At 69.4% G+C, this 57081-nt stretch carries 50 protein-coding genes and 2 pseudogenes (1 of these 52 only partly in view); 19 read left to right on the forward strand and 33 right to left on the reverse strand.

Annotated elements, in window-relative coordinates; all coding sequences use genetic code 11:
• From C4U44_RS39980 to C4U44_RS39990, 3 genes and pseudogenes are all read right to left on the reverse strand, one after another.
• Positions 1 to 248: pseudogene (locus C4U44_RS39980) on the reverse strand (SRPBCC family protein); the annotation flags it as partial.
• A gap of 6 nt (positions 249 to 254) precedes the next feature.
• Positions 255 to 875, reverse strand: a complete 621-nt coding sequence (locus C4U44_RS39985; RefSeq protein ID WP_103891051.1) for a hypothetical protein — start codon at positions 873 to 875, stop codon at positions 255 to 257.
• Positions 876 to 1386: 511 nt separating this feature from the next.
• Positions 1387 to 2049 (reverse strand): GAF and ANTAR domain-containing protein, encoded by a 663-nt coding sequence (locus tag C4U44_RS39990; protein ID WP_103891101.1) that lies wholly within the window; start codon positions 2047 to 2049, stop codon positions 1387 to 1389.
• A gap of 212 nt (positions 2050 to 2261) precedes the next feature.
• On the opposite strand from C4U44_RS39990, the gene C4U44_RS39995 reads away from it, so the two are divergent.
• On the forward strand, positions 2262 to 2573 hold the full coding sequence (locus C4U44_RS39995) for an NIPSNAP family protein (protein WP_103891102.1): 312 nt from the start codon (positions 2262 to 2264) through the stop codon (positions 2571 to 2573).
• 407 nt (positions 2574 to 2980) lie between these two features.
• Here C4U44_RS39995 and C4U44_RS40005 read toward each other — a convergent pair.
• Positions 2981 to 3455 (reverse strand): annotated as a pseudogene (locus C4U44_RS40005) (transposase); the annotation flags it as partial.
• 225 nt (positions 3456 to 3680) lie between these two features.
• Here C4U44_RS40005 and C4U44_RS40010 point away from each other — a divergent pair.
• Both C4U44_RS40010 and C4U44_RS40015 read left to right on the forward strand, forming a co-directional pair.
• Complete coding sequence (locus tag C4U44_RS40010; protein ID WP_200823575.1) at positions 3681 to 3854, forward strand: hypothetical protein; 174 nt, start codon at positions 3681 to 3683, stop codon at positions 3852 to 3854.
• Between the two features lie 85 nt (positions 3855 to 3939).
• Positions 3940 to 4449: a hypothetical protein gene (locus C4U44_RS40015; protein ID WP_103891052.1), complete on the forward strand. Its 510-nt coding sequence runs from the start codon at positions 3940 to 3942 to the stop codon at positions 4447 to 4449.
• 125 nt (positions 4450 to 4574) lie between these two features.
• Here the strand turns inward: C4U44_RS40015 and C4U44_RS40020 are convergent, their stop codons facing one another.
• The 3 genes from C4U44_RS40020 to C4U44_RS42200 form a co-directional block, all read right to left on the reverse strand.
• Positions 4575 to 5675: a carboxylate-amine ligase gene (locus C4U44_RS40020; protein ID WP_103891053.1), complete on the reverse strand. Its 1101-nt coding sequence runs from the start codon at positions 5673 to 5675 to the stop codon at positions 4575 to 4577.
• Between the two features lie 212 nt (positions 5676 to 5887).
• Positions 5888 to 6865, reverse strand: coding sequence for a YihY/virulence factor BrkB family protein (locus tag C4U44_RS40025; RefSeq protein WP_103891054.1), 978 nt, complete (start codon positions 6863 to 6865; stop codon positions 5888 to 5890).
• 280 nt (positions 6866 to 7145) lie between these two features.
• The gene (locus C4U44_RS42200) at positions 7146 to 7298 is read right to left on the reverse strand and encodes a hypothetical protein (RefSeq protein WP_200823576.1); all 153 of its coding nucleotides are present in this window, start codon (positions 7296 to 7298) and stop codon (positions 7146 to 7148) included.
• 290 nt (positions 7299 to 7588) lie between these two features.
• Between C4U44_RS42200 and C4U44_RS40030 the strand changes: the two genes are divergently transcribed.
• The gene (locus C4U44_RS40030; protein WP_103891055.1) at positions 7589 to 8464 is read left to right on the forward strand and encodes an alpha/beta fold hydrolase; all 876 of its coding nucleotides are present in this window, start codon (positions 7589 to 7591) and stop codon (positions 8462 to 8464) included.
• 236 nt (positions 8465 to 8700) lie between these two features.
• Here the strand turns inward: C4U44_RS40030 and C4U44_RS40035 are convergent, their stop codons facing one another.
• Positions 8701 to 10167 (reverse strand): aminotransferase class I/II-fold pyridoxal phosphate-dependent enzyme, encoded by a 1467-nt coding sequence (locus tag C4U44_RS40035; protein ID WP_103891103.1) that lies wholly within the window; start codon positions 10165 to 10167, stop codon positions 8701 to 8703.
• 161 nt (positions 10168 to 10328) lie between these two features.
• On the opposite strand from C4U44_RS40035, the gene C4U44_RS40040 reads away from it, so the two are divergent.
• A complete protein-coding gene (locus C4U44_RS40040; protein ID WP_103891056.1) occupies positions 10329 to 10898 on the forward strand; it encodes a hemerythrin domain-containing protein in 570 nt (189 codons plus the stop codon).
• Between the two features lie 133 nt (positions 10899 to 11031).
• On the opposite strand, the gene C4U44_RS40045 is transcribed toward C4U44_RS40040, so the two are convergent.
• Complete coding sequence (locus tag C4U44_RS40045) at positions 11032 to 11481, reverse strand: SRPBCC family protein (RefSeq protein WP_103891057.1); 450 nt, start codon at positions 11479 to 11481, stop codon at positions 11032 to 11034.
• A 464-nt stretch (positions 11482 to 11945) separates the two neighbouring features.
• On the opposite strand from C4U44_RS40045, the gene C4U44_RS40050 reads away from it, so the two are divergent.
• Entirely contained in the window at positions 11946 to 12911 is a 966-nt protein-coding gene (locus tag C4U44_RS40050; protein ID WP_103891104.1) for an LLM class F420-dependent oxidoreductase, read from the forward strand.
• Positions 12912 to 12988: 77 nt separating this feature from the next.
• Here the strand turns inward: C4U44_RS40050 and C4U44_RS40055 are convergent, their stop codons facing one another.
• The 5 genes from C4U44_RS40055 to C4U44_RS40075 all read right to left on the reverse strand — a co-directional run bounded on the left by C4U44_RS40055 (position 12989) and on the right by C4U44_RS40075 (position 20813).
• Positions 12989 to 13999, reverse strand: coding sequence for an SDR family oxidoreductase (locus C4U44_RS40055; protein ID WP_103891058.1), 1011 nt, complete (start codon positions 13997 to 13999; stop codon positions 12989 to 12991).
• Between the two features lie 244 nt (positions 14000 to 14243).
• Positions 14244 to 15335 (reverse strand): enolase C-terminal domain-like protein, encoded by a 1092-nt coding sequence (locus C4U44_RS40060; protein ID WP_103891105.1) that lies wholly within the window; start codon positions 15333 to 15335, stop codon positions 14244 to 14246.
• A gap of 119 nt (positions 15336 to 15454) precedes the next feature.
• Positions 15455 to 17266, reverse strand: coding sequence for a thiamine pyrophosphate-requiring protein (locus C4U44_RS40065; protein ID WP_103891059.1), 1812 nt, complete (start codon positions 17264 to 17266; stop codon positions 15455 to 15457).
• A 65-nt stretch (positions 17267 to 17331) separates the two neighbouring features.
• A complete protein-coding gene (locus C4U44_RS40070; RefSeq protein WP_103891060.1) occupies positions 17332 to 20424 on the reverse strand; it encodes an FAD-binding and (Fe-S)-binding domain-containing protein in 3093 nt (1030 codons plus the stop codon).
• A 65-nt stretch (positions 20425 to 20489) separates the two neighbouring features.
• Positions 20490 to 20813 (reverse strand): plasmid stabilization protein, encoded by a 324-nt coding sequence (locus C4U44_RS40075; RefSeq protein ID WP_103891061.1) that lies wholly within the window; start codon positions 20811 to 20813, stop codon positions 20490 to 20492.
• Between the two features lie 451 nt (positions 20814 to 21264).
• Between C4U44_RS40075 and C4U44_RS40080 the strand changes: the two genes are divergently transcribed.
• The gene (locus tag C4U44_RS40080; protein WP_235032709.1) at positions 21265 to 22665 is read left to right on the forward strand and encodes a serine/threonine-protein kinase; all 1401 of its coding nucleotides are present in this window, start codon (positions 21265 to 21267) and stop codon (positions 22663 to 22665) included.
• Positions 22666 to 22800: 135 nt separating this feature from the next.
• On the opposite strand, the gene C4U44_RS40085 is transcribed toward C4U44_RS40080, so the two are convergent.
• The 16 genes from C4U44_RS40085 to glsA all read right to left on the reverse strand — a co-directional run bounded on the left by C4U44_RS40085 (position 22801) and on the right by glsA (position 36686).
• Complete coding sequence (locus tag C4U44_RS40085; RefSeq protein ID WP_103891062.1) at positions 22801 to 23085, reverse strand: gas vesicle protein K; 285 nt, start codon at positions 23083 to 23085, stop codon at positions 22801 to 22803.
• Positions 23082 to 23312 (reverse strand): gas vesicle protein, encoded by a 231-nt coding sequence (locus C4U44_RS40090; protein WP_103891063.1) that lies wholly within the window; start codon positions 23310 to 23312, stop codon positions 23082 to 23084. The genes C4U44_RS40085 and C4U44_RS40090 overlap by 4 nt, the downstream gene beginning before the upstream one ends.
• The gene (locus tag C4U44_RS40095) at positions 23309 to 24160 is read right to left on the reverse strand and encodes a GvpL/GvpF family gas vesicle protein (protein WP_322973741.1); all 852 of its coding nucleotides are present in this window, start codon (positions 24158 to 24160) and stop codon (positions 23309 to 23311) included. The genes C4U44_RS40090 and C4U44_RS40095 overlap by 4 nt, the downstream gene beginning before the upstream one ends.
• Positions 24157 to 24516 (reverse strand): gas vesicle protein, encoded by a 360-nt coding sequence (locus C4U44_RS40100; RefSeq protein WP_103891064.1) that lies wholly within the window; start codon positions 24514 to 24516, stop codon positions 24157 to 24159. Before C4U44_RS40100 ends, C4U44_RS40095 begins: the two co-directional genes overlap by 4 nt.
• A complete protein-coding gene (locus tag C4U44_RS40105) occupies positions 24513 to 25511 on the reverse strand; it encodes an SRPBCC family protein (protein WP_103891065.1) in 999 nt (332 codons plus the stop codon). The genes C4U44_RS40100 and C4U44_RS40105 overlap by 4 nt, the downstream gene beginning before the upstream one ends.
• A gap of 5 nt (positions 25512 to 25516) precedes the next feature.
• Positions 25517 to 26107 carry a hypothetical protein gene (locus C4U44_RS40110; RefSeq protein ID WP_103891066.1) on the reverse strand — a complete coding sequence of 197 codons (591 nt, stop codon included), beginning with the start codon at positions 26105 to 26107 and terminating at the stop codon, positions 25517 to 25519.
• Positions 26107 to 26373 (reverse strand): gas vesicle protein GvpG, encoded by a 267-nt coding sequence (locus tag C4U44_RS40115; protein WP_103891067.1) that lies wholly within the window; start codon positions 26371 to 26373, stop codon positions 26107 to 26109. Before C4U44_RS40115 ends, C4U44_RS40110 begins: the two co-directional genes overlap by 1 nt.
• Position 26374: 1 nt before the next feature.
• The gene (locus tag C4U44_RS40120; protein WP_103891068.1) at positions 26375 to 27103 is read right to left on the reverse strand and encodes a GvpL/GvpF family gas vesicle protein; all 729 of its coding nucleotides are present in this window, start codon (positions 27101 to 27103) and stop codon (positions 26375 to 26377) included.
• A gap of 15 nt (positions 27104 to 27118) precedes the next feature.
• The gene (gene gvpJ / locus C4U44_RS40125) at positions 27119 to 27577 is read right to left on the reverse strand and encodes a gas vesicle protein GvpJ (RefSeq protein WP_103891069.1); all 459 of its coding nucleotides are present in this window, start codon (positions 27575 to 27577) and stop codon (positions 27119 to 27121) included.
• Between the two features lie 99 nt (positions 27578 to 27676).
• Positions 27677 to 28003, reverse strand: a complete 327-nt coding sequence (gvpO, locus tag C4U44_RS40130) for a gas vesicle protein GvpO (RefSeq protein ID WP_103891070.1) — start codon at positions 28001 to 28003, stop codon at positions 27677 to 27679.
• Positions 28004 to 28284: 281 nt separating this feature from the next.
• Positions 28285 to 28992, reverse strand: a complete 708-nt coding sequence (locus tag C4U44_RS40135; RefSeq protein WP_103891071.1) for an HAD family hydrolase — start codon at positions 28990 to 28992, stop codon at positions 28285 to 28287.
• Positions 28993 to 29577: 585 nt separating this feature from the next.
• Positions 29578 to 29808 (reverse strand): DUF6479 family protein, encoded by a 231-nt coding sequence (locus C4U44_RS40145; protein ID WP_103891073.1) that lies wholly within the window; start codon positions 29806 to 29808, stop codon positions 29578 to 29580.
• 139 nt (positions 29809 to 29947) lie between these two features.
• The gene (locus tag C4U44_RS40150; protein ID WP_103891074.1) at positions 29948 to 30916 is read right to left on the reverse strand and encodes a TIGR03557 family F420-dependent LLM class oxidoreductase; all 969 of its coding nucleotides are present in this window, start codon (positions 30914 to 30916) and stop codon (positions 29948 to 29950) included.
• 52 nt (positions 30917 to 30968) lie between these two features.
• On the reverse strand, positions 30969 to 32111 hold the full coding sequence (locus C4U44_RS40155; RefSeq protein ID WP_103891107.1) for a glutathione-independent formaldehyde dehydrogenase: 1143 nt from the start codon (positions 32109 to 32111) through the stop codon (positions 30969 to 30971).
• Positions 32112 to 33070: 959 nt separating this feature from the next.
• The gene (uvrA, locus tag C4U44_RS40160; protein WP_103891075.1) at positions 33071 to 35539 is read right to left on the reverse strand and encodes an excinuclease ABC subunit UvrA; all 2469 of its coding nucleotides are present in this window, start codon (positions 35537 to 35539) and stop codon (positions 33071 to 33073) included.
• Positions 35540 to 35645: 106 nt separating this feature from the next.
• Positions 35646 to 36686, reverse strand: a complete 1041-nt coding sequence (gene glsA / locus C4U44_RS40165) for a glutaminase A (RefSeq protein ID WP_103891076.1) — start codon at positions 36684 to 36686, stop codon at positions 35646 to 35648.
• Positions 36687 to 36847: 161 nt separating this feature from the next.
• Between glsA and C4U44_RS40170 the strand changes: the two genes are divergently transcribed.
• Both C4U44_RS40170 and C4U44_RS40180 read left to right on the forward strand, forming a co-directional pair.
• A complete protein-coding gene (locus C4U44_RS40170; protein ID WP_407642958.1) occupies positions 36848 to 38005 on the forward strand; it encodes a PP2C family protein-serine/threonine phosphatase in 1158 nt (385 codons plus the stop codon).
• Positions 38006 to 38569: 564 nt separating this feature from the next.
• Entirely contained in the window at positions 38570 to 40429 is a 1860-nt protein-coding gene (locus C4U44_RS40180) for an MFS transporter (RefSeq protein WP_103891079.1), read from the forward strand.
• A gap of 121 nt (positions 40430 to 40550) precedes the next feature.
• Here C4U44_RS40180 and C4U44_RS40185 read toward each other — a convergent pair whose 3' ends face one another.
• Entirely contained in the window at positions 40551 to 42725 is a 2175-nt protein-coding gene (locus tag C4U44_RS40185) for an FUSC family protein (RefSeq protein WP_103891080.1), read from the reverse strand.
• 518 nt (positions 42726 to 43243) lie between these two features.
• Between C4U44_RS40185 and C4U44_RS40190 the strand changes: the two genes are divergently transcribed.
• Entirely contained in the window at positions 43244 to 43885 is a 642-nt protein-coding gene (locus C4U44_RS40190; RefSeq protein WP_200823577.1) for a hypothetical protein, read from the forward strand.
• Positions 43886 to 44285: 400 nt separating this feature from the next.
• A complete protein-coding gene (locus C4U44_RS40195) occupies positions 44286 to 44720 on the forward strand; it encodes a DUF2267 domain-containing protein (RefSeq protein WP_103891082.1) in 435 nt (144 codons plus the stop codon).
• On the opposite strand, the gene C4U44_RS40200 is transcribed toward C4U44_RS40195, so the two are convergent.
• Positions 44717 to 45853 carry an acetate/propionate family kinase gene (locus C4U44_RS40200; protein ID WP_103891083.1) on the reverse strand — a complete coding sequence of 379 codons (1137 nt, stop codon included), beginning with the start codon at positions 45851 to 45853 and terminating at the stop codon, positions 44717 to 44719. The two genes, C4U44_RS40195 and C4U44_RS40200, sit on opposite strands and share 4 nt — an antisense overlap.
• Positions 45854 to 45921: 68 nt before the next feature.
• Positions 45922 to 47682, reverse strand: coding sequence for a PucR family transcriptional regulator (locus C4U44_RS40205; RefSeq protein ID WP_160145212.1), 1761 nt, complete (start codon positions 47680 to 47682; stop codon positions 45922 to 45924).
• A 337-nt stretch (positions 47683 to 48019) separates the two neighbouring features.
• Here C4U44_RS40205 and dnaK point away from each other — a divergent pair, with 337 nt between their 5' ends.
• From dnaK to C4U44_RS40245, 8 genes are all read left to right on the forward strand, one after another.
• Positions 48020 to 49930, forward strand: a complete 1911-nt coding sequence (gene dnaK / locus C4U44_RS40210; RefSeq protein ID WP_103891085.1) for a molecular chaperone DnaK — start codon at positions 48020 to 48022, stop codon at positions 49928 to 49930.
• Between the two features lie 9 nt (positions 49931 to 49939).
• A complete protein-coding gene (locus tag C4U44_RS40215; RefSeq protein WP_103891086.1) occupies positions 49940 to 50518 on the forward strand; it encodes a nucleotide exchange factor GrpE in 579 nt (192 codons plus the stop codon).
• 7 nt (positions 50519 to 50525) lie between these two features.
• Positions 50526 to 51503 (forward strand): DnaJ C-terminal domain-containing protein, encoded by a 978-nt coding sequence (locus tag C4U44_RS40220; RefSeq protein ID WP_103891087.1) that lies wholly within the window; start codon positions 50526 to 50528, stop codon positions 51501 to 51503.
• Positions 51500 to 51889, forward strand: coding sequence for a chaperone modulator CbpM (locus C4U44_RS40225; protein WP_103891088.1), 390 nt, complete (start codon positions 51500 to 51502; stop codon positions 51887 to 51889). The genes C4U44_RS40220 and C4U44_RS40225 overlap by 4 nt, the downstream gene beginning before the upstream one ends.
• Positions 51880 to 54504: an ATP-dependent chaperone ClpB gene (clpB, locus tag C4U44_RS40230; RefSeq protein ID WP_103891089.1), complete on the forward strand. Its 2625-nt coding sequence runs from the start codon at positions 51880 to 51882 to the stop codon at positions 54502 to 54504. Before C4U44_RS40225 ends, clpB begins: the two co-directional genes overlap by 10 nt.
• Positions 54504 to 55034: a thioredoxin gene (gene trxA, locus C4U44_RS40235; RefSeq protein WP_103891090.1), complete on the forward strand. Its 531-nt coding sequence runs from the start codon at positions 54504 to 54506 to the stop codon at positions 55032 to 55034. Before clpB ends, trxA begins: the two co-directional genes overlap by 1 nt.
• Positions 55034 to 55297 carry a UBP-type zinc finger domain-containing protein gene (locus tag C4U44_RS40240; protein WP_103891091.1) on the forward strand — a complete coding sequence of 88 codons (264 nt, stop codon included), beginning with the start codon at positions 55034 to 55036 and terminating at the stop codon, positions 55295 to 55297. The genes trxA and C4U44_RS40240 overlap by 1 nt, the downstream gene beginning before the upstream one ends.
• A 116-nt stretch (positions 55298 to 55413) precedes the next feature.
• Positions 55414 to 57081, forward strand: the 5' portion of a protein-coding gene (locus C4U44_RS40245; RefSeq protein ID WP_103891108.1) for an FAD-dependent oxidoreductase. It continues 3 nt past the right edge of the window; the window shows 1668 of its 1671 coding nt (coding positions 1–1668); its start codon is at positions 55414 to 55416; the stop codon falls past the right edge of the window.

Here is a 57081-nt window from a genome sequence, read left to right on the forward strand (position 1 = left end):
ATGTCCTCGCCCTTCTCGGCGGCGATCGCCTTGGCCGGCGACTCACCGTGCAGGACCCGCTTGCCGACCTTCGGGACGGTCCCGCTGTCCTCATCCACGTCCACGAGCTTGTCGGCCGCCTCGGTCAGCCGGCTCCCGGCCTTGCGGGCCGCGTGTTTGGCACGAGCACTGAGGTACTGGCCCACCTCGTGCTTGAGCAGGGCCATCGGGCTGGGCTCGGTTTCCTTCGTCTTCTGGTCGGTCGCCATCGACGATCACCTCTCCCGCCGGGTGCGCGGGGCTGCTTTCTGGGTGGACTGGTTCTTCCTCGCCGTCGTCTTACGGGCCGGAGCGGCCTTCTTCCCCGCTGGCGCCTTGGTCGCGGTCGGCTTCTTGGCCGCGGCCTTGACCGCTTTCTTCGCAGGGCGTTTACCGGAGGCGGCCTTCTTCGCCGTCCTCTTCGGTGCGGCCGGCGCGGAACTGCCCCGAGCTGTGTCCTCGGAGCCTGCTCCCTCGCCAATGTCGCTGCCCTTGGCCGGCTCAGGCGCCGGTTCCCCCTCGGGCTCCGCAACCTCGTCGCCTGCGTCCGCGTCGTTCAGGCCGAGCGTGCGCTCATGCAGCGCGTCCGTGAGCGCGGTGATACCGCGGTTCGCCACCGAAGCGGCAGCGCCGCGGGCCGCCGTGCCGACGCGACCCCGGGTTCCGCCATGCCCGGTCCGCGAGGAGTCGGGACTCGCCCCGCCCTCACCGTCGCCGTCTCCGGACGCGCCCGGCCGCAACCCCCTGCCGGCCAGCAGGGCGGCGGCGACGAGCGCCATCTGCCCCTTCTTGCCGCGGCCGAGCAGATAGCCACCGGCCACGGCCGCAGCAAGGCCGAGGTTCCTGGGTTCATCCATCACCCTTCACCTCTCGCGGTCGGTGAGCGGTTCGAACGAGGCCGGAGACTGCGAAATCCCGAGGGCCTCGCTCAATCCAGTCGGCCCCGCGGTCGGGGCAGCCTTCTTGCGGCCCTCGGTAGTTCCAGTCTCATCTGTCCCAGCGGTTTCGCATCCGGGGGACGCTTCCAGCGCCGGGCGAACTACCCGCCGCCATGGATAACAAGGCAGGAAGTTCGATTTGCCATGGATTCGCCAAGAATCGTGTCGGCATAGCGGAGGATGCGCCCGCCCCTTCCGATAGGTGCGGCTGCGACCGGCATGTGCGCACGGCAGACACGAACCGTTCGGTCTCGGTGACCGTGCTGTCCTCGGCCACAATCTGCACGGGGCCCTCGATCAGCCAGCTCATGAGTTGTGGGTCGGGGCGGGTTGGGGACTTGATGGGCAGGCTGGGGGTGTTCCGATGGGGGCTGACCTGGCCTGAGACTTCCCCGGTTCAGACCATAAGCCGAGGAGCCGCAGGGTCTGGTCAGGGAAGGCTGCCGTTTTCGCAGATCCGGCGGGCTACGTCCCGGAGTTTGCTATTGGTCTCCTGCGAGTAGCGGCGCAGAACGTCGAAGGCCTGGTCTTCGGTGAGTTGGTTGCGGCCCATGAGGATGCCCATTGCTTCGCCGATGACGTGGCGGGTGGCGAGGGCGGATTCCATCTGCGCTTGGGTACGGGCGGCGGAAAAGGCGACCGCGGCGTGGGAGGCGAGCAGCAGGCCGGCTGTCTCGCTGTCCTGGGTGAAGGCGCGGGGGGTGTGGGAGTAGAGGTTGAGCGCGCCAAGGTCCTCGTCGTCGGTGAACAGCAGGAAGCCCATCATGCTGCCGACCCCCAGCTGGTGGACCTGGGGGGCGTAGGCGGGCCAGCGGTGCTGTTCGGCGGTGAGGTCGTGGATGCGGAAGACCCGCTCGCCGTGCTTGCTGCGGGCGGCGTCGAAACACGGCCCTTCGGCCAGCTTCTCCTGGAGCCGGTCGCTGGCGATGGCGACCTGGTCGGTGGGGGCGAGGGTTTCGACCTTCTTGCCGTGCAGCACGAGGATGGCGGCAGCGTCGCAGCCATCCACCAGTTCGGTGGCCGATGCGGTGATCCGCTCCAACGTGGTGTCGACGGAGTCCTGTGCCAACAGGTCCCGAGCCATCGACGCCATCTGCTCTCCGAACCGTTCCCAGCCCACGTCGATCTCCCATTTTCATCCCGTCCTGGCCCACGCCTACCCAGACTTTCCCGAGACCTTCTCGTAAGGACCATGCAGAGGGACGCGGGCGAGGGCGAACTCCACGCTCGCCTCAGGGGGGCGGCTTGGCGGCCTGAGAGGTAGGCGGCATTCGAGCCCGAACCCGTATGCAGCATCATGTCGGCATGATCACCATTCATCTGAAGTACGAGATCGACGCCGACAAGCTTGAGGATTTCGAGGAATACGGCCGCCGCTGGGTCGGGCTCGTCAACCGGTTCGGCGGGACGCACCACGGTTACTTCCTGCCGAGTGAAGGCGACAGCGATATCGCCTACGCCCTCTTCTCCTTTCCCAGTCTCGCCGCGTACGAGCAGTACCGCACGGACATCGTGACCGACCCGGAGTGCCAGGATGCCTTCGAACTGGCTCGTCACACCCGCTGCATCAAGCGGTACGAGCGCCGCTTCCTGCGGCCGCTCGACGTCAGGTCCTGACCTGGAGGACGTCTTGGCCGATGCCGAGGGCGAGGGCGTCGAACCAGGCGCCGCCAGTCCTCTGCCGGATCTGCGTCGAGCACACCAATGAGTTGACCGCACGGCGAGACCCCTACGCCGAAACCCACCTCGCGATCGCCCGTCTTGTCTCCGACCGATTCGCCCAGCGCGCCACCCGCCGACACACGAGCACCGAACTCGTTCCTTGTCCGCGACACCGCCCGCAGATCACCCGCCCGCCGAACCGCCAGATCAGCCCACCCGGATCTCCAGTTCCCCCAAGGCCGTCAGCGGCCGGCTCGGACGAGTCGCCCAACGCCGTCCGCCCTGCCAACCAACGTAAGGGCTGTCCCGTAAATGATCTCTGAGTCGCCTTGAGCAGGGGACGACGCCGTCTGAGCGGTGGATCATCCGGCAAGGGCGAGGTTGTGCATCGGCACGATGTCGAGCACGGCGTCATGGACGCCGTCGTCTTTGAGGTGGCAGTCGCGGAGGATCTTCAGTTCTTCATGCGGGCGAAGAGTGCTCGACACGGGCGCGGACCTGTTGTGGGACTTGTTGTGGGCTTGCTTCCAGTCGGGTAGTTCCTCGCCGGGACGGCGGCGGTGAGGCATCACGCGACTGGTGCCCGGATAGCCGCCATCGGCGATCGTCGTGGTCGTGCCGACGGCGGCCTTCGCGCCGGACTCCTCCCAGGCCATGCAGTCGTTGCGCTTGCCGGGCAGAGGTCTGCCGACTACCACGACGAGTCGGTTGTCGGCATCGATTGACGACCTGGTGGTTGGTGGACTAGCGGTAGTTCTTGGACTGCTCGGCGACCTGGTGGTCACAGGTGGGCACCAGGGTGCCGTCCACTATCAGCACGGTGTCCTTCGCGAACCGCAGGCCGCCGCCTGGTCTTCGTTCCGCGAGACCCGATGGCCACGGAGACCGTCCCACTCGGCGCCTCCCGTCCACCGGTGGCTTTATCCGGCCGTATCCTCGATCGGCGGGACTTCGCGGCTAGAGTGCACGCCATGGCAGCTCCCGCTCGACAGCGACTGCGGCGAAGGCACCTTGCTGCCGGTCTGTTGCTGGCCTCTGCCGTCACCCTGCGAAGTACGCGCCATGGACCAGCGGTTCGAGGGCGACCACTACGTCACCCCCGCAGGTGCCCAGGTCGGCCTGAGCGTGCACGGTGACGCCTGCGTCACCGCCTTCGTGCAGAAGGCCGACTACGACGTCCAGGTCAACGGCCCGTATCCGGAGTCGGGCTGCTTCGCGCCGCCCTTCGCCCACTGAGAGGTCTTACACCCCCATGACCGATGTAACGGCCACCGGCCGGCGACCTGGCCGCATCAGGCCCACTTTCCGCAGACGCACAGCCGTGGCCGCGGGGCTGGCGGTCGCCCTCGCGCTGCTCGCGGGCTGCTCGTCCGGCACCGGCAAGGACCGCAACGACGCGGCACCGGTGCGCACGACCTCCCCCGCGGTCGTGACCCCTGACAGCACCACGTCCACGTCCTCCCCCGGCCCGACCGGGACGACATCGGTCTTCCCGACCACCGAATCCGCGCCGGGGGCTGCCGTCCCGCAGGTCCGGGACGCCTTCGCGGTCCTCCAGGCCACCTACAACGACGGTTGCACGGCGCCGGGGAACTGCACGTACTTCCTCAACCGCCTCCTCACGAACCTCGACGACCTCGACCGCTCCATGGCGGCCAGCCCGAAGGGCAGCGGGCACTTCGCGCAGCCCCGGGCGTGGATCCGGCAGATGCAGCACGCGCTCGGCTCGGACGTGTCCGACGTCAACCTCAAGCGCCACCAGGCCCAACTGGTCCGCACCCGCGACGAGATCAACACCTGGATGCAGTCCCACCCCAGCGACTACCGCTGACCTCGCGGGACGGCCGTGCGGGGCGGAATGGGGTCCGCCCTGCCTCCGGCTCCCAAACCGCCCTCCAGCCGCGACGAGCAGAACGTGGAAGCAGTCAACTGCGGCCTGGAGTTACGGGACAACCCTTAGCAAGGCTCCGGTGCGATGAGGCCCAGGAGCTCCTCGGTGCCGCCCTTGACGAGGGCGGCACGCTGTCTCTCGGCGCCTGTTCCCTCGTTGACCAGCCGTTGTACGCCGGCGGTCACCCGGTCGAGGTCACCGAGTTCCTTCAGCGCGGGGGTGATCCGTTCCACCAGCGCCCAGACCACGTCCGCCGCCGGTGCCGGTGTGGCGGTACGGGGCTCGACGAGGTCGGCGGTCAGCCCCCTGCGCGCGGCGTGCCATCCGGCGGCTTCCAGAACGCTGGCCGGCGGGTCCAGGGCACGGGCGCCGCGGCGGCCCTCGCGCAGTGCGGTCACCACGAGTCCCCGGGCGATTCCGGCGATCGTGACGGCGCTGCCGACGTCCACCTGCACGTCGGGCGCGCGAACTTCCAAGGTGGGGTAGTCGTCGGACAGCCGGGCGTGCCAGTAGAGCTGGTGGCGGTCGGCGACCACCCCGGTGGCCAGCAGCGCGGCGACCCGCTCTTCGTAGTGCGAAGCGCCGGAGAAGAACGGCGGCGGGCCGCTGACCGGCCACCGGCCGAAGACGACGGTGCGCCAGCTCGCGAATCCGGTGTCACGGCCCTCCCAGAAGGGGGAGTTGGCACCCAACGCGACCAGGACGGGCAACCACGGCCGCAACCGGCCCAGCGCCGCGGCACCGGCCTCGCGATCCGGTACGGCCACGTGGATGTGCATGCCGCAGATGAGCTGCTCGTCGACCAGCCTGGCCACGTCGGCATGGATCTCGTGGTACCGGCGCTCGCCGGTCACCGGCACCGACACCTGACCGGACACCGGGGCACCACCGGTCGACGCGAGCCGGCAGTCCGCCGCGCGTGCCGCGCCCGCCACGGTCTGCCGGTATCGGGTGAGGTGCGAGCTCACCTCGTCGAGGTCGGAGCAGATCGGAGTGGCGATCTCGATCTGAGCCTGGAGCAGCTCGCTGTCAACCTCTTCTCGCTCCAGGCCGGGCTGCTGGTCAGCCGCTTCCCGCACCTGGCCGACGCGCGGCACCGGTATTCCTGTCTGCCGGTCGAGCAGCAGGAACTCCTCCTCGACGCCGAGCGTCACATCTGCCGTCATGGAAAGCGGGTACCCCACATCACCTCCCCCACGACGGGGGAAGTGCCATGCGCCTCACTCTGTTCGCGCGCTGCTCCGAAGGTTCCCGCCCGCTTACGGGCGCCGCGACTTCCCCGTCCAGGCCGCTCCGACCGCAGGAGCTGCCTTCCTCCTCAGCTGTCATGCAACCCGGCAACCAGGCCCCGAGGAGAGCGTGTTGCCGCCGTGCGTGCTCAGAGCGCGCGGCGGTCGCGGGGTTCGACGTAGGGCTCCTGCCCGGGGGGATGGCCGCCTTCGACGGCCCGCGCGCGTTCGGTCTCCGCGTTGAATTCCAGGCCCACGAGGAGGGCGATGTTCGAGACCCACAGCCAGACGAGGAAGATGATGATCCCGGCGAAGGTGCCGTACGTCTTGTTGTAGCTGCTGAAGTGGGCCACATAGACCGCGAAGGCCGCCGAGGCGACGAGCCAGATCGCGACGCTCAGCAAACTGCCCCGCGTGACCCACCTGAAGCCGTGCCGGACGTTGGGCGCCGCCCAGTGCAGTACGGCGACCACGAGCGCGAACAGCACGAGCATCACCGGCCACTTCGCGAAGTTCCAGACGGTGACCGCGGTGTCGCCGAGACCCAGCACGTTCCCGGTCCTGCGGGCCAGCTTTCCGGTGAACACGATGCCCACCGAGATGGCCGCCAGCATGACGACGATGAACACCGTGATGGCGAAGCGCGTCGGGAGCGCCTTCCAGGCCGGGCGGCCCTCACCGACGGAGTAGACGGCATTGCCCGCCCGCATGAAGGCCGCCACGTAACCCGACGCGGACCACAGGGCGACGACGATGCCGACGATCAGGGCGAGAACGGCTGAGCCCTGGTTGCCCTGTACCTGGTTCACGATGCTCGTCAGGACAGTGCGCACCGGCCCGGGAGCGAGGGTGGCAATGTTGTGCTTCAGCGACCTGACAGCGGAAGGGCCCAGAAAGCCCACGATGGACACCAGCGCCAGCAGTGCGGGGAAGACCGCGAGGACCGCGTAGTACGTGAGGGCCGCGGCCAGGTCGGCCAGATTGTCGGCCTTGTACTCCTTGAGGGTGCGCTTGAGAATGCCGCGCACGGAGCCCTTGGGGAGATCCGACGGCTTCTCGGGTGCCACACCCGCCTCGTGTGCGCCTCCAGGAGCGTCGCCACCCCGCTCCGGGCCGTTGTCCGCCATCGTGCACACCCTCCTGTCAGAGCCGTTCACCGAGGCGCCGCGGATCTCCCCCTCGTCCGCGGGCCACCTGTACGCGTGACCGGTCACACCGGCAGGAAACGGTTCGGATCGAGCTTTCACCCGGATACCCGCGTTCGCCGGATGAGGCAGGGGGACGATCTGCTGCGCTGTTCGACCAGCCTCACCGTCCCCGCGATCGGTATGTCGCACTCGCACGTATGGGCCCCCTGACGAGGTCCTGCCGGGGCCGGGCACCCCGTAGTGCTGGACCCACAGGCGGTCAGCGGCCCACAGCGTTGCGCAACTGCTCCTTGTTCATGGACGAGCGTCCCTCGACGTCCTTCTTCTTCGCCTCTTCGTAGACTCGCTGCTGCGCGCTTTCTTTGATGTGTTCGTACTGGCGTTCCCGCTTGCGGTTCGATCCTGCGGGCATGACGGCGCTCCTTCGTTCGGTGCGTGCGGACGGCTGCTGCGCGTTCCGCAGAGACCGCCGCCTGCCCTTCCTCACCCATCCCACACCCGACATCAGGTCCACGCGACCGTTGCAGTCGAGGGTGCAGATCTCTCCTCCGCTGACTGCTCGACGACCGGCGATGGTCTTCTGACCGCTTCCGTCGCCGGTCGACCGAGGGGAGTGCATGGTCACTGCCGGGGCGGGCAAAGGTGAGGTCGACGCTGCATCGGCCGCAAGGCGCGTGCGCCCGCAGGGGGACGGAGGCCAGGATGTTCGAGGGTTTCGAAGAAACGCACCTTGAAGTGGGTGAGGCATCCGTCTTCGTGCGTTTCGGCGGCAAGGGGCCAGCGGTGGTCCTGCTGCACGGCCACCCCCGCACGTCGGCCACATGGCACCGGGTCGCTCCACAGCTCGTGGAAGCTGGTCACACCGTCGTCTGCCCGGATCTGCGCGGTTACGGCCGCTCCCGAGGGCCGACGTTCACGGCGGACCATGCGGGCTACTCCAAGCGCGCGGTCGCAGGCGACGTAGTAGCCGTGATGCGCCATCTCGGGCATCGTCGATTTGCGCTCGCTGGGCACGATCGTGGGGGCAGCGTGGCGCTGCGCCTCGTGCTCGACCACCCTGAGGCCGTCTCTCGTGTGGCATTCCTTGACTGTCTGCCGCTGACGGAGCATCTGTCCCGGATCACGGTCGACTTCGCCACGCGGTGGTGGCACTGGTTCTTCTTCGCGCAGCCGGAGGTTCCCGAGCGGGTCATTACCGCGGACCCCGACAAGTGGTACCAGGGTGATCGTGACGCGATGGGAGCCGAGAACTACATCGAGTGGCGACGGGCAATCCGAAATCCTGACGTCGTACGGGCGATGCTCGAGGACTACAGAGCCGGCCTGACTGTCGACCGGCAGCACGAAGAGGCCGACCGGGCCGTCGGCGCGCGCGTCACCTGCCCAGCACTGATCCTCTGGTCGCTCCGCGACGACCTGGAGGCGCTCTATGGAGATCCCCTTGCCATCTGGCGTCAATGGGCCACTGACGTGCGTGGATTTGGCATCGACTCCGGACATCATGTTGCTGAACAGGCACCCGACGCCTTGGCATCTGCGCTCATTGACTTCTTCCGTCGGCCATCGGTCGGGCAATGACAGCTGTACACAAGGCGGTTGTGCAGCGGATGCACCGGTCGGCACAGTCAAGCGCGTGGCGGTTGGAGCGGGCGGAACAGTGAGATGGGCTGACCTACCGACCGAACGCGTCGGCGGTAGCGGGGTGATGCCCTGGCGACGGCTGCGGGACCGGATCGAGGCCGGGCGGACCTGCCGGTCGCTGTAGACCGCAGGCGCACACCTTGCGGTGCCGCACACCAACCCCCGTCCTCGGCTCAGTCCTCGATCGCGACGCGGATGGTCTTCACCTCGGGATCGGCCGCGTCGGGGACGACCATCCCGGCCGCCACCCCGGTACGCAGGTAGTCGACCACGTCGCCGTTCAGCCGCTCACCGGGAAGGGCCGCGGGGATCCCGGGCGGGTAGGGAGTCAGCATCTCGGCGGCGATCCGCCCGACGGCGCGTTCGCAGGACACGCTCTCGATGGGTCCGAAGAAAGCGTCCCGGGGAAGCATCGCCTGCTCCAACTGCAGTTCCCCAGGCGAGGGAACGTGTACCTCTCGTGTGGCCTGAAGGCCGCCGGCCTGGCGGCTCAGGTCGCGCAGGCCCTTCAGCAACCGGTCGGCCGTCCCGTCGTCGTCGGCGTAGGTGAACTGCGCGCTGACGCGGCGGTGGTCGCACAGGTGGAGGTTGATCCGGTGGTGCTCACGCATCCAGTCCGCGGCCTGGTAGCCGGTCACGCCCAGCTCGGACACGTCCACGAAGACCTGCAAGGGGTCCATGTCGTAGGCGCGCCCCGGACCGCAGAAGTCGGCTCGGCCGTGAACGTGGAGGCCGGCGACCTCCGCGAGACTCGCACGGACCCGGTCGACCAACGCCAGTGCACGGGTGAGGAGTTCCTCGCCCTGCTCGACCATCTGGCGGCGCCAGGCATCCAGTCCTGCGTAGAGCAGCACCGAGGGGCTGGTGGTTCCGAGCAGGTCCGCCCGCGCCGCCAGCGCATCGGCACTGACGCGGCTGCCTTGGAGGTGGAAGACGGAGCCCTGTTCCAGGCCGGAGCCCATCTTGTGCACGGAGGTGACGCAGACGTCGGCGCCGGCGTCCATGGCCCAGGTCGGCAGCTTCGGATGGAAGGGCAGGTGCGCGCCCCATGCCTCATCGACAACGAGGGGCCGGTCCCGACGGTGGCAGAGCTCCGCGATCGCCGCCAGGTCAACGGTCGTCCCGTAGGGTGTCGGGCTCGTCACCAGGGCGCCACGGGCGCCGGGATGCTCCTCGAAGGCGGCCTCGAAGGACTCCGGTGCCGGCGGGTGCGCGAGGTGCAGCTGGGGGTCCCACTGCGGTTGCACCCACACCGGACGGATACCGGCCAGAATCAGACCGGAGACGACTGATTTGTGCGCGTCCCGGCTGAGCAGCAGTTCCTCGTGGGGCCCGGCTGCGGCCAGCATCGCGGCCTTCACCGACAGGGAACTTCCACAGGTGGAGAAGAAGGTGTGGTCGGCGTGGACGGCGTCGGCCATCAGGGCCTCGGCCCGCTTCAGGACCCCCTTCGAGGAGGTCCGGTCGTCCAGCCCGGCCACAGCGAGCACGTCGGAACGGAAGATCCCCTCACCCACGGCCTCGACCACCCGCGGATCGGCTCCCCGCCCCTGCTTGTGCCCCGGCGGCGTGAAGGGCAACTGATCTTCTTCGTGGTAGGCCGCCAACGCCGCCAGCACCGGTGCTTCCGAATGGTCCATGCCGACTCTGTTGCCCCGCACCGCACAGTCACATGCTGTTCCTCGTCCGGTTGGCCCCACATGCGCCCGGGCGCAGGAGGACTGACGCGGCGTTTGAGGCCCCCGGGTCCGGACAGCCGACCGGGCAACGAATCCGCTACCAGTCCTCGAAGGAGCCGGTCATGAATTCGCCAACCGACATGGGTACGTCGACACCGCTGCCCGAAGGAGACGTGGTGGCGCTACTGCTCGAACAGCACACCCGTATCCGCGAACTGTTCAGCCGCGTGTCCGCCGCACAGGGCGACAACAAGAAAGAGGCCTTCGACGCACTGCGCGCGCTGCTGGCGGTCCACGAGGCGGGTGAGGAACTGGTCGTCCGTCCCGCGGCCAAGAAGGCCGCCGGAGCTCGGGAGGCCGACGCCCGGAACGCGGAGGAGAAGGAAGCCAGCGAGGTCCTCAGGAAACTTGAGGGCATGGATGTCTCCAGCCCCGAGTTCGACGCGACCCTCGCGGAGTTCGAGCAGGCTGTGGACGATCACGCCACCCACGAGGAGCGGGAGGAGTTCCCTGCGCTGATCTCGGAGTGCAGCACCGACGAGCGTCAGAAGATGGGCGCACGCCTGCGCCGGGCCGAACACCTCGCTCCGACCCACCCGCATCCCTCAGCAGCAGGCAACCCGACCATGCTGGCACTCGCCGGGCCCTTCGCCGCCATGATGGACAAGGCCAAGGACGCCATCGGCCGCTGACCGAACTGAGGAAGTCGCGCGGTGGGCTGTCCGGAACTCCCCTTCCGGACAGCCCACACGTCGCTCCGCACGACATGCCGGGCGGGCTCACGCCGTCGGGTTCGGAAGTCTGCGGCCGACGACGGGAGGAGGATCAGACCTGCCCGCGCCAGGCACCGCTCTCGCTGCCACGGGATTCGATGAAGGTCTTGAACCGGCGGAGGTCGCCGCTGGCCTGCCGACGTATGAAGCCGAGCTTGTCACCGACGGAATCCGCGATGCCGACCGGGTCGTGGTCGAGTTGCAGCATGACCTTCGTCCGGTGGTCGCCCAGCCGGTGGAAGGTGACCACTCCGGCCTGCCGCACCTGACCGTCGATGGTGGTCCAGGCCACTCGCTCGTCGGGTATCTGCTCGGTGACCTCGGCCTCGAACTCGCGGGTCACCCCGTGCACCGACGTGGTCCAGTGGGTCAGCGTCTCCGTACGTTGCTCGATGCGCTCCACACCGTCCATGAACTGCGGGAACTCCTCGAACTGCGTCCACTGGTTGTAGGCGGTGTTCACGGGCACGTCGACCTCGACGGACTCTTCGATCTTCGACATTCCTGTGTCCTCACTCAGTTGGGAGTCGTTCAGGTAACGTCGGCTGCCCGTCGGAACGTCACATATGCGCTGCGGACCGTGCTGTCTCCGCCTGGCCCCCATACGACGTCCATGACCGGCGTCTACCCGCTGCGCCACCTCGAACCTCGGCCACGCCATGCCGCACGGCCGCCGGCATCAACGGCCCCCTCCCGCAGAGGTCCCCCGCCGGTGTGGCGACGCTCCGCCGCGCCAGCCCCGAACGGACCCTTCAGCGGCCGGCCCCACCCGCGGTCGAGCCGCATGACCCGGCACGTGGCGGGCACCCGTGATACTGCCGACGAGGGATCTTCCCGGCCACCCGGTCGAGCGACCCGCGAGTCCACCGGTCCCGGGCCGCCGCGCCGTGGACGATGCGCGTACCGGGTCGGCCGAGGCTCGAGGCACTCCGCGCAGGGCGAGACCGAACCGGGAAGATGATCACCATGGTACGCATCGGGTACACGATGATGACCGAGCAGGCAGGACCGCGTGACCTGGTCGAACACCTGGTGGGTGCGGAGCGCGCCGGCTTCGATTTCTCCGTGACGTCCGACCATTTCTCCCCCTGGCTCGACGCGCAGGGGCACGCGCCGTACGCATGGAGCGTCCTCGGCGCGGCGGCAAACGCCACGCGAAGCATTCCGCTGATGTCGTACGTGACGTGCCCGACTTTCCGTTACCACCCGGCGGTCATCGCGCAGAAGGCGGCGACCCTGCAACTGCTGTCCGAGGGCAGGTTCCGGCTGGGTCTCGGTTCCGGAGAGAATCTCAACGAGCACGTCGTGGGCCCCTGGCCGACCGCTGCGGTCCGCCTGGAGAAACTGGAAGAAGCCGTGGGCATCATCAAGGCGCTGCTGGCGGGAGAAGAACTCGACCACGCAGGGCGCCACTTCGATGTACGCGGTGCCAAGTTGTGGGACCGGCCGGACACCCCGCCGCCCCTCGGCGTCGCGGTCTCCGGCGAACGATCCTGCGCGATCGCAGGCCGGCTCGCCGACCTCGTCATCGCCACCGAACCCGACCGTCAGCTGCTCGATACGTTCGACCAGCACGGCGGAGCCGGCAAGCCGCGGGTCGGCCAGATCCCCGTCTGCTACGACACCGACCGCGAGGCAGCGGTGGACAGGGCCCACGACCAGTTCCGCTGGTTCGGCAGTGGCTGGAAGGTCAACGCGGAAATTCCCACTACGGACGGCTTCGCGGGGGCCACCCAGTTCGTCCGGCCCGAGGACGTCGCCCGCTCGATCCCCTGCGGCAGCGACCCCGAACCGTTCGTGGAAGCCGTGCGCTCCTACGCCGACGCGGGCTTCGACGAGATCGCTCTGATCCAGATCGGTGGGGAGCACCAGGAGCCGTTCCTCCGGTGGTCCGAGAAGTCGCTGCTGCCGGCGCTGCGCGACGCTCTGTAGGAGGAGGAACCCTGGCTCCCCGTCGGCCGAGCGGCCCGCTCGCGGAGGGGGTTCAGGTCCCCTTTGGCGGCGTGCCCTCAGCGGCGAGCGATCCGGGTCGCTCCCGCCACGGCGACAGCGGCAAGCGCGGCCGACGTCCCGGCCACGAGGGCGTGCCGCGAGAGCCACGCCTGGGCGGATCGCGGGTGTGACCGAGTGTCGAAGGCACCGTTCGCGCCGAAGTCCCGGGCGGCGGGCCCGTCGCCGTCGAGTGGCTGGTACAGGTTGTCGGGGCGATCCGCGGCGACGCTCTGCCCGGTCAGCTGCGAGTCGTAGCCGGTCCGGGCCAGGTAGCGGTCGAGCAGGCCTGCCGCGACCTTGTTGCCGAGGATCGTGCCGACGGTCGAGGCTCCGACGTAGTACTGCTTGCGCCGGGGATGGTCGGCGGCGTAGACCACGGCCCTGGCCGCGACCTCGGGCTGGTAGATCGGCGGGACGGGTTGAGGATGCCTCGGCAGCCGGGAGAGCACCCACGAGAACTGGGGCGTGTTGACCGCCGGCATCTGGACCACGGTGACGCGTACCCCGCTCTTCTGGTGCATCAGCTCGGTGCGGACCGACGAGGTGAACCCGTTCACCGCGTGCTTGGCGCCGCAGTAGGCGCTCTGCAAGGGGATCGACCGCTCCCCCAGCGCGGAGCCGACCTGCACGATCACGCCGCTGTCGCGAGGCAGCATCAGCGCCAGTGCCTGCCGGGTCCCGTTGACGTATCCGAGGTAACTCACCTCGGTGACGCGCTGGAACTCCTCGGGCCGAATCTCGGTGAAGGGCGCGAACACGGAGGTGAACGCGACGTTGACCCAGACATCGATCGGGCCGAAGTGCTCCTCGGCCTCCGTCGCGGCATCGCTTACGGCATGGTGGTCCGCCACGTCCACGGGTATCGCCACCGCTTGGCCGCCGAGTTCCCGGACTTCCTGCGCCGCCGCTTCCAAGCCGGTGCGGCCGCGCGCGAGCAGGCAGACCCGGTCCCCTCTGCGGGCGAACCCCCGCGCCACGGCCCGCCCTATCCCGCCGCTCGCTCCGGTGATCACCACTGTCCGCGCCATGGGTCCGCTGCCTTTCGTCTCCGGCGGTGCCGGCCGGTCCGGTGGGGCCGACGACTCGGGCATCGCTGATCCGGTCCGATCGCGCTCCCCGGGAATCCGGGTCGGCGAGCGCTCTCTCCTCCTCCGGCTACCCGGAACACGGTGCCGCGATCTCCCGTTGTGCGATCTCGGGCTCCCCGGATGCGCTCCGTCGGCTGGTCAATTGGGCTGGGCCGGGGCGTCCTGACGCGGCAGCATGTCGGGCTCAGCTTTCCCGGTAGGGTTCGGCGGTCTTCTCGCGGAGGGCGAGGCCGTGGCCGGGGGCGCCGTCGGCGCCGGGACGGATGCTTCCGCCGGCCGGGTCGAGGGTTCCGGTGAACAGTTGGTTCTCGATGCGGACGTGGTCGTGGAACCACTCCAGGTGGCGCAGGTTCGGGACGGCTGCGGCGGCGTGGGCGTGCAGGTGCGGGGCGCAGTGGCCGGAGATCTGGAGGCCGTGTGCTTCGGCGAGGGCGGCGACGCGCAGCCAGACGGTGATGCCTCCGCAGCGGGTGACGTCGGCCTGCGGGCAGTCGACGGCGTCCGCCGCCAGCAGGTGGTGGAAGGACAGCAGCGTGTAGCCGTACTCCCCGGCGGTGACGTCGGGTTGTACCGCGGCTCTGACCTGGGCCAGGCCGGTCAGATCGTCGGAGGAGACGGGCTCCTCGAACCAGGTGACGTGCTCGGCGTCGAGGTGGCGTGACATCCGGACCGCCTGCTTGCGCGTGTAGCCGCCGTTGGCGTCGACGTAGAGTTCCGCGGCGTCGCCGATGCTCCGCCGGGCGCGACTGATCCGTTCACGGTCGCGTTCCTCGGCGGCGCCCCATGACTCCCCCACCTTGATCTTGACCCGGGGGATCCCCTGGTCCTCGGTCCAGGAACGCAGTTGGCGGTCCTGGCGCCGCTCGTCGTACGTGGTGAAGCCGCCGCTGCCGTAGACCGGGACGTCCGTGCGGGCGGCGCCCAGCAGCCGGACGAGCGGCAGGCCGAGCAGGCGGGCTTTGAGGTCCCACAGGGCGATGTCCATGGCGGAGATGGCATGTCCGGCGATGCCCGGTCGGGCGGCGTTGCGTACCGCCCGGTTCATCGCCTCGTTGGCCGCCGGTATGTCCCAGACCGGGCGTCCGGTGACGACCTCGGCCAGGTGGTCGCGGACCACCGCGGCGGCGGCCGGCGAGCCGTACGTCCAGCCGAGACCGGCCTGGTCGCCGGCGTACACGCGGACGACGACCAGGGTGGTGGCGTCCCAGGCGAGGGTTCCGTCCGCCTCAGGGGACTTCGTGGGCACGGTGTACACGGTGGTCTCCACCGCCTCCACCTCCGGCCCGTCGGCGGTGCCCGGCTCGGCGACGTCGGACCGACCGCTCGGTACCGACCGGCTGCTCGATCCGGGCCGGCTCGGCGCGGAGCGGCTCTCCCTCGTCCGGCGGCTCACGGTCAGTCCTCGGCGCCGGGCCGGTCGTCGCGGTGCCGATGGCCGGGCAGCATCTCCTGCACCTTCGCCTTGAAGCCCTGCCGGACCATGCCGGCCCGGTCACTGTCGCCGTGCAGCACCGAGGAGGCGGCCGCCTCGATCTGGTCGAGCGAGGCGTGCGGCGGGATCGGCGGCACGGCCGGATCGGTGCGGAAGTCGATGACGAACGGCCGGTCCGCGGCGAGCGCCCGCTGCCAGGCGTCCAGGACCTCGCCGGGCTTCTCGACCCGTACGCCGTCCAGCCCGACGGAGCGGGCGAAGTCCGCGTACGGGACGTCGGGCAGGCTCTGCGAGGGCACGAACTGCGGCGCGCCCTCCATCGCGCGCATCTCCCAGGTGACCTGGTTGAGGTCCTGGTTGTTGAGCACCGCCACGACCAGCCGCGGGTCCTGCCAGTCGCGGAAGTACTTGGCGGCCGTGATCAGCTCCGCCATACCGTTCATCTGCATGGCGCCGTCCCCGACGAGCGCGATGGCCGGCCGGTCGGGGTGGGCGAACTTCGCGCCGATCGCGTAGGGGACGCCCGGGCCCATCGTGGCGAGGGTGCCGGACAGTGAGCCGCGCATCTCCCCGCGCATCCGCAGGTGGCGGGCGTACCAGTTCGCGGAGGAGCCGGAGTCGGCGGAGAGCATCACGTCCTGCGGCAGCAGGTCGTCCAGGGCGTGGACGACGTACTCGGGGTTGATCGGGTCGGCGTCGACCGCGGCCCGCCGCTGCATGACCTCCCACCAACGGGCGGTGTCCTTCTCGACCTTCTTCCGCCATGCGCCGTGCTCCTTCTGCCGCACGCGCGGGAGCAGCGCCCGCAGGGTCGCCTCCGCGTCTCCGACGAGGTTGACCTCGAAGGGGTAGCGCAGCCCGACCATGAACGGGTCGATGTCGATCTGTACCGCGCGTGCCTGCCCGAAGTCCGGGAGGAACTGCGTGTACGGGAAGCTGGAACCGACCACCAGCAGCGTGTCGCAGCCCTGCATCAGCTCGTAGGACGGCCGGGTGCCGAGCAGCCCGATCGAACCGGTGACGTAGGGGAGTTCGTCGGACAGCACGTCCTTGCCGAGCAGGGCCTTGGCGACCCCGGCACCGAGCTGGTCGGCCAGCTGCTCGACCTCCGCCCGCGCGTGCCGGGCTCCCTGGCCGACCAGGATCGCCACCTTCTCGCCCGCGTTGAGGACATCGGCGGCCCGCCCGAGCTCTTCCTCGTCGGGGACCGGGACGTACTTGCCCACGCCGAGGCTGGAAGGAACCATCTTGAAGGCGTGCTCGGGCGGCGAGTAGTCCAGTTCCTGCACGTCCGCCGGGATGATCACGGCGGTGACGGTGCGCTTGGCGTACGCGGTGCGCATCGCCCGGTCGAGGACGTTCGGCAGCTGCTCGGGGACGGTGACCATCTCGCAGAAGTCGGCAGCCACGTCCTTGTAGAGGCTGAGCAGGTCGACCTCCTGCTGGTAACTACCGCCCATGGCACTGCGGTTGGTCTGCCCGACGATGGCCACCACCGGCACGTGGTCGAGTTTCGCGTCGTACAGGCCGTTCAGGAGGTGGATGGCGCCAGGGCCGGAGGTCGCCGCGCAGACGCCGACCTTGCCGGAGAACTTGGCGTAGCCGACGGCCTCGAAGGCTGCCATCTCCTCGTGCCGGGCCTGGATGAAGCGCGGTTGGTCGTCGGCGCGCCCCCACGCGGCGAGCAGGCCGTTGATGCCGTCCCCGGCGTAGGCGAAGACGCGTTCGACGTCCCACTCACGCAGGCGCTGCAGTACGTAGTCGGACACCTTCATCGACACGGTGCTTCCTTTCGTTGCGACAATGGTTCGATCGGGGCCCGCCGGCGCGGGACGAGAGGTCAGCCCCGGTTTCTGCGGGCCAACGCGTACACGACGGCGCCGGTCGTGCCCACCGCGGCGGCCGCTGCGGCAGCGGTGAGCAACCGGGCTGCCGCCGGCGAGGGCGCGGTGGGCCGGGCGACGGCCTTCTCCGGCCGGTCGGCGGGCGCGGGACCGTCGAGGGCGGCCGCGAGGGCCTCGGCGAGGTGCAGTGCGCCGCGGCCGGTGCCGCCCTGCTCGATCTGGGTGCGGCAGCTGAAGCCGTCGGCCAGCACCAGGGCATCCGGTGCGGTCTGCCGGACGGCGGGCAGGACACCTGCCTCGCCGATCTGCATGGACAGTTCGTGGTGACCGGCCTCGAAACCGAAGTTGCCGGCCAGGCCGCAGCATCCCTCGTCCAGCACGTCCGCGTCGATGCCCGCCCTGCGCATCAGCTCGCGGTCGGCGTCGAACTTCGTGACGGCGTGCTGGTGGCAGTGGGTCTGCACGGTGGCGGCCCGGGTGAGTTTCGGTGGTTGCCAGCCCTCGGGCGCGCGTTGCAGCAGCAGCTCGGAAAAGGTGAGGAACTGCCCGGCGAGCCGTTTGACGTCCTCGTCATCCGGCATCAGCTCGGGCGCGTCGGCGCGGAAGACCGCAGTGCACGACGGTTCCAGGCCGACGACCGGCGTGCCGGCCTCGATCCAGGGGCGGAGCACGTCAAGGGTCCGGCGCAACACGTGCTGAGCGACGTCGAGTTGCCCGGTGGAGATCCAGGTCAGGCCGCAGCACACGGCCTCGGTCGGCACGGCGATCCTGAACCCGGCGTCCTCCATCACGCGCACCGCGGACCGGGCGACCGAGGGATGGAAGTAGGTGCTGAACGTGTCCGGCCACAGCACCACCGCGCGCGGGTCGCCGGGTTCGGGCTGCGCCGTGCCGCGAGCGCGCCACCACTGGACGAACGACTCGCGGGCGAAGAGGGGTGCGTCCCGATCGGCGACCCCCGCCAGCCGCTTGCCCAGCCGCGAGATGCCCGGGGCGCGCAGCGTGGCGTTGACCAGGCCGGGGGCGATCCGCGAGGCGCGCGCCCACACCGGCAGCCAGCCCAGCGCGTAGTGCGCGGCGGGCCGGAGCCGCCCCTGGTAGTGGTGCGAGAGGAACTCCGCCTTGTAGGTGGCCATGTCGACGCCGACCGGGCAGTCGGACTTGCACCCCTTGCAGGCCAGGCACAGGTCGAGCGCGTCGCGGACCTCGGTCGAGCGCCAGCCGCCGGTGACCGGGGAGTCGCGGTGGCCGCCGATCATCTCGAACAGCAGCCGGGCCCGGCCGCGGGTGGAGTGCTCCTCCTCGCCGGTGGCCCGGTAGGACGGGCACATCACCCCGCCCTCGTGGCTGCGGCAGTTGCCGATGCCGACACAGCGCATGACCGCCTGGTTGAAGGAGTGGTCGTCGTCCGGATAGCCGAAGCGGGCGTCGGAGTCGTCGTGCGGCCGCCAGTCAGGCCCCAGTCGCAGGTGGGAGTCGAGGGCGTTCGGGGCGACGACCTTGCCGGGGTTCATCCGGTCGTCGGGGTCGAACAGCGCTTTGAGCTCGCCGAACGCGGTGACGAGGCGGTCACCGAACATCTTCGGCAGCAGCTCGCCGCGCGCCTGCCCGTCACCGTGCTCCCCCGACAGCGAGCCCCCGTACGACGAGACCAGGTCGGCGGCCTCGTGCAGGAAGGACCGGAAGGCGGCCACGCCCTCGGCCGTGCGCAGGCCGAACGGGATGCGGGTGTGCACGCAGCCCTGCCCGAAGTGGCCGTAGAGCGTGGGGTGGTCGTAGTCGTACGCCGCGAAGAGCTTCTTCAGGTCGCGCAGGTAGTCCCCGAGCCGCTCGGGGGGCACCGCCGAGTCCTCCCATCCCTCCCACGTCTCCCGCCCGTCCGGTGGACGAGCAGTGACGCCAAGCCCCGCCTCCCGGGCCTTGAGCATGCGCTGCTCGCGCTCCGGGTCGTCGGAGAAGGTGACGTCGTCGTCGTGCTCGTGCCGCCCCAGGGCGGCCAGCAGTTCGTGTGCCTGGCGCTCGACGTCGTCCTTGCTGTCGCCGGCGAACTGGACGAACAGCCAGCTCCCACCGGCCGGGAAGGAGCTCAGCGACTCGACGTGGATGTGCTCCTCACGCATGAGCTGCACCATCCGGTCATCGAGCGCCTCCAGTTGCGCGGGGTCACAGTGCTCCAGGACGTTCGGAACGTCGTCCGCCGCGGCGCAGATGTCGGGGTAGCCCAGCACGAGGATCGCCTGGGCAGCCGGCACCGGAACGAGGTCCAGCTCGGCGTGCAGCACCGTCACCAGAGTGCCCTCGCTGCCGACCAGGGCCCGGGCGACGTGGAAGCCGTTCTCCGGCAGCAGGTCGTCCAGGTTGTAGCCGGATACCCGGCGGGGGATCTTCGGGTAGCCCTGCCGGATGTCGGCAAGGTAGGTGTCGGCCAGCGCCCCCATCCCGGAGTACAGCTCGCCGCGGCGTCCCCCCGCCGCGGCGATCTCGTCGTACTCCTGGGGTGAGGTGCGGCCGGTCCACATCCGGGTGCCGTCGTGGGTCAGCACCTCCAAGCGGCGGACGTTGTCCACGGTCTTCCCGTATGCCTGCGCCGAGGCTCCGCAGGAGTTGTTGCCGATCATCCCGCCCAGCGTGCAGTGGCTGTGCGTTGCCGGTTTCGGCCCGAACATCAGGCCGTGCGGGGCCAGTTGCCGGTTCAGCTCGTCCAGCACGATGCCTGGCTCGACCAGGCAGGTCCGCGCTTCGGCGTCGACCGAGACCAGCGCGCCGCAGTACTTCGTCCAGTCGATGACCACCGCGGTGTTGGTGCACTGGCCCCCCAGGCTGGTGCCGCCGCCGCGCGACAGCACGGGCGCATCGAAACGCGCGCAGACCGCGACCGCGGCGGCACCTGCGTCGATCGACCGCGGGACGACCACCCCGAGGGGCACCAGCCGGTAGTTGGAGCCGTCCGTGGCATAGGCTCCGCGGCTGCCGGCGTCGAAGCGCACCTCGCCGTCGACTTCTTGGCGAAGCGCCGCCTCCAGGGCTGTGATGTCGGGCGGCTCGCCGGGCGCCGTGTCCCCGGCCTGGGGTCCTGCGGTGATGGTCATGCGTGCCCTCCCCGGGCGCCCGGCCGCCGTCGCTCCTGACGGAGGAGCGTCGCCGGGTGGTTCGGTCAGTGGCCGAGCGCCTTGCTCAGCTGAGACTTCGTCATGGACGAGCGGCCCTTGATGTTGCGCTGTCGCGCTTCGTTGTAGAGCTGGTCCCTCGTCGGACCACGGGAGTCCGAGTGGGAGCGCTGCCCGCCCCTTTTGGACGAGGACAGGTCCTTGGTCGAGGTGCGGCTGGCGGTCCGTGATTCGCCGGCGCGGGCCCGTTCCTTGTTCACGGTGCGCGCGGCGATTTCCTCCGCCCGCTTCTCGGACTCGCCGCGGTCCTTGGCACTGTCCTTGATGGCCTCGTACTGGCGCTCACGCTTCGCGCTCGATCCTCGGGGCACGGTGTCTCGCCTCTTCTCTTCTTCGGACGGTTCGACCGGTGCCGCTGCCGTACCGGACGCCCGCTCGTAGGTTGAGCGGGTGCCCGCGGCTGGACGATGCACACATGCGGTGCGCGCTTCGGCAGCCCGCGGCCCGCACGGTTCTCTCCCTGCTGCGGCTCGCCTCCGGCCGGTTCCATGGGCCGTGCCGTACGCCGCCTACCTGGAGAGCACGCAGGACGAAGTCCTCGTGGTGCCGGAGCCGGCTCCGACGTTTACCCGGCCCGGGACGGGTATCCGGTGGGAGATCACAGGCCGTACCCCACGGCCTCACGTGCCGCGGATGCGGACGACCGGGGAAAGGGAACAAGGCACCCGACCAGTCCGGTGACAGCAACCCCGCCGAACGGCAGATTCCGGGTCCGGTCTCGGCTGCCGGCCCTCGATGCGCCCAAGGGAGTCCGTCACCGTGATGCTGACCGATCGCTACCAACTGGACGCCATGCTGGGACGCGGTGGAATGGGCGAGGTGTGGCGGGCCTGGGACCTCAGGCTGCGCCGGCCGGTGGCCGTCAAGGTACTCGCCGGATCCTCCCAGACCGCCGAGGACGCGGTCGCACGCCTCCAGCACGAGGCGCGCACCGCCGCCCGCCTCAGCGACCCGCACGCCGTGAGCGTCTACGACGTCGGGACGGCGGACGGATGCTGCTTCCTGGTGATGGAGCTGGTCCCCGGCCGCAGCCTGGCCCAGGAACTACGCGAAGAAGGGCCCCTGGCCCCCGCCCGCGTCGCCGCAATCGCCGCGCAGACCGCCGCAGGACTCGCTGCCGCCCATCAGCGTGGAGTGGTCCACCGGGACATCAAACCGTCCAACCTGCTGCTGGACGAGGACGGTTCGGTGAAGATCGCCGACTTCGGCATCGCCCGCGGCACCTACGAAGAGACCACCGCCGCGGCCACCCGACCCGGCACCGTCCTCGGAACCAGCCTCTACCTGTCCCCCGAGGCGGCCAGCGGCTGGAGCGCCGGAAGCCCCGCCGACATCTACGGCCTCGGCTGCTCGCTCTACGAACTCCTCACCGGAAGACCGCCGTTCACGGGCGAACACCCCATCGCCGTGCTGCGCCAACACGTGGAAGACGACCCCGTACCGCCTCGGCGACTGCGCCCGCAGACCCCGCCGGAGATGGACGCCTACCTGCTGAGAATGCTCGCCAAACAGCCCGAACTGCGCCCTACCGCACAGGACGCGGCCGACTGGTTCGCTGAAGGCCCCTGGCAGGAGAGTGTGCCCACTGCCACAGAGGGGATCCCCGGCGCCGCACCCGCGGCTCACCACCACGCTGCCACAGCGGGCCCCGACACCGGCGCGATCGCCTCGCCTCCTGGCGCAGCCAAGCGCCGCCCGGCCTGGCGCAAGGCCCCTGCCGCCGGAGCACTCACGGCGGCCGCCGCGATCGCCGCGGCCGCGATCGCTCTCGCCTCCCCCCTGGCCGACGGCAACGCGCCGTCCACGCCTTCGCACTCAACGTCGAGTAAGAGTGCCGGCCCCACCGCAGCCCCCGGTGCCACCTCGGCCCCCGCCGCGGCTGCCGCCATGCCCCACCGACCGCGGGCGGGCGCGCCGCACACGGCCGCACCAAAGCGACACGCGAGGCCGGGTGCGCCGGCCTCCCGCGCTGCGACGGCTCCGGCGCACGGCCACCGGTCCACTCCCGCGTCGGCCCCGCCGACCCCGGCGCCCCACAGCACCGCGCCCCGGACCACGCCGACGGCCGGCGCCACGAACCCGACCGCGGACCCGACACCGACGAAACCGACCCCCACCCCGACCGCCACCACGCCACCCGCCGAGGGCGATCAAGGCGCATAACGCCCCATCGCGGTGCGGCTGGACGATGCCGGAGCGGCAACTCAGCACACAGGACCTCAGAAGCGCCGAGCCATCCCCGACCTGTGGGAACTCACTTCCTGAGAGCAGTCACCAGCCCGGCGAATGCGCGCGCCCTCACCACGCGTCTTCGGACAGCAGCGGGCCGAGGGGACCAAGGGAGAGCTGCAGGTCCTCGCGACGCAGACCATGAGCGGCGCAGAGCTCGTTCATGCGGCTGTCGAGCAGCATCAGCGCGGTACCGATCCGCTCCTCCTGGTCGTCGGTGAGATCGCCCTGGTCGATCCGGCGGATCGCCTGGCGTTCCATGAGCTGACGCAGGAGCTCGACCAGGGTGAGGACCAGGGACGCCAGGTCCTGGGCAGCCCGCTGGGGATCAAGGTCGACACGTGCTTCGGTCACAACGGTCCTCCGTCGCTCCAGGGCGCGGGGACCCGCTCGCTGACCGAAGCGAGCAGGGCCCGCAGTGACAACCTCACCAGCGGTACGTCGGCGATCGCGATGACCAGATCCCCGTGGACGACCACACCGGTGGCGAGCACCCGGTCGAGCAGATCGACCAGCGGCACGCCGAGAGGCGCACCGGCATCGGGGCCGATCCAGGGGACGACCCCCGATTCGCCGGTCATACGCCGATCCCTCCCGCGCCAGGCGCAGCGTCCGGGGCCTCTGCGAACGAATACGGCACCCAAGGCCCGGACACTTCCACCTCCGCCTCGCTGGGCGCGTGGCCCAAGGCGCGCATCGCAGCGACGAGTCGTGGCGCCTGGGCATCATCGACGAGGTAGGCGGCGTTGAGCGTCTGGGTGCGGTCCCGGCCGGTGATCTCCGGCCCGTGCGGCCGGCGCTGGACCGAGGCGACCGCGTATCCGGCCGCGACATCGTGCACATGCCGGGCGGCGTTGAGGGCCGCATCCTGCCGTGCACGGCACTGTTGATCGCGGTCGCGCACTCTCTTCAGGTACGCCTGCCCGGATGCCTCCGCCGTCGATGTCGAGCTTGCCGGAGCCTCGCCGCGTCCCTCTCCCCGTTGCCGTAGGTACACCTTGACCGCCCATTCGGTACGGCCGGTGAGGCGGTCCAAGGCCGCGAGGAAGCGTGGACGCTGGTCGTTGAGAGCCGCCTGCGCGCGGTGCGGGTCGGTGAAGAGCGTGGCCAAGGGGAGCGGTACGACCGGGCCGTCCGCTGACGCCGCGGTGACCACCGCGTGATGGGTCCGCGCGGATTCTTCCAACTGCCTCTGGTCGGCGAGCCGGCTGCGCAGGGCGTCCTCGGTGAACTCCGCCGCGGGTACCTCCTGCGTCACGGCCCACAATCCCTCATCGAGCGGGAGCATGCTGAGGGGTCCGCCTCCTGTGTGCCCGGGAACGGCGGCGAGGCTTCCGCGGTCCGGGCAGCGGCGCACTGCAAACACGCAGGTGGCGGCTTCGCCCGGGGGACGCTGTGGAACAGGAGCGGACAGCTGCGCGGTCGTCACGAGTCCTCCTCGGCGCGCCGGCGGGGCGAGCGAGAGGCGCGGGAAGCCTTCCGCTCCAGCGCCTCGACCTTCTCCCTCAGCTCCTTGTTCTCCAGGGCGAGAGAGTGTTCGGCGGCGCGGGACGACAGCGCCGGATCGGTCTCCCACCAGTCGATGCCCGCCTTCTTCGCCGTCTCGACGGAGGAGATGAACAAGCGCAGCCTGATGGTGAGCAGTTCGATGTCCAGCAGGTCGATCTTGATGTCGCCTGCGATGACGATGCCCTTGTCGAGAACACGTTCCAGGATCTCGGCGAGGTTCGTCGTCGACGGGCCCGGGGCGTACGAGGACTCCGGGGAGAACTCCATCTCCGTCATCGACGGCTCCTTCTGTTCCGACTGCCTCGCTGCCTCTTCTCTGCTTGCTCGGGCTCCTGCCCTTCCTCTTCCACTGGTTCCTCTGGCTCCTCTGCCTCTTCGTCGGTCTCCTCGTCCCAGTCCTCGTCCTCCTCGTCTTCCTCGTAGCCGTCCTCGGCGGCCTCGTCGTCCTCCAGCCCCTCCTCGTGGGAGCGCACGACCTCGCCGTCGCGGATCTCGCCGCGCCAGCCTTCGATGTCGTCGTCCGCGTTCAGGGTGATGTGGCGCCCGAAGTGCTTGAGGTCGAGGCGCAACCGCCTGCCCTGGGCCCGCCAGAGGTTGCCGGTCTTCTCGACGAAGCCCGCTGGGGCATATTCCACGTAGACCAGGATGCGAGTCAGGTTCGGGGCGAGTTCATGGAAGCTGACCCCGCCACGGGTGGTGCCCCGGGGACCCTCTGATGTCCACGCGATCCGCTCGTCGGGAACCATCTCCTGGATGCTGGCCTTCCAACTGCGACTGGAAGGACCGACCTTCACGTTCCAGTCGGAGGTCGTCTCGTCCTCCTTGTCGACGCTGCGGACGCCCTTGGTGAAGTCGCTGAAGTCCTCGAACTGCGCCCACTGGTCGTAGGCGGTCCGGACCGGCACACCGACGTCCACACTTTCGACGATGTTGGTGACCTTGATCTTTCCCCCCTTCCCGCCGTCCCCGTCCTCGTTGCCGAGGCCGGGGATCACGTTCTTCACCGCGCCGGTCACCTGGTCCTTGATGTCCTTCGCCTTCTGGGTGAACATCGCTTTTGCGGGGGACTCGCCCTTCAGCACACGGCTGCCGACGGCCAGCAGGCCGCCCTCGCCCTCCGCCACGTCCGTCAGCCGGTCGGTGAGGTCTCCGATCTTGTCGCTCACCTTGCCCATGAGTCGCTGGGTCAGGGAGTCCAGAAAAACGCCGAGTTCCTCACGTAGTTCGTCCAGCCCGGTAGGGCTCGTGGACGACTCGCTCTGCTTGGCCATGGCCGCTACCTTCCCTGCCGGTTCGCATGGGACGGCGACCTACCGGGCGCGGTCTTCTTGCCCGCTCTCCTGGCCGGAGCTGCCCTCCCGGAGGGCTCCTTCTTCGCCGGGACAGTCTTCTTGGCTGCCTTCTTCCGAGGTTCCGCTCGCTGGCGGGGCGCCGCCTTGCCGCCGTCCGAGCGCCGACGCGGCCGGGACTCGGCGCGGCCGTCCTTCTCCGCGTCGCCGGGCCCGTCCCCGCCCTCTTGATCTTCCTCGTCGATGTCGTCGGCGCCTTCCGGCTTTCCCCCGTCCGCACGGCCACGCTCGCGCAGCACGCCTGCCAGCGAGGACAAGCCGCGGTCCGCCGAGGCCGTGGCCGCCGACCGGACCGCGGTCAGCAGTTCTCCCGAGATCTGCTCCCGTAGATCCGCGAGTTGGGAATTCTCCCTCAGCTGTTTCAGTGCCTCGGCCGCCAGCGCTGTCGGAGTGAGGCCGAACCTGCGGCCGGCGACGAAGGTACCGACAGCGAAGATCATCTTCGCCTTCCGCGTGCGCCCGACGACGTACCCACCGGCGACCGCAGCGGTGACCACCGCCCTGGTCCTGCTGTCCATCAGCGAGTACCTCTCGAGTACGAAGGAGTCCGCGCGTCTCGGCGCGGAGCTTCCAGCAGGTCCAGGAGCCGTTCTTCCTCGCGCTCGAAGGTGTCGTCGTCCACCTCTCCGTCGTCATACGCACGGTTAAGAGCAACGAGTTGGGCACGGAGCACGGCGGGGTCGTACAACTCCCTTTCGGCAGCGTCGAGTACGACGCTCGACAGCCACTCCACGCCGCGGACCGGAGCAAGTGGCAAAAGGAGCAGCCCCGAGAAGAGCCCCATGTCAGGCACCTGCCGCAGCAGGGAGAGCAGCGAAGCTGTAGCAGGGCAACGGGCCGGTGACCCGCAGCTCGACCTCCCCGGAGTGCCGGGACGCGAACTCCTCCACCACCCTGCGGAATTCGGGCACCTGGTCCGCTGCCACAAGGAAAGAGGTGTTGCGGACACAGCCTTCGACCTCGGGGCCCGGCTGTACTTCTGCGGCGAGCGGGGTGAGAGCGGTGACCCCCTCGTCGACAGCCGCACGGGCACGCCGGGTCAGTCCGGCCATGACCGCCTCGCCGAGCCGGATGCTCGTCTCGTATCCGGGCTGCCGCCGAGCCTCCTGGCGGAACCTCTGCAGTCGAGGGTCCTGGCGCAGCAGGTCGTTGAGGCCGCTCTCGACCGTGAGCGCCTTGAGGTTCATCTCCACGCGGCCGGCCACCCGGTCCAGAGCGGCCTCGTAGGAGTCCTGCTCCGCCCGCAGCCGGGCGTCCACGCTTTCCGCGTCGGCCGCCACCACGCCGAACCGGGAGGGCAGCACCGGTCCCTCTTCTGCCAGCGCGAGGAGGACGTTCTGGTGAGCGTGCAGGTCACGTCGGCGGGCGCGGAGCCGTTCGGGGGCCGCGCTCACCACAGCGGCAAGGGACCCGGCGGCCAGTGCGCGGAGCGGAGAGGGAGGGTCCCCGACACCGCGCAGACCCGCCGGCAGGTCAACCGGGGCCCGGGTGACGCCGTAGACGTAGATGCTCACCGGGGTCGATCCTCCTCATCGCGATGTCTTGGCGCGGGTACGGCTCGTGCTGGTCCGTGCACCGGATCGGCTGCGGCTCGGCTTCTCCTCGGGCTCTTCCTCCGAGTCCTCTTCCTCCCCGTCCTCGTCTCCGACACCGAGGGCACCCTTGACCTTCTGGCCCACCGCGTGCGCGGCCTTCTTCGCGCCTGCTTTGCGCGCGCCGCTCGATGCGCCACCGAAGAGCTCGGGGACCGTCCTGGACTGGGAGTCCCTCTCCAGGTCCACCCGATTGCAGGCTTCGGCGAAGCGAAGGTAGGTGTCGACGCTGGCCACGACGATGCGGGCGTCGATCTTCAGGATCTCGATACCGACGAGCGACACCCGAAGGAAGACATCGATGACGATGCCCCGGTCGAGGATCAGGTCCAAGACGTCGTAGAGGGTGCCCGCGCGAGGAGGACAGACGACTTCGTCAGTGGTTATCACGGTCACGGCGGCACCGTTCCTTGGGAGTAGGGGCCTTCGGCGGTATCAGGTGGCTGGGCGGACCGGCCCGAGGAGTGGTCCTCCGCACCGGGAGATCAGGTCAGATCACTGCGTGTCGGCCGAAGCACGCCAGTACCGGCGGGTGCGGCGGTAGCGGCGCAGCGAACCGTCACCGCCGAGTTCCACCTCGTACGTGGCCAGCAGGCTGGTGGTGTCCGGAATACGGCCCAGCTCCAGGACCTCGACGCCGACGAGCCAGCCGCCGTCGTCGGTCGGCGCGACCTCCGAGCAGCCCTCCACCGGGTGGTCGATCAGTTGGGTGAGGCTGCTCGCAGCACGTTCGGCGGCCTCTGCGGCATCCGAGACATGGGTGCTGCGAGCGGAGGCACGGCGAGCCGCCGGCTGCCTCTGCCGGGTCGATTTTTCAGCCATGCGTACACCTTGTGTGCGCGCCCGGCGGCCCCGCATCCGCTGCTCCACCATCAAGGCGAGGAGTGCGCGCGAGCCTCACCCACGTGGCCGCGCGATGGCCGACACCGCGCCCCCGCAGACGAGTTGGCACGCCCTCTCGGATCGCACCGGCCAACGAGGTGACGAGCCGGGCGGTGCGCAACGCGAGGGGGCACCGTCCGGCGACCTCTGGGACCCGCGGCACGACCGCGGTCCGGCCACCCGCGGCTTCGGCACTCGCGGTGGGAAGCGGGCCGGCGGGGTCAGTCCGTGTCGCCGCCGGGGGCACTCAGCGGACTGTCCTCGATCCGTTCCAGCAGTTCCTCGGTGGACTCGTAGACCTCCTCGGCTCCGGAGCCGCGCAGTTCCTCCCGGGTCCATCCGCCGGTCAGCAGACCCAGGCAGCGCACGCCGGCCTTGCGGGCCGCCCGAGCATCCCATCCGGCGTCGCCCACGAACACCGCTCGACCCGCCGGCACACCCGCCTTCGCCAGGGCCTGCTGCACCAGGTCCGGCGCAGGCTTGCTGGACGCCACGTCATCGGCGGTCGCGACCGCGTCGATCGCGTCACCCGCGCCGAGCGCACGGATCATCACGTCCGCTTCGTTCTTCTTCGCGGAGGAGGCCAGCACTACGCGCCAGCCCCGCTCGGCGCACGCCCGCAGCAGGTCCGCCGCGCCGGGAAGCGGTGCGAGACGCGACCAGAACTGCGCGTAGAGAGCGTCATGGGCCGCGCTGAGCGCACCGTCGCCGTCCCGGTCACGGTCCTCTCCCAGCAGTTCGTCCAGCAGGTGGTCACTGCCCATGCCGATGAGACGGTGAATGCGCGACATGGTGACGTGGTGGCCGTGCTGCCGCAGTGCCTCCCACCAGGCGACGGTGTGCAGGTACACGGTGTCCATCAGCGTGCCGTCGACGTCGAACAGCACGGCACCAGCCGCATCGTCCCTGTCCGCGCTCGTCGTTGCCATGTCGCGTCCCCTCAGCTTCTGGTGCGGATGTTCCTCGGGTATCCGGACCCGGCGACGGCATGCCCGCGGTTGCGCGGCGATCCGGCCCGGCCGCTCACGTACCGGGCTGCGGCGCGGGCCCGGGCTCGGGCAGCGGACCAGGCGGGGGGTTCGGGTCCGGGCCCGGCGCAGGGGGCGGCGGCGGGTCGGGCAGCGGGCTCGGCGGCACCGGCGGAGCCGGGGGCACCGGGTCAGGTCCGCCCGGCGGCCGCACCGGGCCGGGCAGCGGCCCCGGCTCGGGTTCCGGACCCGGGCCGGGCGTCGGCGTGGGCGAGGGCGGCGCAGGCTCCCGCATCGCCGGACGCGACGACCGCGAGGCGCACGACACCCCTCGCCCGCCGGAGGAGCGCTCATCGAGAACCGGCACACGGGCAGGCACACGATCGGGATCGATCAGCACGGTTCTCCCCTTCGTGCACGCGGAGCCGGGGTCGGGCGGATCGCCACCGTAACCGGGCAGCGCGCCCAACTCCGGGAGTGACCTGCCCGTGCGTGTTGCCCGGCACCTGGTGATGGAACATCGAGGGCGGCCCACCCTCGGCGAGGTCAGCTCCGGTTGTCGGGTGCTCTGCGCGGCGCGCCCTGTTCGGGGTCGTCGTCGATGGTCTGCCACGTCCGGCCGCGTTCGGCGTCCAAATTCTGCTGGGGTGGTGCGGCACGGGTGGTGGGCGGGTCCGGGACGCGTCGTGAGCGCGCACGGCGGCTGCCGTACCAGAAGCCGCCCAGCAGGACAGCCGCGACGACAACCGCGGCGAGGACGATCAGGAAAACGGTCATGACGCTCCGTTCACAGGGATTTTGGAGTTCCTCGAAGGGCCCGCCGCTCCGTCATGTCTCGCCCCGGGCCTGCGGGTACGGGAGGGACATGGAGCCCAGCCGCCCACGTGCCCGGAACGATCGGGAGTCGAGCCTGCGGTCAGGACGGTCCGCCGTCCTTGAGACGGGGCAGCACCTCGGTCCGGTAGAAGTCGAAGAACTCCTTCTGGTCCGGGCCGATCTGGTTCACGTAGACCTCGTCGAACCCGGCCTCCGCGTAGGCGCGAGCCGTGTGCACATGGTCGTCCGGGTCGTCGCCGCAGGTGACCGCGTCTGCGATCATCTCCTCGGTGACGAGGCTGCTCGCCTGCTGGAAGTGCTCGGGAGTGGGGAGGATCTGCGGCAACTCGCCCGGAAGCTGCTCGTTCGGCCAGAGCCTGTGCACCGTGCGCACCGCACGTGCGCGATCGGTGTCCCAGCACACCTTCACTCCCCCGATGACCGGCTTCGTACCACCGCCCGCCCGCCGGAACTGCTCGACCAGTTCGGTGTCCGGGGCCATCGTCACGAAGCCGTCGCCGATCCGTCCGGCCAGTGCGGCTGCCTGCGGGCCGAAGCCGGACACGTACAGCGGCACCGGCTGCTCGGGCACGGTGTAGAGGCGGGCGTTCTGCACGGTGTAGTGACCGCCGTGGTGGGTGACCCGCTCCCCCGTCGACAGCTTCCTGATCACCTGCACCGCCTCTTCGAGCATCTCCATGCGCTCGGCCGCCTCCGGCCAGGCGTCGCCGAGGACGTGCTCGTTCAGGGCCTCGCCGCTGCCGATCCCGAACCGGAACCGGCCGCCGGTCAGCACAGCCGCGGTCGCGGCCGCCTGCGCGTTGATCGCGGGGTGCAGCCGGATCGTCGGGCAGGTCACGAGCGTGGTGACCGGCAGGGAGGTGACCTGGGAGAGCGCTCCGATCACCGACCAGACGAAGGAGCCCTGGCCCTGCTCGTCGTTCCAGGGATGGAAGTGGTCGGAGATGGCCAGCGCCTCGAAGCCGGCCTGCTCGGCCATGCGCGCCTGCTCCAGCAGTTCCCCCGGCGTGAACTCCTCCGATGACAGGAAGTACCCGTACGCGGTCATCGCTGCTCCTCTCGGCTCGGTGGGCGGATCGCAACGGGAATGCCGCGGGTGTTCACTGCCCGGGGTGGAGAAGGACCTTCGTCCAGCCCTCGTCCCGCTTGTCGAAGTGGCGGTAGGCGTCCGGGGCCTCGTCCAGCCCGAGTTCGTGCGACACCAGGAACGACGGGCGGGCGCGGCCGGCGATGACGAGGTCGCGCAGGCCGCGGTTGTAGCGCAGCACCGGGCACTGGCCGGTGCCCATGCGCTGGCCCTTGGTGAAGAAGGTGCCGTAGTCGAACGCGACCCGGCCGTGCCGGGCGCCCTCGTCCGCGGCTTCGGGATCCTCAGGGACGTAGACGCCGACCACACCAATACCGCCGGTGGTACGCACGGCCTTGACCAGGTTGTCCAGGACCAGCTCCGGGTGCTCCTGCCCCGACTGGTCGTGGGCCTGGTAGCCGACGGCCTCCACGCCGCAGTCGGCGCCGCGTCCGCCGGTGGCCTCCAGGATCTGCTCCACAGGGTCGCCCTGCGTGAAGTCGACCGGCGTCGCGCCGATGGACTCGGCCAGCGCCAGGCGGTCGGCCTCCTTGTCGACCACGAACACCCGCGAGGCGCCGCGGAGCATGGCGCTGTGGGCCGCCATCAGGCCGACCGGACCGGCACCGAACACGGCGACGCTGTCACCGGCCTGCTGCCCCGCCAGTTCGGTGCCGTGCCAGCCGGTGGGGAAGATGTCCGAGAGCATCGTGAAGTCGCTCTCGTGCTCGGTGCCGGGCGGGAGTTCGAGCAGGTTGACGTCGGCGTGCGGCACCCGTAGCAGTTCGGCCTGACCTCCGTCGTAGGGGCCCATGTTGGCGTAGCCGTACGCCGCGCCGTCCATGCCCTCGACGGGGTTGACCCGCAGGCAGAACGCGGTCCATCCGCTCAGGCAGTTCCGGCAGGTGCCGCAGGCGATGTTGAACGGCACCGAGACCCGGTCCCCCGGCTGCACCCGTGTCACACCGGGGCCGGTCTCCTCGACGATGCCCATGTTCTCGTGGCCGAGGATCTTGCCCCGCTCCACCGCCGTGCGGCCCTCGTACATGTGCAGGTCGGAACCGCAGATGTTGGTGGTGGTGATCTGGACCAGCGCGTCGTTCGGCTGCTCGATCCGGGCGTCGGGCACGTTCTCGATCGACACGTCGTAGGGGGCGTTGTAGACCAGGGCCTTCATGGGAGGCGCTCCGTTCGTCGGATGTCGGCTGTCGGATCGACGGCGGGGACTCCGCCGGGGCCCGGGGCTCCGCCGGTGGGGGCGTTCGGGCCGGACTTCGCCGCTGGGGGCGCCAGGCCTGCTTGCCCGGCGCCGGCGGATTCGCTCCGCGCGAAGCCGCACACCGGCTTCCGGTGCGCCGGGAGCAACGCTCCCCAGGCAGCGAATCGAGGGGACAAGCCTTGGCCAAAGCCCTCCAGCTCGCCCTCTCCCCATTCGACGGCTACCCGTGTGGCGGAGATGACACGTCAGAAACCGAACCGATCGCCCACGCCGGAATGCGAGGGGCACGCCACGCCGGGGGTCCGACGAGATCGGCCGCCAGCAAGAGCCGATACCGAAGAAGAACACCGGCCGCACCGCCAACCGCGAACGATGTGAAGCGCCCGGCACAGATTTCAGCAGCCCACCGTCGTCAGAAGAAGCAAGCCGTCCACCGATAACGGACACAACGCTGAACTCGTCGTATCCGCACCACCCTGGAAAGCGAAAGCGCGCTGGTGGACCTACGAGACATACGCCGCCACCACCGCCACGACCTGCGCGCAGCAGCGACGCACCCACTGGTCGAAACCCGCCTCACGTTCGGATACGACATCCCGTCTCGGCTCGCTGGCCGCCGGCCGGTTTTCCCCGCGCGGCGCCCGCTCGACAAGGGCACCGTCCTCCGGCACTGACCTCGATCGCAGGCTCGACGGACCGCCTCGGGAAAAGAACTCACATCGAAACCATCCTCGATGACCAGTCGCCCCGTAAGAAGCTGCTGGTCAGACCTTCCTCCTTGCGCATGGCGTCCTGCCGGGGGGCATGCTGTGCAGCCCGCTGGGCTGCTAAAACGCATGGACGCTTTCACTTCCGCGGGGACACCCGGCCACTCAGGGCGTTGTTATCCCAAGCGGTGCTCAGCCCCAGCGCCGTCGTCAGGAGCGCGCGAGCCGGGCCGCGAGGTAGGGCGCGGTGGCGCTGCGGCGGGCCCTCGCGACCTTCGTCGGCGGGCCCGTCGCCACGACCCTCCCGCCCGCGTCGCCGCCGCCCGGCCCGAGGTCGATGACCCAGTCCGCGGTGGCGATCGTGTCGAGGTCGTGCTCGACGAGGACGACCGTGTTGCCGGCGTCGACGAGCCGGTGCAGCTGTCGCAGCAGCAGCGCGATGTCCGAGGGGTGCAGCCCCGCCGTCGGCTCGTCGAGCAGGTAGAGGGCGTGCCCGCGGCGGGCTCGCTGCAGTTCGGTGGCCAGTTTGATGCGTTGCGCCTCACCACCGCTGAGTTCCGTCGCGGGCTGGCCCAGCCGCAGGTACCCCAGCCCGACCTCGCGCAAGGTCTCCAGACTGCGGGAGGCGGCCGGGACGGCGGAGAGGAACTTGGCGGCGGCGTCGACGGACAGCCCCAGCACTTCCGCGATGTTCTTGCCGCGGTAGGTGACTTCCAGCGTTTCGGCGTTGTACCGGGCGCCCTGGCAGGTCGGGCACGGGGCGTAGGTGCCGGGCAGGAACAGCAGTTCCACCGCGACGAATCCTTCGCCCTGGCAGGTCTCGCAGCGCCCTTCCGGCACGTTGAAGGAAAACCGCCCGGCCGAGTAGCCGCGCGCCCTGGCCTCGTCCGTCCCGGCGTACAGCTTGCGCACCGCGTCGAACATCCCCGTGTACGTCGCCAGGTTGGACCGGGGAGTTCGGCCGATGGGCCGTTGGTCGACCCGGACCAGCCGGTCGAACGACTCGACCCCCGAAGCGTCCTGGACGTCGACCACCAGCTGCGCCTCGTCGGGCTCCTCGGGTACGAGCCCGAGGTGACCGCGGACGACCTCGGCGAGCACCTGCGTCACCAGCGTCGACTTTCCGGAACCGGACACACCCGTCACCGCCGTCAGTACGCAGAGCGGTACGTCGACGGACACATTGTGCAGATTGTGGCGGGAGACGCCCCGCAGGTGCAGCCAGCCGTGCGGTGTGCGCGGGCGGTGATCGATCGGCTGGGCGCGCCCGAACAGGTACTGGCTCGTAGCCGACTCCTCAACCTGCTCCAGACCGGCGACAGGGCCACTGTAGAGCACGCGTCCTCCGCCCTCGCCCGCGCCGGGGCCGATGTCGACCACCCAGTCCGCTCGCCGTACGACGTCCATGTCGTGCTCCACGACGAACAGCGTGTTGCCCGCCGCTTTGAGGCGATCCAGCACGTCCAGCAGCGGTTCTGCGTCAGCCGGGTGCAGGCCCGCGGAAGGCTCGTCGAGGACGTAGACGACGCCGAACAGCCCAGAGCGGAGCTGGGTGGCGATCCGCAGGCGCTGCGCCTCCCCTGGCGACAGGGTCGTCGAGCGGCGCCCGAGACTGAGATATCCGAGGCCCAGGTCGAGCAGTACTTCGACCCGCGCGACGAGATCGCCACAGATCCGGACCGCGACCTCGGTCGACTCCCCGGATCGGGCGGTCGACGTGGTGGCGTCGGCCTCGGACCGCCCCGCGACGGGCCGCAGCAGCGCCACGACCTCGGTGAGCGGCATCGCGTTGATCTCGGCGATGGAACGTCCGGCGAAGGTCACGGCGAGCGCCTCGGGCCGCAGTCCGCTGCCGTGACATTCAGGGCAGGGCACACTCCTGACGAACCGGAGCGCCCGTTCGCGCATCTTGTCACTCTTGGAGTCGGCAAGGACGTGCATGACGTGCTTGCGCGCGCTCCAGAACTTGCCCTGGTAGCCGTAGTCGACGCGGTCCTCCTCCGGCTCGATGTACACGGAGGGCTGCTCGTCCGTGTACAGCAGCCAGTCCCGGTCCTTCTTCCTGAGCCTGCGCCAGGGTCGGTCGATGTCGATCCCCAAGCCGCTCACGACGCTGCGCAGGTTGGCGCCCTGCCAGGCGCCCGGCCAGGCGGCGATCGCCCCCTCGCGGATGCTCAGCGAGGGGTCCGGGACCAGCAGATCCTCGGCGACGTCGTGCACGACGCCCAGCCCGTGGCACTCCGGGCAGGCGCCGGCCGCAGTGTTAGGTGAGAACGACTCGGCCTCCAGCCGTGCGGCCCGGGGCGGATGGGTGCCGGCGCGGGAGTACAGCACGCGCAGCAGATTGGACAGCGTGGTGATGGTGCCGACCGTCGAACGCGAGCTGGGCGACCCGCGTCGCTGCTGCAGGGCCACGGCCGGTGGGAGCCCGGTGATTTCCTCCACGTGCGGTGCACCGACCTGTTGCAGCAGCCTTCGGGCGTACGGTGCTACGGACTCGAAGTAGCGGCGCTGCGCCTCCGCGTAGAGCGTGCCGAACGCGAGCGAGGACTTGCCCGAACCGGAGACACCGGTGAAGGCGACCATCGCGTCCCGCGGAACGTCGACATCGACGTGCCGCAGATTGTTCTCACTGGCGCCCCGGACATGCACGAAGGCGTCGATCGAGTCCTTGTTCACCGTTCCTGATTACCTGATCGTGCCGAGAATCGCGCGACAGGCGTCGTCACCGGGCCTTGCTCTCACCAGCGTCCGGAGTATCCCGGATCGATTTTCGATACACGGCCTAGTAGGTACCTACTTCGGGTCTCAGGTGCGGGGCGGAAGCGAAGAGATTGAGGCCCAGCGCGCCGGACAGGTAGTGGGTCGCTCGTTGTCCGCGGATGCTGTTGCCGGCCGGGTCCAGACCAGGGGAGAACGCGGCCAGCCCGCCCTTGCCGGGAGCGATGGTCAGGATGCCGCCGGATACCCCGCTCTTGCCCGGCATGCCGATCTCGTAGAGCCAATCGCCGCTTCGCTCGTACAGGCCGGAGGTGGCCAGGGCGGCCAGAGTGTCACGGCATACCGATGCGTCGACGACCTGGTCGCCGGTAAGGGGATTGACCCCGCCGGCGGCGAGGGTGGACCCCATGATGGCAAGGTCGCGGGTGGTCACCGAGAGCGAGCACTGCTTGGTGTAGACGTCTGTGGTCTGGATCGGATCCCAGCCGAGGCGTTCGTAACTGTCGAGCAGCCGGGCGATCGACTCGTTGCGCTGGTTGGAGCCAGCCTCCGACGTGTACACCCGCATGTCCAGCTTGAGTTCACGGCCGGCGAACCGGGACAGTCCCTGCTGGACGAAGTCCCAACGATCGGCGGCGTCCGCTCCCGGGACCAGGCTCGTGGTGGCCAATGCGCCAGCGTTGACCATCGGATTCATCGGGCTGCCGTGATTGAGCTCGATGGCCAAGATGGAGTTGAACGGCAGGCCGGTGTTGTTGACCCCCACCCGCCGCCGGACCGACTCGCGCCCGAGGGCCTGGTCCACCAGGGCGAACACGAACGCCTTCGAGATGGACTGGATGGAGAACGGATGGCTGGCGTCACCGGCCTGGCGAACGCTTCCATGCACGTCGGCGACGCTGAGTCCAAACAGGCTCGGATCGGCCTCGGCCAGAGCCGGAATGTAGTCCGCCACGCGTCCCGAGGCGTCGTCCCGAAACCGTGCGTATGCCGCGGACAGCGCGTCATCTACCACTTCCGCACTGGGCAGGCTGCCGGTGGAGACCGCCGCCGCCTCATGGACGGGCCCGGCCGAGTCGCCAGGATTGTGGATTACCTCGCCCATGAACTGTGGCTTCCTCTCACGGATCACCCGCAGGTCTACCCCTACACGAAAGAGTGCATTTGATACATAATGCCCCAAATGACGTTTTAACGGTGGCGACTCGGCATGGCAGGGGTGATCGTATGGCAGGCGCGAGCGTATCGGCCGGAGCTGGTGAACGGATGCTGGAGGAGCTGATCAGGACTGCCCAGCAGGCGTCGCCTGCGGAACTGCCAAGGGTCCTAGACCAATATGCCAAGGCCATGGGCGTGGGCCGTGCCGTCGTCTACCTGGCCGATCTCCAGCAAAGACTGCTGCTACCGCTGGTCGAGGGCGAACCGGACCTGGAGATCGACGCTTCCCTAGCCGGATGGGCCTATCGGACAAACTCCCTGCGGGTGGAGGAGGACACACCCGCAGGGCTGACCATATGGCTGCCGCTGGTCGACGGAGCAGAGCGACTGGGAGTCCTGGAACTCCGCATGGAGACACTGGACGGGCTCAAACTCTCGCGCTGCCGGGCGATGGCGTCGCTCCTGTCCATGGTCATCAATTCCAAGCGCACATACAGCGACACCTTCGCGCAGCGCATGCGGACCCGGCCGATGCGGCTGGACACGGAGATGCTGAGGGCCTTTCTCCCCCCGCGCTCGATCGGCACCGGCCAGGTGGTGTCGACCGCGGTCCTGGAACCTGCGTACGGGCTGGGCGGCGACGCCTTTGACCATTCGTTCACCGAGGGCTTTCTGCATGCCGCGATCCTTGATGGCATGGGCCACGACCTGTCGTCCGGACTTGCCACCTCCGTGGCCATGGCGGGCTGCCGCAATGCCCGTCGCATGGGCGCGGACCTGGCCGAACTCGTCGATGCAGTCGACCAGGCACTGACGAAGTGGCTTCCGGATCAGTTCTGCACCGGCATCTTCACGCAGCTGCACATGCCGACCGGCGTGCTGCACTGGTCCAACTGTGGTCACCCGTCGCCGTTGCTCATCCGTGGCCAGCGCCTGCTCGACGGGGCCTTGGAGCGAGCTTCGGAGCCTCCGCTGGGTCTGCCCGCCAGCCTGGCCGGTGGTTCTCGGCAGGTGCACGAAGAGGGCCTCGAACCCGGCGACCGGATTCTGCTCTACACGGACGGCGTCGTGGAGTCTCGTGACGAGGGAGGGGAGCAGTTCGGCCTGGAGCGTTTCACCGACTACATCATCCGTTCGACCGCCGCGGGGCAGAACGCCTCGGAAGTGCTTCGCCTGCTCATCCACGCGATCCTCGCTCATCAGCACGAAGAGCTCAGCGACGACGCCACCATTCTAATGATCGAGTGGCAGCCGCCCGGTCAGTGAGTCGACGCGGCGATGGCACCTGGAGGCGCGGCAGGCTGGGGTGGCGATGCCAGGCGGCTGACGCGTGGCAATTCGATACCTGTCTCCTGTAATCCTCCTTCGACGCCTGAACGGCCGAGCTGTCGGGATGGGTACAGCGCGGTCAGCAGGGTGCCCAAGTTCCGCTGGAGTGGGACGCGATCATCCCGCGACCCACGCGGGCGTGACGGTTAGCCGGCCAGAGGGCGGGTGCTCCGCCGGTCACGCCAGGCCCGCCACAGTCGCAGCGGGTAAAGTCCGAACAGCGGAGCGTGTCGACCGAGGGAATCGATGTCCCGGCGGTCGAAAGCCCGGGCATACCGCTCCGCCTCCTCGGCGGTCGGATAACGCTTGTGGTCAGACGCACCGCAGTCGCGCAGGCAACTCCAGAGCAGGGTGCAGCCCTCATGGGAAAAGTGGAAACGGTGGCCGAGCAGGCGGCAGCGCAGCATTCCGCCGACCATACCCGTAATTGCGCGTGACGGACTCTTGGGCACACGCCGGACCGCCCGAATGGACTATTCCGCAAAGAGAGCTGAGGCAGTAATGAGCGAGTCCGGAACGTTGCGCACCATTCGCACGGACATCCCGGCCCGCCTGGACCGGCTTCCATGGTCGCGCTTCCATTGGCGGATCGTCATCGGCCTGGGCACGGTCTGGATTCTCGACGGCCTGGAGGTGACCATCGTCGGATCGGTGGCCTCCCGGATGACCCAAAAGGGCAGCGGGATCCATATGTCCTCTGGCGACATCGGTACCGCGGCCGGTATCTATGTCGCCGGTGCGTGCGTGGGCGCGTTGTTCTTCGGACAGCTCACCGACCGGTTCGGCCGTAAAAAGCTGTTCATCGTCACACTGGGGCTCTACATCGTGGCCACACTCGCCACCGCCTTCGCTTTCGCGCCCTGGTATTTCTTCCTGATCCGGTTCTTCACCGGTGCCGGTATCGGCGGCGAGTACGCAGCGATCAACTCGGCCATCGACGAACTCATCCCCGCGCGCAACCGGGGCCAGATCGACCTGACCATCAACGGCAGCTACTGGGTGGGGGCCGCGCTGGGGAGCCTGGGGTCACTCATCCTGCTCAACACCTCCTGGGTCAGTCTGCACGTCGGCTGGCGAATCGCTTTCGGAATCGGCGGGATCCTCGGACTGGGCATCATGATCGTCCGCCGCCATGTCCCCGAGAGCCCCCGATGGCTCTTCATCCACGGCCGGGAACAGGAAGCCGAGATGATCGTGGACCGGATCGAGAACGAGGTGCGGGCCGAGACGAAGCAGGAGCTGCCGCAGCCGCAGGGGTCGATCACCGTACGGCAGCGGCGCGTGATCCCTTTCCGGGAGATCGCCCGGGGGGCCGCGCAGCGCTACCCGCGGCGGGCGCTGCTGGGCCTGGCCCTCTTCGTGGGCCAGGCCTTCCTGTACAACGCGGTGACCTTCAACCTCGGCACGCTCCTCAGCGGCTTCTTCGGCGTGGATTCGGGCCAGGTGCCCTACTTCATGGTGATCTTCGCGGTCAGTAACTTCCTCGGGCCGTTGCTGCTCGGCCGGCTCTTCGACACGGTCGGGCGGAAGCCCATGATCACGGCGACCTACTTCGGGTCGGCGATCGTCACCGCCATCCTGGCGGCGTTGCTGATGAACAACAACCTGACCGACTGGTCCTTCTTCGCCCTGGTCCTGGTGACCTTCTTCATCGCCTCGGCGGGGGCCAGCTCCGCGTATCTGACGGTCAGCGAGGTCTTCCCGATGGAGAGTAGGGCGCTGTGCATCGCCCTGTTCTTCGCGGTGGGAACGGCCGTCGGCGGTATCACCGGTCCGCTGCTCTTCGGCCAGTTCATCAACAGCGGAAGCAGGAACCTCGTCGCTGTCGGCTTCCTGATCGGCGCAGGCGTCATGCTTCTGGGCGGTGTTGCGGAGATGTTCTTCGGCGTACGCGCGGAGCAGCAGTCGCTGGAGAACATCGCCCGCCCGCTCACCGCCGAAGAGGCCGAGGCCGAATCCGAAGGACGCGAACCCGCCCCGCAGCCGGATTTCGGCGCGCGCGGCGCCCGGATCGCGGAGCGCAAGGTCAGGCAGAGCCAGCGGGAGCGCACCGGTGGCCGCCGCTACGCCCCCGGCGTCGGCAGTTCCTTCTACTCCCCGGGACTGGCCGGCACCGGAGCGCAGAACAGCCGCACGTCCGCGATGGCGGACGAGGCCGAGGACCGTGAGATCGAAGAGGTGTCGGACGCGCTCCGCGAGAACGGGACGATGGACCGGGCCGCCCTCGAAAAGCTGGTGAAGGGGAAGAGTTGGGGCCCCGGCCGTTTCCGCAGGGCCCTCGGCGAAGCGGTCTTCGAGTCCCGGGCGCGGCGAACATCCGCCCATTCGTATTCCCCACCTGAGCGCGGGAACGACGATTGACACGTGATCCGGCGCCCCGCGCTGATCCAGGTGTCCTCCACCTTCGCATCCGCGCTGGTGGAGAAGCATGCCCGTGCGGTAGTTGCCGTTCGGCGGTACGAGCATGACGCAACCACACCTGTCACCCACCCCCGTTTGCGAGCCCTGATCCGTCACCTTCCACCTCCCCGGCCTCCCTCACTCGCTGCTCCTCGCGAGCAGAGCTGACGTCCCGTTCCAGGGGTGTGCGGCTCACGGCCGTCGCAAGGTCGTCCAAGGCCCGCTTCTGGAGTTCCGCCTCGCGCCTCACCACCGGGCTCCGATCCCCGGCGGCGCCATCCCACGCGTGGAGCGCCTGCTTCACGCGCCGCCAGTCCGGATTCCTGTGCTCGCGCACGTCGACTGCCGCCTGCGCGGTGTCCGCCTCCAGGGCCTCGGCGAACCGCTTCGACTCGTTGACGGAACGGCTGTCAGCACGCGGCGATTGGCTCTCCATGAGCATCGCCGCCCGGCCGAACCCCTTGAGCGCTTCCTGCGCCTCCTCCGCCTCGCGCGACGTCAGAGCCCGAGGGCGGACCGGTTCCTGCCTTGCCCTGTCGTATGACTCCTGCCAGGCGCCACCTGCTTCCCTGCTGGCCAGCAGTGCCCGGCGCATATCAGCGTGATGCTCCCGAGTCGGTTCGGCGTAGTTGCGGAGCACCGCGGCGGCATAGCGTCCGTTGGCGGCGAGCCAGTCCGCAAGCCGGCCCGGCAACCGGGGTGTCTCCCATGCGGGGAGCACCACGTACGCCAGCATGGCCAGGCCCCCGCCGAGCAGGGTGAGCACCACCCGATCCGGGACCGTCTGCTCCCATTCCTGGCCGCCCATGCCGAGCAGGAAGACGGCGTACGCGGCAGTGAAGCACTGCGAATAGGCGTAGCCGGTACGGGTCAGCATGTATGACAGGCCCGCCGAGACGACCGCCAAGGCGGCGCACACTTGCGTACCTGAGCCCAGAGCCTGCACCATCCCGGTGGCGAGCGCGACTCCCGCCAGAGTTCCGGCGAGACGGGCCACCGCGCGCGCGTAGGTCTGATGAAAGTCCGGTCGCATCACCATCACCGAAGTGATGGGCGCCCAGTAGCCGTGGCCGAGGGGCAGCCGCGTGGCGAGCAGGTAGCCGAGCGGGGCCACCGCCGCCAAGCGGATGGCGTGCCGAAACACGGGCGAGTCCTGGCGCAGATCATGGCGGACCGCCCGGACGACGACCGGGAGCAGCCGGAGCATTGTCGGCCGCACGAGGAACCCCGCGCCCGCGGCCCCGATCGGCCTGGGTGCCCGCTCGCTCTGGTCACCCGTCCTGGCGATCTCCATCGCCTCGCCAAGCAGTTCCACGAGCTGCTCGGCAGCCTGCCGCGCGGATCCCTCCAGCACTTCGTGGTCCTCGTCAACGCGTAGGACGTCCATGGTTTCGGGCGGGACCTCCGCCGGAGTGCCGAGGCGAATCGAATGTGCGGCCGTGTCCAGGACGTCCGCAGCCGCGTCGAGCAACTTCCGAGCGCGTTCCCGTCCGGGTCCCTCCGCCGGGGCCCCGACGCCCGGGTCCGCGAGCGCGGCGACGACCGGCCGAATCCGCTCGGCGAGTCCCCGGGGGCCGTGGAGGACGGGAGGACGGGTCCGGGCCTGTGACGGCGTCACGGCCGCCGCGTCCCGAGCCGACACCAACGGCTCAGGGTCGAACGAGGCGGTCGGGTCGTGCCGCAGCCGGCGGGCGTAGTCCGCCACGGCAGCCAGAGCGTCGGCGAGTGCGTCACGATGCGCGCCCCAACGACGGATCGGGAACAGCAAGATCAGCACGGCCTGCGCCACGCCTCCGAGCGCAATGACTCCGGCGTGCTCCAGGGCTCGCCAGGCACTCGTGGGCAGGGTGATGGTCACCAGCATGCTACCGACGGTCGTCGCTGCGACGATCCCAGCGGTCGAGCCGACGGCCCATGCCATTCCCGCAACGAAGGCCCATACCGCTAGCAACGGGAGAAACGTCACGAGTCGACCTGCCGCCAGGTAGCCCAAAAAGGTACTCAGCGCCAGACCCGCAGCCGCGCCGAGTGCGATCACCTTGCGTGGACGGCAGGTGCGTTGGAAGGTGGCGCCACCCGCGGAGTAGGCGCCCAGGGCGGAGGCCGCGGCGTACCCAGGAGAGGCCAGCCACAGCGCCAGCCCGATGACGACCGCCACACCAGCCGCCGTGCGCAGTGCGAGCAGGGGCTCCAGCCGTGTCTCCTCGATCGTGAGCCCGGATCGCACGACCTCCCTGAGGGCCCGCATCCACGTCACGAGTGGGAGCCTAACCGGAACGTCCTATGGGGCCGTGTCGGCCGCGCCGCCGCCTCCTCTACGCGCGCGTTCGGCGTGCGCGAGCCCAGCCGAGCCGACGGCAAAAGCCGCGGCGCTACGCGTTCAGCGCGAGCGGCCGCGACTCGATGTCGTCCGGACGGGCGATCCGGAAAGCCCGACGGAGGTCTTGGAGCGGTCGACGGGGTAGACGAATCGAGGCCGAGGGTTACGAGCCGACGGGGGTGGGGCGGGTGCGGTGCCCCAAGCCGCAGGCACAGTCCGCGGCCTGACCGCCAGTGTGCGACCCGGGGAACCAGCGTTGCTTGCCGTCGATTCGGGGGGGGTGAGCCGGACGGTTCCGTCGGAGCCTTTGGGTCACCGGTCATCAAACTCCGGGGAAGGTTGAGCTACGGCGGGCAACGGCCGACGAGAGGGACGCAGCAATGACGCACAGGCTCAGTTATGCCCGGACCAGGCGCCCCCGACACGAGCGCCGCGGAGAGGCCCGCTTGCCCGGTGTGATCGCCATCCTCTCTGCAATCGCTCTCTACGTGGGCCTGCCGCAACGGCTGTTGGTCGCACCGCGCTATGTGCTGCCTGCACTGGAAATGTTGCTGCTTGTACCGCTCATCGCGGTCAACCCCAAACGGCTGACACGGCAGAGCAAGGTATTCCGTGTCCTGTCGCTGACACTCGTGCTGGTCATCGCCGCGAGCAATCTGGTCGCCCTCGGTATCTTGATCCACGACCTGGTCTATGCCGGAGTGAAAGACGGGCGTGCCTTGTTGGTGGCCGCGTTGCAGGTCTGGCTCACCAACATCATCGTCTTCGGTCTGGCCTACTGGGAACTGGACCGGGGTGGCCCTGTCATCCGCACACAGGTCCCGCGCGCCGACCTGCCGTTGGCGGACTTCCGTTTCCCCCAGGACGAGGACGACGACGCGGTTCAGGAGGTCGCGGACGGCGCTAGCGCCACATCGGACTGGATGCCCGTCCTCATCGATTACCTTTACGTCTCCGTGACGAATTCGACTGCCTTCAGTCCTACGGACACCATGCCGCTGTCCACTCGGGCCAAGGTAATGATGGGCGTGCAGGCTATCGCCGCCTTGGTGACCTCGCTCCTTGTGATCTCCCGCGCTGTGAGCATTCTCCATTGACGGATGACTCGCCGGGGTTACGGGCCGCCTTCGGCGGGGTCCACGATCGCGAACGCGCTCACCCGAATGCCAGTTCCTGCGAAGACCGAAGGTTCGTGCCGGGTCGGGGTGCGCATCCGGCGGGGATGACTACACCCGTTCGCCCCGTCGGTGAGGACATGCGACTCATCCGTTGATCTGATGGGGTGCTGCGGGAAAGACTCGCCGAACTGTTCCCTTGAGGGGAGCGCATGCGTCTGACGAAAAGTGGCAGCGGCGTCTCCCGCGCGATCCCCGATATCGCAACCGCGGCCGCAGTCCACGCTGCTGCGGCCTGTTGCGGTGCTCTTCGTCTTCAGCCGGCACGGACCCCGGCGGCCCACAATCCCGCTCTGCACCCAGACAGTGGAAGGATCGCAAGATGGTAGACACAGGTTTCTCTTCGTTCGACGTCATGGTGGACAAGGCGAATCACGTCCTCAAGGAGATCGAGCACGCCTACGGGTGGCCCAAGGACCGCCGGAAGCAGTCTTACGCCGCCCTGCGAGCGGTGCTGCACCCGGTTCGGGATCGCTTGACGGTCGAGGAGTGCGTCCAATTCGGTGCGCAACTGCCGACGTTGCTGAGGGGCGTCTACTACGATGGATGGAAGCCCTCGGAAGCACCCTTGAAGATGAGCAAAGAAGAATTTTTCGCACGCGTTCGAGAAAACTTCCCCTATGCGATCGAAGGCGGCACCGAGCAACTGGCACGTACGGTACTCAAGGCGCTGCAGCAGTACGTCAGCAGCGGGGAGTGGGAGGACCTGAAGGCCATTTTTCCCGCTTCACTGGTCGCCATCCTGCCTCAGCCCTAACGGCGGGCGAGGGCACGGCGCGTTTCCGTTGCGATCTGCTGGGTTTCCCCGGTGGCGACGACGATAACCGGCACGCCCGTGCCCGGTGTGTCGAGCCTGCGTGCTCCGTCCTCGCGTAGCTCCTTCTCCTGGGGGACGGACAGCCCGCCACGTACCCCCAGGACGGATAGGCGCGTGCAGATTTCCTCGCGTACCTCGGGCTGGTCCTCGCCGATTTCGCCGGTGAAGACAAGAGCGTCGAGGCGGTCCAACGAGGAGGCCATGGCTGCGATGCCGCGACAGCAGCTGTGGACGAAGGCGGCGAGAGCGCCCTGGGCGGACGCGTCTCCCTTCGCACGCGCGCGCACGAGGTCACGCGTGTCTCCTGAGGTACCCGAGAGGCCGAGAAGACCTGAGTGCCGATGGAGTGTCTCCTCGATCTCCTTTGCGCTCAGTCCGTGTTGACGTTGGAGCCACACAAGCGCTCCCGGATCGATGCTGCCGCTACGACGGCTCATCACCAGCCCCTCCAACGGGGTCAGTCCCATGGTCGTGTCCACGCTCCGGCCGTTGCGCACCGCGCAGGCCGAGCAGCCACCGCCCAGGTGGGCGATGACGAGGTGGAGGGTGTCGGCGGGGCGGTCCAGCACGTCGGCAGTGCGTGCCAGGGACCAGGTGTAGGAGAGACCGTGAAACCCATAGCGGCGCAACCCGTACTGGACGCGCCACTGCTCGGGGACTGCGTACTGATAGGCGGCGGCAGGCAGCTCTGCGTGGAAGGCGGTATCGAAACAGGCGACGTGGGGAACGTCGGGCAGTAGCTCAGCGGCAGCGTCCACTACGGCGAGGGCGGGAGGCATGTGCAGGGGTGACAGAGGCGCGGCCTCCTCCAGCAACGCCCGCACCGGTCCGTCGATCAGAGTGTGTTCCGTCAGATGCGGCCCACCGTGAACGAGGCGATGTCCTACGGCCGATGGCGTGGGCACAGTGGCCAGGAAGCCGCGCAACTCCCCAGTCGTTTCGGGCCCTGGCGGTCTGTCGGCGTCGTGACTGGCGATCTGTGTGTTATCCGCGCTGAACAGGGTGATGTGCAGACTTGAGGAGCCGGCGTCGAGCACCAGAACGCACTCTCCGGAAGACGCGCTGGGATCCATCTTTGCCTCCTCGCGAGACGGGCCGGTCGCGTGCCGCGGCCCGTACGTGCGAGCGCGGGCATATCCGTTCAGCGGGGTGCGTCGATCACGTTGCGTATGCGGGTGGCGACGTGCAGGTTGAGGCGGGTTTCGACATCACTGAGGTCGTGCCCGGTGATCTCGCGGATGCGCTGGAGGCGGTAGCGGACGGTGCTGCGGTGGATGAGCAGCGTCTCCGAGGTCGTCCCGTAGCTGCCTCCGCTCTCCAGATAGCGCGAGAGCGTCGTCACCAGTTCGGTGTGGTGGCGGGCGTCGTAGTCCAATAGTTTGCCCAGCCACTCGCGGACGAAGCGGTCAGCTTCCCGTTCGCCTTCGCCGGAGCCCATCATGCGGCACAGACCCAGCTCCTCGAAGCCGGTGCTGCCGTACGGGTCCTGAGAACGGCGGCGGACGGTGAGGGCGCGGACTGCCTCATCGTAGGAGTGTGGCAGTTCGGTGCAGACGTCGCAGCGGCCGCCGACCCCGATCGAGCCGGCTCCGGTGCCGAGTTCGTCCGAAACGGCCCTGTACAGCTCACCTCCGGGATCACACCGGTCCTCGTCGGCCTCCAGGACGACGGTGGTCGCGCCGCGAGAGCCGACGAGCACGTCCCGATGCAGCCGCTGCGCCGCCCGTGCCACCGCGTCGCCGAGTGCGGCCCTCTCGGTCGCTCCGGGCCAGTCCAGTACGGCGGCCTTGTGCGGCCGGCGCAGGTCGTGGCCCAGGGCTGCGGCCTGGGTGAAGACGTCGTTGTTCGCCTCACCGGCGATCAGCCGGTCGACCAGGTCCCGGCGCAGATGGGGCTCCAGCTCGGCCAGTCTGCGCTCGTGGGAGAGCAGGGGAGCCAGCACCAGAGCAGCCTGTTCGAGCGCTGAGCTGTCCGTTTCCGTGGTTCGCCGGTTCGGATCGATCAGTGTGACCACGCCGAGCAGATCTCCGGCCATCTGGATGGGGACGACCAGCCGATCCCGGTCCCGGAAAGCTCCGGGCCGGCGTCGCACGCTCTGTATAAGGGCATCCTGGCGCTGGTTCTCCGGTTCTGGGTGCGGTCTGCCGCTGAGCCCTGTCTGTGGTTCGTTCCGGCCTGGGCCCACCTCGGCCCGCGGGTTGCCGAAGCGGTCCTCGGTGCGGACCGCGAATCCCGTGCTGTCGTGCAGGACCTGGAGGATTCCGGCCTCGCCTTCGCCTGAAGTGGCGGCACGGGAGAGCGCGTCGTGGAGGGCGAGTCGCGAGGTCAGGGCAGACACGGTCGTGCTGAGGCCGGCGATGGGTGATCCGCTCCTGGTTGCCGGCTGATCCTCGATGCCGGGCGAGCTCTCCGGGCCGTCTCGGGCCGGCTCTCCTTGTCTCCCGGTGAAGCGTGCGAGGGCGATCCCGGTCTGCTGGGCGAGGAGGTTGGTCAGGGCCGTCTCCTCGGCGGAGGGTGAGGTCGGGGACCGGACGACGAGATAGCCAAGGCAGTGGTCCCGGTACCGCAGCGCGATGGCTTGTACCCATAGCCCTCCGAAGTCGCGCAGATGCCTGCTGTAGCCGTCCAGAGCGCCGATCCGGCGGTCGAGCAGGTCGGCCGCCACCTCCTCGGCGGTGCCCGCCTCAGCTGCGGCTTCGCCGGTGGGCTCCGCCTCCGCCGGCTCGGATGCTGCCGCGCACCCCGGCTGGACGGTGGCGGGGGCGGCCACCCGCGACGGCGGGCATCGTCGCGCCAGACCGCCGTGCACGGCATACGCCGCTTCGGCGATGAAAGGGCCGGTGGCGGCGATCGCCGCCATGGCACCCCACAGCACTTCACGCTCGTCTTCGCCGTCGAGCATGGCCGTCACCAGCCGTAGCAGTGTGTGTCGGGCGCTCCCCGGCTGCGGGATGGGGTGGCGGGGCCCGGCCGTCGGCAAGGGAGCAGCGTCCATCGCGGATCCATTCGCGGCTCGACAGCGGCTTTTGAGTTTCAACGCTACGCCGCTCGGCCCGGGGTTTCACCTGAGAGGCGCACCGTGTCCTCGTCCTGGCGGACGGGAACGGGGGTGCGGATTGGTCCCGCCAGGGCGAGTGAGCACGCGGCTCACCGCGCGACGCTGGCGAAAGGCGCGTACGGCTCCGACGCCCTACAGCGCGCCGATTGATCGGTCCCGCGTCGCGACAGAGGAGACTTCCATGGCGAAGGCAGTAGGCATCGATCTCGGTACCACCAACTCGGTCATCGCGGCCTGGGAAAGCGGCGAGCCCACCGTCGTCCCGAATGCCGAGGGGGCCAGGACGACCCCGTCGGTGGTCGCCTTCTCCGATGACGGCGAGCGATTGGTCGGACAGCTCGCACGCCGGCAGTCGATCCTCAACCCCAAAGGCACCATCACCTCGGCGAAGCGGTTCATCGGACGTCGCTACGACGAGATCTCCGACGAGGCCAGGGCGGTCTCCTTCGACGTGGTCGAGGGGCCCGGCGGGGTGGCCCGCTTCGAGGTGAACGGAAAGCAGTACGCGCCGGAGGAGATCAGTGCGCAGGTGCTGCGCAAGCTCGCCGACGACGCCGGGAAGTCGCTCGGCGAGAAGGTGACCGAGGCGGTCATCACCGTACCGGCGTACTTCAACGACGCCCAGCGGCAGGCCACCAAGGACGCCGGGAAGATCGCCGGCCTCGAAGTCCTGCGGATCATCAACGAACCGACCGCCGCGGCGCTGGCCTACGGGCTGGACAAGAAGGGCCACGAGACGGTCATGGTCTTCGACCTCGGCGGCGGCACCTTCGACGTCAGCCTGCTGGACGTCGGCGACGGTGTGGTGGAGGTTCGCGCCACCGCAGGCGACTCCCACCTGGGCGGCGACGACTTCGACCGCCGGCTGGTGGACCACTTGGCGGACGGCTTCCAGAAGGCCGAAGGCATTGACCTGCGCAAGGACCCGCAGGCTCTGCAGCGCCTGTTCGAGGCGGCGGAGAAGGCGAAGACCGAGCTGAGTTCGGTCAGCCAGACCCAGGTGAGCCTGCCGTTCATCACGGCGGACGCCTCCGGGCCGAAGCATCTCACCGAGACGGTCCGCCGCTCCACCTTCGAGCAGATCACCTCCGACCTGGTGGAACGCTGCCTCGAACCGGTCAGGACGGCGATGAGCGACGCCAAGGTCAGCGAGAACGACATCGACGAGGTCATTCTCGTCGGAGGCTCGACCCGCATCCCGGCCGTGCAGAGCCTGGTTCGCCGGATGACCGGCGGCAAGGACCCGAACATGAGCGTCAACCCCGACGAGGTGGTGGCGCTGGGCGCCGCCATCCAGGCCGGCGTGCTCAAGGGCGAGGTCAAGGACGTCCTGCTGCTGGACGTCACGCCCCTGTCGCTGGGCGTCGAGACGGCCGGCGGCGTGATGACCAAGATCATCGAGCGGAACACCACCATTCCTGCTCGCCGGTCCGAGACCTTCTCCACGGCTGAGGACAACCAGCCGGCCGTGGACATCGTGGTGCTCCAGGGCGAACGGGAACTGGCTGCCGACAACCGTGTGCTGGGCCGCTTCCGGCTGGAGAACCTGCGACCGGCACGGCGCGGGGAGACCCAGATCGAGGTCACCTTCGACATCGACGCCAACGGCATTCTGAAGGTCAGCGCCAAGGACCGGGACACCGGCGCCGAGCAGTCGATCACCATCAGCGAGGGCTCCAACCTCGACCCGTCCGAGGTCGAGCGGATGATCGACGAGGCCGAGAGCAACCGCACCAGTGACCTGGCCCTGCGCGAGGCCATCGACGCCCGTAACGAACTCGACGCCGCGGCGTACCAGGTGGAGCGTCGGCTGGACGACCTCGGCGACGCCGCACCGGAGCACGAGCGGGCTCGTGCCCAACTGCTCATCGATGAGGCGCGTTCCGCCGTCAAGGAGGAGGCGCCTGCGGAACGGTCCCGGAACCTGACCTCCGAACTCCAGCAGATCCACGCGGCGCTGGCCGCCCACGCTGCTGGGTCCGGCGGAGGCCGGGGCGAGGCCGAGCCCGGCGCGGCGCCCGGCCAAGGTCCCGAGGGCGGATCCTCGAGGGGCGACGACGACGTCATCGACGCCGATTTCGAGAAGAGCTGAGGCGGCGCCATGTCGGATCAGGAACAGACGCGTCCCGCGGAGGACCGTTCCCCGCCAGATTCCGAGCAGACGTCGCCGGAGGGGACGCCCGCACCGCCGACGCCCCCGCGACCCTCCGAAGCCGGGGAGCAGGAGACGGCGCCTTCGCCCCGCGGCCCCGAGGTGGAGGAGCTCGAGGACCGGTGGCGTCGAGCACTTGCCGACCTCGACAACCTTCGCAAGCGCTATGCCCGTGAACTTCCCCGGGAACGGGAGGCCGAGCGGGCCAAGGTGGCCGCGGCGTTCCTCCCGGTCGTCGACAACCTCGAACTGGCCCTCGCCCATGCGGGCGCCGACGACCCCGGCGCGATCGTCAGCGGAGTCCGGGCGGTACGCGATCAGGCTGTCGAGGTGTTGCGAAGCCTCGGCTACCCCCGTCATGAGGAGACCGGCGTCCCCTTCGACCCCGGGCAGCACGAGGTGGTGACCGTGGTGGATGAACCGGACACCGCTCCGGGCACCGTGGTCCAGGTCCTGCGGCCCGGCTACGGCGAGCCCGGCCGCCAGCTGCGGCCGGCCGCGGTAGCGGTCAGCGGCAAGCAGGAGTGAGGCCGCCATGGCAGAGGACTACTACGAGGTGCTGGGCGTCCCCCGCACCGCCGACGGCGCCGAGATCCAGCAGGCCTTCCGTACCCTGGCACGCCGCTACCACCCGGACGTCAACCGCGATCCGGCCGCCGAGGAGCGGTTCAAACAGATCAATGAGGCATACAGCGTGCTGTCCGACCCCGACACGCGGTCCCGCTACGACCGCTTCGGACCCGACTTCCGGCAGATTCCGGAGGACTACGACGACCGTGTCGCGGCCGGCCAGGGATTCGGCGGCGGAGCCGGCGCCTACCGCGGCAGTCCCTTCGGAGGCACCCGGGGCGCCGACCGGGCGAGTTCCCGGACCTGGACCGAGACCGACTTCGACGCCTCCGGCGTGGACTTCGAAGATCTCTTCGGAGGCATCTTTGGCGGTCGGGCCGACAGCGCCGGACGGGGAGGTCCGATCCCCGGCGCGGACCAAGAGGCCGAACTCACGCTCAGCGTGGAGGAGGCGTATCGAGGCGGCCGACGCAAGGTCACCCTCGGCGGGCCCGGGGGCGAACGCAGCTACGACGTCACCATCCCGGCCGGTGTCGTCGACGGACAGCGCATTCGGCTCGCGGGAGAGGGCGGTCGGGGCCGTGGGCCCAGTTCCGCCGGGGACCTCTATCTGGTGGTCCGCATCGCCCCCCATCCCCGCTACCGCCTCGCCGGGCGCGACATCCACGTCGATCTGCCGGTCACGGCCTGGGAGGCCGCACTGGGGGCCACAGTGCCGATCGCCGGTCCAGGCGGGACAGTCAAGGTACATGTGCCACCCGGAACCTCCACCGGTCGCCGGCTGCGGCTGCGCGGTGAGGGGATGCCGCACCCGAAAGGCTCCCCCGGGCACCTCTACGCCGAAGTCCAGGTGATGGTGCCGCCGTCGCCCAGCCCCCGCGAGCGCGAGTTGTTCGAGGAACTGGCCGCCGTCTCCTCCTTCGACCCGAGGAAGCCGACATGAGAGCCGAACGCCGTTCTCCCACCGAAGGCGCCGGACAGGAAGGTACGAGGGCCGCCTATCCCCTGGTGCGGGTCTACCGGACCGGTCCCAGCCCCTATCAACTCCCCATGGCCCGGGTGGCCAGCGGAAGCGGACTGCCGCCCGAACTCGTCAGCCGCTTCGTCGCCCTCGGGCTGGTGGACGCCGAACGTGACGCCCGGGGCCGGCTGTGGTTCCGGCCGAACGCGCCGTCCGCCCTCGCCCGGGTACAGCGGCTACGGGACGGACTGTGCCTCAACTACGCGGCCGTTGGCGTCGTCCTGGACCTGCTCGACCGCATCGAACGTCTGGAAACCGCACTGCGGCGCAGCGAAAGAGCCGCCAAGGAGCCGACGACATGGACATGAACCGCCTCACCCAGAAGTCCCAGGAAGCGCTGCAGGAAGCGCAGAGCGTCGCGGTACGGATGGGCCAGACCGAGGTCGACGGCGAGCACCTGCTCCTGGCGTTGCTCGACCAGCAGGACGGCCTGACCACCCGTCTGCTGGCGGACACTGGCGCGGACCCGGCCGCCCTGCGGGCCGCAGTCGAAGCCGATCTCGCCAAACGCCCCCGCACGACCGGTCCGGGCGCCACCCCCGGCCAGGTCATGGTCACCCAGCGGCTGGCCCGACTGCTCGACACCGCCGAGCAGGAGGCCAAGCGGCTCAAGGACGAGTACGTCTCCACCGAGCACCTGGTGCTCGCCCTGGTGAACGAAGGTTCGACCACCGCGGCCGGCCGGCGCCTCGGCGAACAAGGCGTCAGCAAGGACTCCTTCCTCGCCGCCCTCACCACGGTGCGCGGGAATCAACGGGTCACCTCTGCCAACCCTGAAGAGGCGTACGAGGCCCTGGACAAGTACGGGCGCGACCTCGTCGTCGAGGCCCGCACCGGCCGCCTCGACCCGGTCATCGGCCGGGACGCCGAGATCCGCCGGGTGATCCAGATCCTCAGCCGCAAGAGCAAGAACAACCCAGTCCTCATCGGCGAACCGGGCGTCGGCAAGACCGCCATCGTCGAGGGCCTGGCCCAGCGGATCGTCCGCGGCGACGTGCCCGAAGGGCTGCGGGACAAGACGGTGTTCTCGCTCGACATGGGCTCGCTGGTGGCCGGAGCCAAGTACCGCGGCGAGTTCGAGGAACGCCTCAAGGCCGTCCTGTCGGAGGTCAAGGGCGCCGAGGGCCGAATCCTGCTGTTCGTGGACGAGCTGCACACCGTCGTCGGGGCTGGCGCCGCCGAGGGCGCGATGGACGCGGGCAACATGCTCAAGCCGATGCTGGCCCGCGGCGAGCTGCACATGATCGGTGCCACCACGTTGGACGAGTACCGCAAGCACATCGAGTCCGACGCCGCCTTGGAGCGTCGCTTCCAGACCGTGCTGGTGGATGAGCCGAGCGTCGAAGACGCGGTTTCCATCCTGCGCGGTATCCGGGAACGACTGGAGATCTTCCACGGTGTCAAGATCCAGGACAACGCGTTGGTCGCCGCCGCCACCCTCAGCCACCGCTACATCAGCGACCGTTTCCTCCCGGACAAGGCCATCGACCTGGTCGACGAGGCGTGCGCACGGCTGCGGACCGAGATCGACTCCATGCCCGCCGAACTCGACGAGCTCACCCGCCGGGCCACCCGGCTGGAGATCGAGGAGGCCGCTCTGGATCAGGAGACCGATCCGGCCAGCCGCGCGCGGCTGGAGGACCTGCGGCATGAACTGGCGGATCTGCGGGGCGAGGTCGACGCCAAGCACGCACAGTGGGAGGCCGAGCGTCAGGCCATACGAAAGGTGCAGGAACTGCGCCAGGAGCTGGAGCGCGCCCGGCAGGAGGCAGAGGAGGCCGAACGCGCCTACGACCTCAACCGGGCCGCTCAGCTGCGGTATGGAACCGTGAGCGAGCTGGAGCGCCGCCTGGCCGCAGAGGAGGAACAACTCGCCGCCAAACAGGGCGAGACCCGGCTGCTGCGTGAGGTGGTCACCGCCGACGAGATCGCCGAGATCGTCTCCGCGTGGACCGGCATCCCCGTCACCCGGTTGCAGGAGGGCGAGCGGCAGAAGCTGCTCAAGCTGGACGAGATCCTGCGCGAGCGGGTGGTCGGGCAGGACGAGGCCGTCCAGCTCGTCGCCGACGCGGTGATTCGGGCCCGTTCCGGAGTGCGCGACCCGCGCCGGCCGATCGGCTCGTTCATCTTCCTCGGCCCCACTGGCGTGGGGAAGACCGAGCTGGCCAAGACCCTGGCCGCCGCGCTGTTCGACAGCGAGACCAACATGATCCGTCTCGACATGAGTGAGTACCAGGAGCGGCACACCGTCAGCCGTCTGGTCGGCGCGCCCCCCGGCTACGTCGGCTACGAGGAGGGCGGTCAGCTCACCGAGGCGGTGCGCCGCAAGCCGTATTCCGTCGTCCTGTTCGACGAGATCGAGAAGGCGCATGCCGACGTCTTCAACACCCTGCTCCAGGTGCTGGACGACGGCAGGATCACCGACGCGCAAGGCCGCACCGTCGACTTCCGCAACACCGTGATCATCATGACCTCCAACCTCGGGTCGCAGTACCTGCTCCAGGACGCCACCCATGCCGGCGAGATCAAGCCCGAAGCGCGGGCGCTGGTGATGACCGAGCTCAACGGCCATTTCCGCCCCGAGTTCCTCAACCGCGTCGACGACATCGTCCTCTTCCACCCCCTCGGCATCGCGCAGATCGAGCGCATCGTCGATCTGCTCCTCGACGAGCTGCGCGACCGCCTCTCCGAGCAGCGCATCACGCTCGTCCTCACCGAGCCGGCCCGCCACCTGATCGCCGCCGAGGGCTATGACCCCGTATACGGAGCCAGGCCGCTACGCCGCTTCATCTCGCACGAGGTCGAGACAAGGATCGGCCGCGCGCTGCTCAGCGGCGAGGCACGCGAAGGCGTGACCATCCTCGTCGACGCCGAGGACGGCCAACTGATCGTCACCCTCCAGGACGAGCCGCAGGAGCCGTGATGAGTACTTCTCCAGAAGGCCCCGGCGGCCGCGGCCGCCGTGAAGGCAGCACGGCCGGCGTCGAGGCACCGGTACGGACGGTCGCCTGCGCCAACTGCGGCCGGACCAACCGCGTACCCGCCGCGGCGGAAGGCAGCCCGCGCTGCGGAAACTGTCGGGCCCCGCTGCCATGGATCGCCGAAGCGGGCGACACCGACTTCGGGGAGGTGGCCGAGCAGGCGAGCCTGCCCGTGCTGGTCGACCTCTGGGCCACCTGGTGCGGCCCCTGCCGCATGGTGAGCCCAGCCCTCGAACAGGTCGCCAAGGACCTGGCCGGCCGAATCAAGCTCGTCAAGGTCGACATCGACAAGTCCCCAGCCCTGGCCCGACGCTTCGAGGTCCAAGCCGTACCCACCCTGCTGGTTCTCGACCACGGCAGGCAAGTCGCCCGCCAGACCGGCGCCGCGCCTGCGCACGAGCTGCGCAAGTGGGTGGACGAGTCGCTGTCGGCATCCCATGGAGCAGCCGATCCCGCCTCAGGGAGGCACTGATGACCAGCTTTCGCGACCCCCACTTGTCGATGGTCCGGTCCGTTGCGCCCAGAACGCCGCAGGGATGCGAGGACTGCCTACGCATGGGGACTCAGTGGCTGCACCTCCGCCTCTGCCTGACCTGCGGCCACGTCGGCTGCTGCGACTCCTCGCCGATGCGGCACGCCCGTGCTCACGCAGCGACCGACGGCCACCCGATCGTCCAGTCGTTCGAACCCGGCGAGGACTGGCGGTGGTGTTTCGTGCACGAAGCGATGGTCTGAGCCCGGCAAGCTCACCCGTCGCGGCTTCCGGCGGTGTTGCTTCCGCATATGCCTCCGCCTCTGTTTTCCACCTCTGCTCTCCGCCTTGTTACCACCGAAGGGAGCGAGACGTGCCGATGCGCACGCAGCCGGCCGATATCTACGATGCCTATCCGCCGCTGACGGACGACCAGATCGCAATCCTGAGATCCTGCGGACAAGTACGGCCGGTCCGCGAGGGGGAACAACTTCTCAGGGCAGGCGAACCCAGCGAGGAGTTCTTCGCCGTCCTCAGCGGCACGGTGGCCGTCGTCGAAGGCCAAGGCGACCACGAGCACGTCGTCCAGTTGCACGGTCCGGGCAGCTTCCTAGGCGAACTCGGCGTACTGGAGGGTCAGTTGGCGTACCTCAGCGCCGTGGTGAACACACCTGGCAAGGTGCTGGCGGTGGGTTCAACTGCCCTTCGCGACCTGCTCAGCCGCGAGCCCGCGCTCGGCGACGTGATCCTACGGGCCTATCTGCTGCGCCGTAGGATGCTGGCCGGCGCGGGCATGGGCTTCCGTATCATCGGCTCCGCCCTCTCCCCCGACACGCGGCGGCTGCTGGAGTTCGCTGCCCGCAACCGCCTCCCGCACCGCTGGTCCGACCTGGAGAAGGACACCGAGGCCGAGTCGCTGCTCACACATCTGGGCATCGCTCCAGAGGACACCCCGCTCGTCGTCTGGCACGACTACCGGGTGTTGCGCAACCCCTCGAACGTCGAACTCGCCCGGGTCATCGGGCTACGGACCGATACCGCCGCGGAGGCCACCTGCGACTTGGTGGTGGTCGGCGCGGGACCCGGGGGCCTGGCGGCCGCCGTCTACGGCGCCTCCGAGGGACTCTCCACCGTCGTCCTGGACGCCGTGGCGACTGGCGGCCAGGCCGGCACCTCCTCCCGCATCGAGAACTACCTCGGTTTCCCCGCCGGGATCTCTGGCATGGAACTCGCCGAACGCGCCGTCGTACAGGCGAACCGGTTCGGCGCGCGGATCGACGTCCCCGCCGAGGCCGCCGGCCTCGAACAGCGTGACGGGACCAGCCTGGTGCGGCTCGCCGACGGCGGCACTGTGGCAGCAACCAATGTCGTGGTGGCCACCGGCGCCCGCTACCGGCGGCTGATTGCCCCCGGCGTCCAACGGTTCGAAGGACTCGGGGTCCATTACGCCGCCACCCTCTGGGAGGCGCGGACCTGTCGTCTTGACACGGTCGCCGTCGTAGGCGGCGGCAACTCCGCCGGCCAAGCAGCCCTGTTCCTGGCTCGCGAGTCGCCCGCCGTCTATCTTCTGGTCCGCAGTGGAGACCTGGAACACAGCATGTCCCGTTACTTGATCGACCGGATCGAGCGGCACCCCCGGATCCATGTCCAACTGCATACCGAAGTCCGGGAGGTCACCGGCGAGGACCGGGTCGAATCCCTCATCGTCGAGGACAACCGCACCCGCGAGCAGCAGGTGCTGGCAGCCCGCGCCCTGTTCGTCTTCATCGGCGCGCGCCCCGCCACTTCCTGGCTCACCGACGCCGTCACCCTGGACCGGCGCGGCTTCATCCCGACCGGGCAGGACGTGGCCCAGGTAACAGCGGACCTCTGGAAGCCCCTCGCCCGCTCCCCCCTCGCCCTGGAGACCAGTCTGCCAGGAGTCTTCGCCGTCGGCGACGTCCGCAGCGGCTCGGTGAAACGGGTGGCTTCCGCCGTCGGTGAGGGAGCCATGGCCGTCCGCCTGGCTCACGAGCACCTCGGGGAGGTGGGACCACCCGCCATCCGA

Origin of the sequence: Actinacidiphila yanglinensis, assembly GCF_900107965.1 — a bacterium.
Taxonomy (GTDB): domain Bacteria; phylum Actinomycetota; class Actinomycetes; order Streptomycetales; family Streptomycetaceae; genus Actinacidiphila; species Actinacidiphila yanglinensis.

Coding starts and splice junctions, on each gene's coding strand:
- C4U44_RS39985 (WP_103891051.1), bottom strand. CDS start 875: ATGGATGAACCCAGGAACCTCGGCCTTGCTGCGGCCGTGGCCGGTGGC.
- C4U44_RS39990 (WP_103891101.1), bottom strand. CDS start 2,049: ATGGCGTCGATGGCTCGGGACCTGTTGGCACAGGACTCCGTCGACACC.
- C4U44_RS39995 (WP_103891102.1), top strand. CDS start 2,262: ATGATCACCATTCATCTGAAGTACGAGATCGACGCCGACAAGCTTGAG.
- C4U44_RS40010 (WP_200823575.1), top strand. CDS start 3,681: ATGGACCAGCGGTTCGAGGGCGACCACTACGTCACCCCCGCAGGTGCC.
- C4U44_RS40020 (WP_103891053.1), bottom strand. CDS start 5,675: ATGACGGCAGATGTGACGCTCGGCGTCGAGGAGGAGTTCCTGCTGCTC.
- C4U44_RS40025 (WP_103891054.1), bottom strand. CDS start 6,865: ATGGCGGACAACGGCCCGGAGCGGGGTGGCGACGCTCCTGGAGGCGCA.
- C4U44_RS42200 (WP_200823576.1), bottom strand. CDS start 7,298: ATGCCCGCAGGATCGAACCGCAAGCGGGAACGCCAGTACGAACACATC.
- C4U44_RS40030 (WP_103891055.1), top strand. CDS start 7,589: ATGTTCGAGGGTTTCGAAGAAACGCACCTTGAAGTGGGTGAGGCATCC.
- C4U44_RS40035 (WP_103891103.1), bottom strand. CDS start 10,167: ATGGACCATTCGGAAGCACCGGTGCTGGCGGCGTTGGCGGCCTACCAC.
- C4U44_RS40040 (WP_103891056.1), top strand. CDS start 10,329: ATGAATTCGCCAACCGACATGGGTACGTCGACACCGCTGCCCGAAGGA.
- C4U44_RS40045 (WP_103891057.1), bottom strand. CDS start 11,481: ATGTCGAAGATCGAAGAGTCCGTCGAGGTCGACGTGCCCGTGAACACC.
- C4U44_RS40050 (WP_103891104.1), top strand. CDS start 11,946: ATGGTACGCATCGGGTACACGATGATGACCGAGCAGGCAGGACCGCGT.
- C4U44_RS40055 (WP_103891058.1), bottom strand. CDS start 13,999: ATGGCGCGGACAGTGGTGATCACCGGAGCGAGCGGCGGGATAGGGCGG.
- C4U44_RS40065 (WP_103891059.1), bottom strand. CDS start 17,266: ATGAAGGTGTCCGACTACGTACTGCAGCGCCTGCGTGAGTGGGACGTC.
- C4U44_RS40070 (WP_103891060.1), bottom strand. CDS start 20,424: ATGACCATCACCGCAGGACCCCAGGCCGGGGACACGGCGCCCGGCGAG.
- C4U44_RS40080 (WP_235032709.1), top strand. CDS start 21,265: ATGCTGACCGATCGCTACCAACTGGACGCCATGCTGGGACGCGGTGGA.
- C4U44_RS40090 (WP_103891063.1), bottom strand. CDS start 23,312: ATGACCGGCGAATCGGGGGTCGTCCCCTGGATCGGCCCCGATGCCGGT.
- C4U44_RS40100 (WP_103891064.1), bottom strand. CDS start 24,516: ATGACGGAGATGGAGTTCTCCCCGGAGTCCTCGTACGCCCCGGGCCCG.
- C4U44_RS40105 (WP_103891065.1), bottom strand. CDS start 25,511: ATGGCCAAGCAGAGCGAGTCGTCCACGAGCCCTACCGGGCTGGACGAA.
- C4U44_RS40110 (WP_103891066.1), bottom strand. CDS start 26,107: ATGGACAGCAGGACCAGGGCGGTGGTCACCGCTGCGGTCGCCGGTGGG.
- C4U44_RS40115 (WP_103891067.1), bottom strand. CDS start 26,373: ATGGGGCTCTTCTCGGGGCTGCTCCTTTTGCCACTTGCTCCGGTCCGC.
- gvpO (WP_103891070.1), bottom strand. CDS start 28,003: ATGGCTGAAAAATCGACCCGGCAGAGGCAGCCGGCGGCTCGCCGTGCC.
- C4U44_RS40135 (WP_103891071.1), bottom strand. CDS start 28,992: ATGGCAACGACGAGCGCGGACAGGGACGATGCGGCTGGTGCCGTGCTG.
- C4U44_RS40145 (WP_103891073.1), bottom strand. CDS start 29,808: ATGACCGTTTTCCTGATCGTCCTCGCCGCGGTTGTCGTCGCGGCTGTC.
- C4U44_RS40150 (WP_103891074.1), bottom strand. CDS start 30,916: ATGACCGCGTACGGGTACTTCCTGTCATCGGAGGAGTTCACGCCGGGG.
- C4U44_RS40155 (WP_103891107.1), bottom strand. CDS start 32,111: ATGAAGGCCCTGGTCTACAACGCCCCCTACGACGTGTCGATCGAGAAC.
- glsA (WP_103891076.1), bottom strand. CDS start 36,686: ATGGGCGAGGTAATCCACAATCCTGGCGACTCGGCCGGGCCCGTCCAT.
- C4U44_RS40170 (WP_407642958.1), top strand. CDS start 36,848: ATGCTGGAGGAGCTGATCAGGACTGCCCAGCAGGCGTCGCCTGCGGAA.
- C4U44_RS40180 (WP_103891079.1), top strand. CDS start 38,570: ATGAGCGAGTCCGGAACGTTGCGCACCATTCGCACGGACATCCCGGCC.
- C4U44_RS40195 (WP_103891082.1), top strand. CDS start 44,286: ATGGTAGACACAGGTTTCTCTTCGTTCGACGTCATGGTGGACAAGGCG.
- C4U44_RS40200 (WP_103891083.1), bottom strand. CDS start 45,853: ATGGATCCCAGCGCGTCTTCCGGAGAGTGCGTTCTGGTGCTCGACGCC.
- C4U44_RS40205 (WP_160145212.1), bottom strand. CDS start 47,682: ATGCTCGACGGCGAAGACGAGCGTGAAGTGCTGTGGGGTGCCATGGCG.
- dnaK (WP_103891085.1), top strand. CDS start 48,020: ATGGCGAAGGCAGTAGGCATCGATCTCGGTACCACCAACTCGGTCATC.
- C4U44_RS40215 (WP_103891086.1), top strand. CDS start 49,940: ATGTCGGATCAGGAACAGACGCGTCCCGCGGAGGACCGTTCCCCGCCA.
- C4U44_RS40220 (WP_103891087.1), top strand. CDS start 50,526: ATGGCAGAGGACTACTACGAGGTGCTGGGCGTCCCCCGCACCGCCGAC.
- C4U44_RS40225 (WP_103891088.1), top strand. CDS start 51,500: ATGAGAGCCGAACGCCGTTCTCCCACCGAAGGCGCCGGACAGGAAGGT.
- clpB (WP_103891089.1), top strand. CDS start 51,880: ATGGACATGAACCGCCTCACCCAGAAGTCCCAGGAAGCGCTGCAGGAA.
- trxA (WP_103891090.1), top strand. CDS start 54,504: ATGAGTACTTCTCCAGAAGGCCCCGGCGGCCGCGGCCGCCGTGAAGGC.
- C4U44_RS40240 (WP_103891091.1), top strand. CDS start 55,034: ATGACCAGCTTTCGCGACCCCCACTTGTCGATGGTCCGGTCCGTTGCG.